Here is a 44,776-nt window from a genome sequence, read left to right on the forward strand (position 1 = left end):
GGGTTGAATTGTTTGAACACCCCAACATTTAGTGTAGAACCAAAAAGGCAGCCAGTTCTTCGGCTGCCTCCACCCTTTATCAAATACGCTGATTTATACCCGGCTGACGTTCCAGGTGCCTTTCGCACGGTATGCCGGAAAGAATTGTTCTTCTTTCGCGGCACCGGATGCTGCGCACAACTCCGCATAGACCGCCTCATTCCACACCTTGCGCCCGACATGGAAATCGAATTCCGTGTTCTTGCCGAATTTCTTTTTAAAGAGCAGCAAACTATCGTCCGGTTCGTTGGTGAAACCGCCGCCCGCATGGATCAGCTCTATGCCATTCTCCTTGCCCCATAAGGCGATCGCATACGTCATCACGTAGACGGGCGATAAATGGTGGTAGCCTTCCAATGTGCCGGACAAATGCGTATGGATCAGATTATTGTAGATGAAATGCATTTCCGCCCCAATGACTTCGCCTTCAAACAGGGCCTCCACCAGTACGACATGTTCGCCAAAATACTGCAAGATGCGGTCGAAATAAGCCTTGTCGAAATAATAGAACATGTCGGCGTGCACACGTTCCATATTGATATGATAAAGTTCGGCAAATTTATCGAGATTCTCCGGATTGACGGTAATGCGGGTCTCGATTCCTAAGCGCAGCGCATGGCGGATGGCCTTGCGCGTCGATTTCGAGAATTCTTCCTGGACCGGATCGTCGAAATCCTTTAAATTGGTACCGACTGTTTTCCGCATAAACTCAACATCGTAGCATTCTTTGAAGTCTTCAGCATTGCCGAGGACCGGATGGAAACGGACGAATTCGCCCACGATGTGGTTAGCATCGCAGTATTGCTGGAACGCGTCTTTGAATGCGCAGACCAATTCGGCTTTATCTCCTTCTGCGCTGCATGTGATCAGCGGGCCGCCATAACCGTAAGGAGTGACGATGTCGTAGTATTTTTTCTCATCCACAAGAATCGGGGTTTGCCGCTTTATAAAAAGGTGCGTGACCGAGCCGAGCGGATGCGAAAACTCATAAGCTTCGCAAACCCCACCCTCGATTTCCTCGTATAATCTTCCATAATCCGGTTCGAAAAAAATATCCATCATCACGCTGTCCCCATTTCTGCTATATACGGTTCATATCGGGCAAGGATCATTTCGCGGTTATCGCTCGATATCACTTGAAGCGTTTTATTGATTTTATTGATAACTCGATCAAGGTCTTCTGTGGTTTGGGCAACGATATTGAAGCGCCCGAACATTTGTGCATACGAGCCGGTCATTTCGATGCCGTCGCCAATGTGCCGCGAAGACACAAAAGAGATGACTTCCGGAAGTTCCAGGATCTCATCAATGCCCCGGATTTCAGCAATCGTCCCTGCACCGAGCAAAATTGACAAGTTGCAGGATGGAAACGGCATGAACCCGCCATCGTATTCCTTCAGGCTGTAGTTATCCGTATCTTTGCCAACTGACAGATCGAGCATCATTTCCAACAAGCTGACACCCGTCTGTTTTTCGATGACCTGATAATGCTGTTCGCCGCTCAGCCGGAAGCCCATCTCATAAATATAGAAATCGCCGTCGTCGTAAAGTGACTGGATAAACACCAATCCGTTATCGATTTTCAGCCCTTCGATCATCTTGCGGATTCGCTGGTCCACTGTTTCAATGTAGCGCTCCATGTGCTTGGATGGAAACAGCGTCGCAATCGGCAGCGGCGGATGTTCCTTTGTCGCTTTATAAACGTAGCGATCGGTTACCGCGGTCAATATGACGTGGCCCTCCTGGACGGTGTAATACATTTCGACGCCATGGGTACTATCGATAAAGCGCTCGACTATGACCTTGCCGCTTTTTGAACGGTGCTCAGCTTTCAAATACGCGTCTTCGAGTTCATGCTGGTCGTAGCATACCGAGATTCCCTGGCTTGCATAGCTGTCAACCGGTTTGACGATGACGGGAAATTCGATGTTTTTCCAAATATTTTCTTCGCTGCTGTATTCTTCAATGACCGGCACGTTGAAGGTGCGGCAGAATTCCTTGAATTTGTCTTTGTTCGATGTAATCGCCAATTGCTCATTAGACGCATAAAACGGCAAATTCAGTTTTTTGCATAATTTTAGGGCGTTCCAAGTATTGATGTCATCAAACGCGGTAAAAACCCCGTCAATTTCTTCATCGTTCGCGATTTTCGCCAGCTTTGCGGTATCCGATGTACTGATGTCATACGCTTTATCCGCAAATTTCTTAGCGGGAGATCCGACATTATTATCCGTTACAATAGCATACATCCCCATTTTCTTAGCGGTTTTCACAACATCGATCATATGAGTAATGCCGCCAAGTATTAGCACTTTTCTCTGTTTAGCCGTTTTCATCCATAACATCTCCCAGCATGTTTTGTAAATGAGCAGCAATCGCTAATCACCCCTGTTGCACCGTGCGTGTGTTTACCGATTTTCAACCATTGTCGGACATAAAGAGCAAATACCTGCTATGAACCAACTAAAAACTGGATGTTCTAGAAACCATTTACCTATTAACTACCAAGTTATCAGTTCATTCACACATTGTCAATGGACTATTCTGAATTTTTAAATACCTGATGAAATTACCTTCTGCGTTAGGTATATCAACTCTTTTTCAAAGAACTTCTTTCAGCTTCCATTCCCATCATGTGTTATTCTTCCTATTTAATAACCCTGATTCATTTAACCTAGTTTTAACCAAGCATTATTATCATTAGTTTAGATTTAAATAAAACACCCCGAATTTCATTTGCAGTTACCTAAAGGAGGAAGCACGAAATGGCGGTTATGCTGACAACATTATTGTCTGATATTTTTTTCTTGCCAGAATGGGGCAAAGCCTATGCAACACAGGACCTTGGGGAGAGCAAAGTGTTCGAATTCGCGACCGGCTATGGACATATCTATTACCAGTTTGTCGTTCGGCCGATTCCGATCGCTTTAGGCGACGTGAATTACTACGACACAATCACCCCTTTTGGCCAAAGCGGCCCGGTGATCATCAGCTGCGCGGCAGGCAGAAGAAAAGAACTGGCAGCGGCATTTGATGCAGAATTCCAAAAATACTGCATCGCCAATAATATTGTTTCGGAATATGTCCGGTTCAATTCCTGCGTGAAGAATGCCGAAGATTTCAAGGAAATCTACAGCATCGACAACCGGGGAATAACGATGTATATCGACTTGAGCGTAGGGGATTATTTTCTGGAAGAATTCAAATCCAGCACCCGCCAACAAGTCCGCCGGGCATTAAAAAACAATGTCGAAATCGAGTATGATTATACGGGTGCAACGATTGATGAGTTCCATCGACTCTATGAAATCATGGCGAAAAGGAATAACATCCCGAATCATTACCGGTTCTCAAAAGAGCTATTGGCGGAATCTTTTTCGTTGCTGGAAGGCAAACAATTTATCATCTACGCGAAATACGAGGGCCAATACATTTCAGCGGCGATGTATTTACACCATGGCGATTTCCTCCATTACCATCTGTCTGCGAATGACCCTGAATTCTTCAACGTCGCCGGCAACAGCCTCGTACTGAACGAAGGCTGCCGATGGGGCGTCGAGAACGGCAAAAAACAATTGCACCTCGGCGGAGCAACAAGCGATGTGCTTTACCGCTTCAAGCGCGGGTTCACGAAAACCGAGCCGCTCGACATCCTGACAGGCAAAAAAGTCCGCAACGAAACAATTTACAACCTTCTGGTGGATTATAATTTAAGCAGAGGAATAATTGAGAATCCGGAACATTTCCCGCTTTATCGTGGATAATTCGGAAACGAAAAAGGCAGAAGCGAAATTATCGCTTCTGCCTTTTGAAATCCACGGATTTATTTATTGGACCTTTGCTTTAGCTGGTTCATGTTTCGCCAGCACCATATCCGCCCCTTCGCGGGACTCGATTTTCAGCAGCTTATATAGTTTTTCAACCGCTTTGTGCAATGCCTCTTCTGAAGCTGCGACCAGGTTGAACCTGCCGAACATCTGCGCATACGAACCGTTCGCCGCAATCACATCTCCTACTTCGTGGTTGAGGCAATAGGAAACGACTTCTTCCATGAGATTGATCTCATCCATCCCGCTGATTTTCGCAATGGTCCCATTGTCGAGGAGAATCGGCAGGTTGCACGAAGGTTTTGGCATATATCCATAGTCGAATGCCCCAAAATCGTATTTCCCGATATCTTCCCCCACTGCGAACTCGAGCATCATTTCCAGCAAATTGATGCCTGTCTGCTTCTCAATGATTTTATAATGCTGTTCACCGCTGAACCGGAAGCCCATCTCGTAAATGTAGAATGAACCGTCTTCGTATAGCGACTGGATGAACACCAAGCCATTTTCAATTCCCATTCCGCTGATCAGGTTTCGGACATTCGGATCCACATTGTCGATATAATGCTGCTGGTGTTTTGAAGGGAATGTCATCGCTATCGGCAACGGCGGATGCTCTTTCGATTGCTTATGGACATAGCGGTCAGTCGTGCCGTTCAATACGATTTCGCCGTTGCGGACGGCGTAGAACATCTGGACACCATAAGCATTATCGATGAACGGCTCCACAATGGCCTTGCCCGATTTTGAAAAGCCGAGCGCCTTCTCAAAACCGTCCTTCACTTCTGTTGAATTGTGGCAAACGGTAATGCCTTTGCTGGCATAGCTGTCCACGGGTTTCACGATGACAGGAAACTTCATGTTCTGGATCACTTCATCATCGAGTGTTTTACCTGCAGTATATTCCGGAATGACCGGAACATCATAGCGCCGGCAGAATTCCTTGAATTTATTTTTATTTGAAGAGACTTCCAATTGTTCCTCGGTAGCGTAAAATGGCAATCCTGTCTCACGCGCCAATTTTTCCGCATTCCACGTATTGATATCCTCAAAAGCCGTAAAAATTCCGTCCACCTTTTCTGCACGCACGATTTCCGCCATCTTTTGAATGTCAGCTGTGCTTTCATCAAAAAACTTAGCCGCATGGTCCTTAGCCGGAGATCCCGCAACATTGTCTGCGACAATCGTATAGAACCCCATCGCTTTAGCCGTTTTAACAACATCAATCATATGGCGCGTTCCACCGAGGATCAGAATCTTCTTTTTGCCATCAACCAAATCGAATCCCACCTTTCCTATAGAGCCATCACCTGACCCCATAAGTCAGACTGATTGCCTAGAACTCAAAATCTCACATTACTTTCCGCACAATAAAACACAGGGTATTTATAACTAAGATAGCAGTCTGATTTAAACAAGTCAAATAATTATCTGAATTTTTAATATTTGTAATAACTTTCTCTCTCTCTCTATTTCTTCAGATCGACAAAAAAGCGCCGACTGATTCGAATAACGAATCGGCCGGCACTTATTTTAAAATTTCAACTCGATTGCCCGTTTGCGTTCAGCCAGCAAAGCTGCCATGATGCCAGCGACTTCCTCGCCGTATTCATCATTTTTCAAGGCGAACTCCATCGTGGTCCGGATAAAACCGACCATCTCACCGACATCATAGCGCTTTCCTTCGAAATTATAGGCAAACACCTTTTGATGCTGGTTCAAAAGCTGAATGGCGTCTGTCAACTGGATTTCTCCGCCAGCCCCAATTTTATGCTGGCCCAAAAACTGAAAGATTTCCGGTGTCAGGACATAGCGCCCTAAAATCGCTAAATCAGAAGGAGCCGTTCCGGGCATCGGTTTTTCCACAAAGTTTTCGACTTTAAAAAGGCGGCCATGCGCTTCACCCGGATCGATAATGCCGTATCGGTGGGTTTCAGACATCCCGACTTGCTGGACGCCGATTATTGAAGATTGATTGGTTTCGTACTGAGCCATTAACTGCTGAAGAGCAGGTGTTTCAGATTGGATGATGTCATCCCCCAGCAAAACGCCGAAAGGCTCATTGCCGATAAACTTGCGCGCACACCAGATTGCATGGCCCAAGCCTTTCGGTTCTTTTTGGCGGATATAATGGATTTCCACTTTTGAAGAATCGCGAACTTGTTCCAATAGCTCGTATTTTTCGCGTTTCAGCAAATTGTCTTCAAGTTCGAAGTTATTGTCGAAATGATCTTCAATCGCTCTTTTCCCTTTGCCGGTAACAATAATGATGTCTTCAATCCCCGATTCGATCGCTTCTTCGACAATATATTGGATGGTCGGCTTATTCAATATCGGCAGCATTTCTTTCGGCATCGCTTTCGTGGCGGGCAAAAATCTTGTACCCAGTCCCGCTGCGGGAATAATCGCTTTCGTCACTTTCTTTTTCACTTCGGAACCTCCTCTAATGGTATGGAATTTGCTATTGGTTTTACTAATAGGGTTGCTGCCTATTCATCAATACGGACGCTTTTTGCCCGTATGGCGCAATAAGCCAGGCAAAGGACGCCTAGCCCATGGGCACACCTTCGCTAGTAAAGGGTATGCACTCGATAAATCTTATTTACTTTAATCCAAGTGAACAGAAACCTTTATGCCTTATACTCCATTCTATCAAATTGCTTAATAAGATGTGTCTTCTGCAGCATCACGTTTGAAACTTATCACGATATTAATGAGGACGAATGCTAGAAAAATGCCCAATGTGTCGATAAAGGCATCGAAAAGCCGTCCGTCCCGCTCAAAATACAATTGCAGGATTTCCGTTAATACCGCGAATCCCACAGCGATAACAACTGCTGGCAGATGCTTTTTCAGCCAGCTGAAAAGCAGCACATACAATAACGCAAAAGACAGGAAATGGCCTGTTTTTTGGATCGTGTAGAAGCTGTCTGAGAAATCTATGTCGTTGATGATCAGGAGATCGGCCAGATTCGGGGACGTGTTAAAACTGAAACCGACAATCCGATCAAATAGAAAAGCGTGTGCGTCATTATTGCAGGTTGCGACAATGATTACCGCAGCCCATACAAATACTAGAAACGGTTTCATTCCCACTGGCCAACTCCCTTCAATTCAACTTCAGATTCTATGCTTTTGGAAATTCTTTTAACGCTTAGTAGATAAGCGGCGTGAAAATAGTATGCTCGTTATTAAACTTATTGTCTATAAAAAATTCTGACAAGTCAAATAACTTATATTCTATACCCTTAATTACCCATCTGTATTATCCTTATAGCAAAGAGAATTCATTATTTTTCAATTAAAACTGGAAAGGGTGGTTACCGATGATCCGAATCCGGCACACGCCAAATTATGCCGGTGTCCATATTTCTGGCGACTATTCCGATTTTGATGAGCTGTATGAGGCAGTGCACCGTATTACACGAAGTCATGAGGAAGACGATGGCTACGGACAGCCGCGCCGCCGGATTCTAGGGCTGTTCAATGAGCTGCGGCAAGCACAGCTCGGCAACCGTTGCTTCGAGGCTGTACCGAACGGCTTTAGCGCGCGGAACGATCTTTGGCTACCGGTGGAACACACAGACAATAACGTGTATTTGAAATTTGAAGCGCTATGGCCAGAGGTTCTTTTCGCATCATTTGCCCTCAACGATTTCATCTTCCATTATATGGACGGTGCAAGAGTCCACAGCTGGGATCCATGGGCAGCGGCTGTCCGCAAATTCCAAAGCGCAGTCGCCAGCTGCTTGGAGGAAACACTGAGCCCTAACCGTTACCGCCAGCTCCGGAAGTACATCGACCCCCATGGATTGTTCGCAAAAACGAAATACCAGAATTATTTAATTCAGTACATTGATCGCTTGAATATCCATTTCCTTCGGCTGCCACCTGAAAGGCGTCCAGAAAACATCAGCATCATGGCAAAACGCATTTGCGAACTCGATTCACTCTATTATGATTTCCGCTCCGATTTCATCGATTTGGCGGAAGGCCTGCAAGTGCACGTTTCCGAACTGCGCTATAAAGAGAATTATCCAGAAACAATTGACTGGTAATCGAATAATGGCAAAGTCTAATCAAAATAAATAACTGTGTATCCCCAACCGTTCTGGCCACTTCGCTTTCCGTGGGCTCAGCTTCAGCCTCCTCGTCACTGGAAAAAGAGTTGCTCCTGTCTCTGCATCGCTACGCTAGCTTCGAGACATTAAAGTGCGTTGCATCGCTGCGCTAGCTTCGTCGCAAACGAGGTTCTTCAAACCTCGTTTCCTGCGGGGTCTTCAGCCTTCGCTGTCCCACAGGAGTCTTCGTGGCCAGACCGGTTGTTAGCATGTAGCTCTCATTAAAGAGAGAAACCAACTCATCCGCTTTTTGTAAGCATTCTCTCAAGGATTCGGAGCGCAAAATCCGATATACCTAAGTAAAAACCGTTGATCCATAGCTGGATCAACGGTTTTTATTTTGCATTCGCTTTATTCAATTGTTGCTTTAAGCCTTCTGTGTCCATAAATTCAATTTCTTCAATTTTCCCTTGTTCAGGAACAATCGCTTTCCCTTCGAATTTAAAGCGGCTTGTTTCGCTGCTTTCATCTTGATGGGCGACTTGGAAACTGAAATTGTATAACGTGGGATCGTTTTCACTGGCATTGATTTTTATATTCGAAACGCTGAGGCGATAAGATCCCTCATAGACGCTATACATAAAAGCCGGGTTTATATTCAGGAAGTTGGCGTAGCCATTTTCAGTAAAATAGGCTGCGTATTTCTTTTCCATATAATCAGCGTATGCTTTATAGGCAGGGGTTTCCTTATAGACTGCGAATTCTTCCTGATTCGCGACGTCCTCAAGATTTTCCATCGCTGCGTACCTCAATTCCCTGTACTCTTCATCAGGGGCATTGAATTCTTTTTCGATGACCGACTGGATTGCTTCTGTATTTTTTTCATCTACCGGTTCCACTTCAGAAACACCCGTGTTTTCTGCGGTTCCTTTTTGCGAACATCCGGCTATCACGACACAAGAAACGAGTAAAAGCGCAATCCAAAAGGCTATTCCCTGTCTTGTGCGCCTGTGAATTTCTGTTGATTTCATCTTCATTCTCCCTTAAATATAATGCTCATGGCCTTAAACCGCAGGGCATTCCACGATTGAAGCTTTTAAGATATTCCTTTTTTTCACTATAAAGCCACTAAGCCATTAAATTAAAACTTCAGCCAAGCAGCTTCTCCATTCTGCACAGTCAGTTGGTGTAGCTTGTGCATGAGTTTGCTCTTTATAAATTAGCGTCCAGCTTCCTGGGTTCTCGACTTTGTGCCAGCCCAGTTTTTCGCTTTTCGCCATTCGGTTAACCCTAAAGCTACACCGATTCCAACAAATGCCCCTGTGCTGTCGATGAGCACGTCACGAAGTTCACCGCTGCGGCCCGGGATGAATAATTGATGGAACTCATCCGACATTGCATACAGGGCGCAGATTGCCAAAGCTGCTAGGCCACCCCGATAGCCTTTAATGCCACTTTTGCGCAGCGCATGGAACACCAATACGCCTAATATCAAATAAACAAAGAAGTGGGCATTCTTCCTGACAAACGTATGCAAAGCATCCGTATCGATCGATGCTTCTGAAGAAAATTGTGAAATCGCTTGTAGAATGGTTTCTGTAATCCCGGAGCTCATGCCGCTTGATACTGTGGCAGGCTGATGGGAGAATCCGAAGATGACGGCCATCCATAAAATAACGGCGGCCCAAGAAAGTGCTTTAGATGTATTCATGATTTTTCCCTTTTCCAATTACTATTTTTTTGTTATTTTTCACCAAATAGTAGTATAACATGCAATAAATATCCCGGATAGAGAAAATATCATAAAAAAACAAGTCTGGCACAATGCGCCGGACTTGTAGCTTGTTAGACTTCCAGTTCGCCTTTGCGAAGCCGGATCTGGTAATAATTTAATTGCTTGAATAACGTGGATGCGGTGCGCTGGTCTGTGTCAAAAGCGATTCCGTATTCAAAGCGGCTGCCTTTCAGCTCTTTGCGGACAATCTTGCCATCCAGCAGAAATTCCTGTTCCAGAATGGCGAAGTTGCAGCATACGGATTCGTCCTTTGAAAGATCCTCATCACTGAGAAAGCGCAGCCCGTTAACGCTGATGTCCTCGATTTCCAGCGGTTCAAACCCACCGCCCCCTACTGAGATGTGCCCATCGACCGTTCCATTAAGAAATAGGCGGAAAAATTCGCGGCGATTTTCGTTCATGTCGTACCCCCTATGGTTTCCCATTACATATACAAATTCAGCAAAAGCCCTTTTACTTCTCCGACAAGGCGAAGTGTATCGATGTTGTCTTCTTCGCTCCGCAGTACCTCATCCTGCACTTCCAGCATTTTTTCATCAATCACTTCGATCAATTGATGTGTTTTCATGCCGCCGGAGGGATGTTCACTGTGCTTGTCAGTCAGCTGCAGGCCGTAGCTCAACGATTCACTGATAAATTGTTTGACCAGCGTTTTGTAATCGAGCAGATTTTCCAGTGTCCGCTGCTTCGCCAACTTCTGGCCTTGCTGGTCAACTCGGTCCATCAGCCCATTCAATGAATCGTTCTGCAGTTTCACACGCGTGCTTTTCATGACGCCGGCAAATGTATCCGTAGATTTAGTTTCCGCGGGGGCTTTTTGGATCCGGTCCCCTTGGATAAGTGTATAACCGTCAATCCGCACATCAAGCACCCCATTTTACTGTTGATAACTTTGCTTTTTTTTAAGCATATTGATGATCAATTCCACTTGGCCAAGTTCGATTTTCAGCACCTTGGCAATCTGTGCTGGTGAAAAACCCTGCTTATAAAGCTTTTCCACTTTCCCATGGCCCGTTTCTTCCGGCATCTTGGCTGGAACCGTTTCCGGCGCTGCTTGCACAATCGCAGGGGCTGCTCTTTTCTCTTCAACCAAGCGGAGCTTTTCATCAAACTCGCTTTCTTTTACTTTAATATAATTAGTCATATTTTGGAAGAGCTCATCGCTCTCTTTTTCCATATTTTCAATAAATTCTTCCATACTTTTGTAAATTTCATCATTATTTTGTACTGGAATAGCCGCTGCCAACTTATACATCTTTATTAAAACAAAAACGGCTCCAACATTCACCACAACCGATAAGATCAGGGCCGCATCCAAATAACCATTCACATGATTCACCCGTTCCTTTTTAATAATGGTCGTGCGGTTCAATAATAGCCGCATTCAAGCGGAGAATCGCTTTTGAATGCAGTTGGGATACGCGCGACACACTGACACTCAGCACTTCTGCTATTTCAGTAAGTTTCAGTTCTTCGAAATAGCAAAGGGAAACAACTAGTTTCTCTTTTTCCGGCAAGCGGTCGATCGCCCGCGCGAGCGACTCTTTCATTGACTGGGCAGCAAGGCTTTTTTCTGGTGATGCACTGATGGCTGGGTCAACAATCGTGTATTTGTCCGAGGTATCGTCGCCATACGCTGTTTCATCAATTGAAACAAGAGCAGAAAGCGCGGCTTCGGAAACGGTTTTGTTGAGTTCGGCTTTTGTGATTCCAAGATAGGCGCTGACATCGGCATCGGTCACCGAAGCGTTGTGCTGCTGTTCCAGCTCAATATAAGCCTTTTCGATTCTTTTCACTTTGTCTCGGACCGAACGCGGCAGCCAGTCGCTTTGCCGCAAACCGTCGATGACTGCTCCTTTAATGCGCCACGTCGCGTAGGTTTCGAATTTCAGGTCTTTGCTGAAATCGAATTTATCAAATGCGTCAAGCAGTCCCTCATAGGCAAGGCTGCGGATATCATCTTGGCTGATTGTTTTCGGAAGGCTGACCATAAAGCGCTGCACGACGAATTCCACCAGCGGCATGTATTTTTCAACAAGGAAATTTCCCGCATCGGAATCACGCTGCTGCTGCCAATTTTCCCAATAATTCACTTCATTACTTGATAATCTCGTTGCCACTATGAGTTTCACCACCGTTACTTCAGAATTTCCGGGTCACTTGAACAATATTTTCAACAAAAAGCCTTTCAGCCCCAGCTTATACGGCACCGGCAGCTTCAGATAGCCGTGAGCCAACTTTTTCATCGCGTGCGCCGCTTGGCTATTTGGATACGCCAGAACGAACGGCACCTGTCTCTTCACAGCCGAGGGCACAATCGCGTCATGCGGAATCGAACCAAGCAGGCCGATTTCTTTGTTCAGGAATTTGGCTGTGACGTGCTTGAAATTTTCCGCTGTCGCTCTTGCTTCGTTATCGCTCGTGCATTGATTGACGACCAGCGCCATATGGACATTCGGGTCTTTTGCCTGCACCATCTTGACCACTGAATAAGCATCCGTAATCGAGGTCGGTTCGGGCGTCGTCACAAGAATGACATCATCAGCCGCCAGAATAAAGCGCATGTTTTCGTACGACAGCCCCGCACCCGTATCAAGAATGATGTAATCAACCGAGCCTTGAAGCTGGCTCATTTCATGGAAGAACTTATTCATCTTTGTTTCGTCGAGGCGGAACATCTCGTCAAAACCGGTTCCCCCAGAGATAAATTGCAGCCCCTTCGGCCCTTCTTCGATGATGTCCCATATCGACAGGTCTTTATCGAGCAATGTTGCAATCGATTCTTCCGGGGAACGGCCGAGCAGCACGTCGATATTGGCAAATCCGAGATCGACATCGAAGATGAGCACTTTCTTCTTTTGTTCGGTCAGGCTTAATGCGAAGTTCAACGCGAAATTGGACTTGCCTACCCCGCCTTTGCCGCTCGTGACGGCTATAACGCGCGTCTGGCGGCTCGGTTTCTTCGACGATTTCTGGAGCATCTTTTCTCTTAGCTGCTTTGCTTGATCAATCATGGCTGTTATCTCCTAACACAAAATCCGCAATCTTTTCAGGGGTAGCTGCAACAAGATCATCCGGAACGTTCTGGCCATTTGCGATATAGCTTATCGGAATCGAGTAACGGCAGATCAAATTCAAGATTGCACCTGCTGAACTCGTTTCGTCTTTCTTCGTCAATACAAGCTGGTCCATTTTGATCGTTTTGAAATTTTCAATGATTTTTTTCATGTCCTCCAGTTTGGAGGTCAAACTGAGCACTAGGTGGATCTGGATTTTCGCTGTCTTTGGCAGCAGGCGCTCAAGGTCTTCTATATATTGTTTCTGCTGGTAATTGCGGCCTGCGGTGTCCATCAGGATAATGTCGCAGTCCTGCAATTCAGCAATTGCCTGCTGCAGCCCGGCTGAAGTCTCTACGACTTTGACCGGGATATTCAATATGCTCCCGTATGTCTTCAATTGCTCGACTGCCGCAATCCGGAACGTATCCGATGTGATGAGCCCGACGTTTTTCTCTTCACGCAACATGTAATCTGCCGCAATTTTGGCGATTGTCGTCGTTTTTCCGACACCGGTCGGACCGATGAAGCAAACCATTTCCGGGTCTTTCACCGCTTTTGCTTTTTGATGGGTTTTGATCATGCGGATGATTTCTGCTCGGGCCGCCTCAAACACCTGCACTTCCGTGAGCGCTGGGTTGCGGTCAAGCGCAACCATCAGCTTGGCCAGAATTTCCGACTGGATTTCCTTTTGGACTTCCTGCTCCGTGAGCCGGTCGCTTAACGGCTGCAATGCATTCGGCAGCCGGTCTTCTTCGATGACCTGCATCATGAATTGCTTGATGCTCTTCAATTCGCTGATCAAATCGTCCGCCTGTTCGGGCGGGGAGGAAAAAACTGCGGGTACACTTGGAGCCAGTGCATCCTCGGATTTGTAAACAACAGGTGCCTTATTTGGGGCTGCCGGTTTTTTTTGAGCCTCAGAAGGCTTCGACTCCACCGCTGCGATGACTTCCAGCTTGTCTGTCTGGAAAAAACCGAGAAAGCCCCCCGTTTTGATTTTTTTCGTATTTAGAATCAGTGCATCTGAACCAAGATCCCGCTTGATCATCGGGATGGCATCCACTACATTTTCAACAATATAAGTTTTCAATCTCATGACATATTAACCGCCCCGCTTGAAATATTAACAATGCCGACGCTTTGGATTTCGATTTCCGGTTCCAATTCGTTATACGACAAAACCGGAAGCTCCGGTGAAAAACGTTCGATAAACTGGCGCATGTACATGCGTGTGCCAGGGGAAGCCAGCAAAATCGGCTGAATGCCGGTCCGCTGCATTTGCGACGCCTGCTCGGAGATGCTTTGGAAAATCAGCTGCGAAGTTTCGGGATCAATTGATAGATACGTCCCTTGTTCGGTGCGATGGACAGATTCCGCGAATTTCTTTTCAAGGCTAGCCCCAGCCGTGATCACCTGCAATGCTTGGTTCGGCTGAGCATATTGCAGCGTGATTTGGCGAGACAAAGCCTGGCGGACGTATTCCGTCAACAAATCCGGATCTTTTGTCTGGGATGAAAAATCAGCCAGCGTTTCCAGGATGGCCAATAGATTGCGGATTGAGACTTTTTCTTTCAATAGTTTCATCAGCACTTTCTGTACATCGCCAATCGCCAGCTGGTTCGGGATCAACTCTTCGACCACCGCAGGAGATGTTTCACGTATGTTTTCTATTAATGCGCGCACTTCTTGTCGGCCGATCAATTCATGCGCATGGCGCTTGATTACTTCCGTCAGGTGGGTGGAAACGACCGATGGCGGGTCGATAATCGCATAGCCTGACATTTCCGCCTCTTCTTTCATGTCTTCATTGACCCATAAGGCAGGCATGCCGAAAGCCGGTTCGATGGTCGGAATGCCTTCGATGCTGTCGTCGTCAATGCCGGGGCTCATCGCCAAATAATGGTTGAGCATGATTTCGCCTGAAGCTACCCGGTTGCCTTTGATCTTGATGACGTATTCGTTGGGCTGCAATTGGATGTTGTCGCGGATGCGGATGACCGGTACGACGATGCCCAGTTCGATCGCGCATTGGCGGCGGATCATGATGACCCGGTCAAGCAAGTCTCCCCCTTGGTTTTTGTCAGCGATCGGGATCAAGCCGTAACCGAATTCAAATTCAATGGCATCGACATGCAAAAGGTCGATGACACTCTCCGGACTTTTGATGCTGTCGAGTTCCGGACTCTTTGCGGACGCTTCCTTCTCGAGCTTTTCTTCTTTATTCAAATTGCGCTGCATCGTAAAGCCGCCATAAGCGACTAGGCCTGCGACCGGCAGCACGAGCATCGGGTTGATCGGTGTGAATACCGCAATCAGCGACAGCGTGCCGGCCACAATATACAGCAGCTTCGGATAAGCGAATAATTGCTTGGTGATGTCCGTTCCGAGGTTGCCTTCAGAAACGGCACGCGTTACGACGATGCCGGCAGCAGTGGAAATCAGCAGGGCTGGAATCTGGCTGACGAGCCCGTCGCCAATGGATAATAAGGTAAAGAGCTGCGCCGCTTCACCGAATGGCATTCCATGGACCAATATACCGATCAGCAATCCGCCGATGATATTGATGATGGTGATGATGATGCCGGCGATGGCGTCGCCTTTGACAAACTTGGATGCTCCGTCCATCGCTCCGTAGAAATCCGCCTCTTGGCTGACTTTCTCACGGCGTTTTTTTGCTTCCATATCGGAAATCATGCCGGCGCCGAGATCGGCATCAATGCTCATCTGTTTGCCGGGCATCGAATCGAGCGTAAAGCGCGCTGCTACTTCGGCCACGCGCTCTGAACCTTTTGTGATGACCAAAAACTGGATGATGACAAGGATCAGGAAAACCAAAATCCCGATAATGGCACTGCCGCCGACGACGAATGAGCCGAAGGTTTCAATGACTTCCCCGCCTGTCTGGTTCGTCAAAATTGAACGGGTCGTTGAAACATTTAAACCGAGGCGGAACAAAGTCGTCAGCAATAACAGCGTCGGGAAGATGGAGAATTCTAAGGCTTCCCGTGTGTTCATCGCGACGAGGATGATCGTCAATGCGATGCTGAGATTGATCATGATCAAAATATCCAATAATAACGGAGGAAGAGGAATGACCATCATGACGATAATCATGATAACGGATATTAAAATGGCATAATCTTTTATTTTCATGTTGTTTCCTCCCCTTCCCAATCAGCTGATTTTTCCTTTTAACCGGTAGATGTATGCTAAAACCTCTGCCACCGCCAGGAACAGATCTTCAGGGACCGAATCCCCTACTTCCACCTGGGCGTATAATGCACGGGCGAGCGGCTTATTTTCCATAATGACAATTTGGTGTTCTTTCGCTTTTTCTTTGATTTTCAACGCCAGGTGGTCTTTGCCCATGGCAATGACTTTCGGCGCTTCCATCGTCTCTGCATCGTATTGGATCGCGATGGCGTAATGTGTCGGATTCGTAATCAGGACATCTGCATTCGGCAGGTCCTGGATCATGCGGTTCATGCTCATCGACCGCTGCCGTTCTTTGATCTTCTGTTTGATCAGCGGGTCGCCTTCGGATTTCTTGTATTCGTCTTTTATGTCTTGTTTCGACATCCGGATGTTTTTCTCGAACTCGTATTTCTGGTACATATAATCGAAGATGGCCAGCACCATCAAGATGGCAGCGGCGATCAGCGCAAGCTTGATCGTCAGCCCGCCGATGAATGCCAGCGAAGCCCCCAAGGTTTTCTGGGACAATAAAAACAACTCGCCCCTTTCAGCCCACAGCACCGAAAATGCCGCAAAACCGATAATGGCAATTTTCATCAATGATTTGGCGAGTTCCACCAAGGCACGGATGGAAAAAATCCGCTTGGCCCCTTGGATGGGATCAAGCCGGTTCAGCTGCATTTTCAACGGCTCAGTGGTGAACATCGAACCCACTTGGACGTAATTACCGAGAATCCCGAACACCACTGCGGCCAGCATGATCGGGGCCATGATTTTCACTGCATTCACGGTCATCTGCTCAAAAAGCGTCCGCACATTGGAAGAAGTCCATTCCCAATTGATGTATTGGGTGAAATTGATGCGGTAAATCGCCAGGATTTGATCCAGCAGCCAGCCACCCAAAAAGCTCAGCAGCATGACGCCGCCGACCATGATCAAAGCGGACGGGATTTCAGCACTTTTCGCCACTTGCCCTTTGCGCTTCGATTCCTGCCGTTTCTGCGGCGTCGCTTTCTCTGTTTTCTCACCTGAAAAGAATTGCAGGTTGAGGGGCATCCTCTTAGCCATCTAACTTCCTCCTAATAACCGGGTCAGATCCCCCATCCCCACCATGATTTCCTCAAACAAAGTCTGCAGGATGTAAAAGAAAATGGGCATGGAAAACATCAACAGCACAAAACCCGTAAAGATCTTCAGTGGAAAACCGACTGCAAATATGTTCAATTGCGGCACCGTCTTCGCCAGGATCCCAAGTGCGATATCCGTCAAAAACAAAGCACCGATAATCGGCAGCGCGATCTGCAGCGCCGACAGGAACATCCCCGTGAACAGATCCACGATAAAGCGCGCCAGTTCAGAAGAGCCGACACTGAACGCCAGGGTGCCGACCGGCAGCACCTCGAGGCTCCGCATGATGCCGTCAAGCATCATGTGATGGCCGTCCACTGCCAGCAAAAACAGCAGCGCCAATATGTATTTGAAATGGCCGATGATCGGCACTTGGCTGCCCGTCTGCGGATCCATGACACTGGCGATTGCAAACCCCATCTGGAAATCGATGAATGCCCCCGCCACCTGCACCGTGTACAAAATCAATGCAGCCGTAAAGCCCAGTGCGATGCCGATCGCCACTTCCCGGATCGCCATGCCGATAAAATAACCATCCAGCGGCAAAGGTTCTCCGAGGCTCGCGCCCGTCCAGGCCATCAGCGCCAAAAACGCGCCGATGCCGATCTTGAAATGATTCGGCACGCCTTTCATGGAAAACAGCGGCGCAATGAGGAAAAAACTCGTGATGCGCACAAACATCAGCAATAAATAAGGAAAAGACGCCAGAAATGGTTCCATGGCCTAACCGATCAGCTGCGGCAGCTGCTGGAACAAATCGCGCGTATAATCCAGCAGCATCGTCAGCATCCAGGGACCGAAAATGACGATCGACAAGAACACCGCAATGATTTTTGGCACAAACGCCAAAGTCTGTTCCTGGATTTGCGTCATCGCCTGGAACACACTGACGATAAGCCCGACGCCAAGCGCGATCAAGAGAATGGGGGCGGAAATGATGATGATCATGTAGATCGATTGTTCGGCCAGTTTTATCACTACATCAGGTGTCATCTTGTTCTTCCTTTCGGTGGATGGGTTGGTTAGCTAAATTAGCTGCGAAGATATATCAAGTATTGAGAATCCGTATTTTCCGAAGCTTTTCGCTCGCTTTCCGTGGGGCGGGAATCGAGCCTCCTCATCCGCTTGCGCGGACTGCGGGGTCTCTCAAACCCGCTAACCCCACAGGAGTCGAGCGAACGCTTCTCCAAATACTTTGCAGATTTTTTAGTTCACCTTATAAAGTAATATTAATTAAAATTAGAAGGATAATTTAGAAGTATGAGTGGAAGGTGGCGACTCCTGCGGGAATAGCGTGAGTCCTGAGACCCCACAGGAAAGGTTTGACCGAACCACATTCGGTTAAACCTTTGCGACGAAGCTAGCGCAGCGATGCAGGAGCACCGGTTTTCGCTAGCGACCGAGGAGGCTCAGGCCACGCCCCGCGGAAAGCGTCCACCTGAAACGAATACTTCTGTATTAATAAATTACTAAAAACTAACCAGCAAGGACTCGATGATGAGGTACCAGCCATCTACTAAGACAAACAGCAGGATCTTGAACGGCAGCGAGATCATGACCGGCGGCAGCATCATCATCCCCATCGCCATCAATGTGCTGGCGACGACCATGTCGATGATCAGGAACGGAATGAAAATGACAAAGCCGATCTGGAAAGCTGTCTTCAGTTCGCTGATGGCAAAAGCCGGGATCAGGGACATGAGCGGGATTTCGTCGATGCTGTCCGGTTTCTCGAGGTCCTGGTATTTGAAGAACAGGGCGAGATCTTTTTCCCGTGTGTGCTCGGCCATAAAGCGTTTGATCGGCAAGATCGCCGTGTCGAGCGCTTCTTCTTGCGTTGATTCGCCTTCAAGGTACGGCTGCAAGGCGGTATCGTTGATTTCTGTGAAGACCGGCGCCATGATGAAGAACGTCAAAAACAAGGCGAGGCCGACGAGCACTTGGTTTGGCGGCATGGACTGCGTCCCGAGCCCCGTACGGACGAACGACAGGACAATGATGATGCGGGTAAAGCTGGTCATGAGGATAAGGATGGCTGGAGCGAGCGACAAGATGGTCATCAGTGCCAGAAGCTGGAGTGTGACCCCGACGTCTTCCGGCGATTCGCTGCCGAAATCGATGCCTGGTATGTTTATGGATAAGAGGATGTCAGCCATCATTTCGGATTACCTTCTTTGCCTTCGGGTTTCTTCGTCAACGCTTCTTTCAGCTGTTGTTGTTTATGTTTCTGCTTTTCGAGGCTTTGGTTGAATAATTCTTCGAACCTGCCAGTTTTGCTGTCTTGGGCGCCGACGAAACTTTTTTTCCATTGCGGCAATTTCAGCAGCGGGTTGGTGAACCCGGCCGGCGCAGTTTCAGCAGGTGCTGCGTCGAGGCCGATTTCTTCAGCATCCGCAAATTCCTTGATGAGCGTCACTTGGTCGCCGACGCCGATCAGCAGAACTTGGTTGCCGACTTTCACGAGCTGCAGCGATTTGTTGTTGCCGAGCGGTGTCCCTCCCATCAGCTTGACTGCCTGGTTGGGCTGGAACTTCTGCTGGCGGATGGCAAGAAATTTGATGAGGCCGTAGATCATCACCAGAATCAGCAGCGTGTAAAACACCAGCTTCAAGATGATGCCGAAGAGGCTCTGCTCTTCCTTGACGACTGCGGCTTCATTCGGCGCAGGCGCTTGTTCCTGATCTCCGCCGTCTTCTTCCAGCCAATCGGCAACATTCGGTTCAGCGGATGCAGATGCCGGAAATACGAAAGCGGTCAGCGCCGCCATCAATAAAATTGTAAGAATAGATGATTTTATGTGTGCCATTCTGGATGAACTCCTTACGATTGCCATTAACGCAGTTTGGATAGGCGGTCAGCTGTGCTGAGGATATCCGTCACCCGGACACCGAAGTTCTCATCGATGACTACGACTTCACCGACTGCAATGACTTTATTGTTGATCAGGATATCAACCGGCTCACCGGCCAGTTTGTCGAGTTCGATGATGGAGCCTGGCGAGACGCCGAGGATTTCTTTGACCATGCGCTTCGTGCGGCCAAGCTCCACTGTCACTTGCAGCGGAATGTCCATCAGCATGTCCAGATTGTTCGGTTCTGTCTGGCTTGTGGCCGTCTCATCGAAATTCGAGAATTGGACCGATTGGATTGTTGGTGCGGTATTTTTCTTCGGCTCTGACGCCGTTTGGTTATTCGATTGGTATTCCATGTCTCTGGTCTCCTCTGCATAATCCTCTTCCGGGGCTCCCGTTAAAACGCCTGCTATCTCTTTGACAAGCTGGACCGGCAGGCATAGGGAAAATTCCGCCGCCGCTCCGGCGCCTAGCCGCACCTTGAAAACAGCTTCTGCAAACCATTGCTCTTTGGTGAATTTAGCGATTGGAAAATCTTCCTGGCTTTGCACGATGTCCATGCCGGACAACGAATAGGCCACTTCTTTTTCCATCAGCATGCCCATCGTTTTCGTAATCGGCGCGAACATCGTTTCCACCAATTTCTGCAGCATCTCAAATTGTTTTTCCATGTCGTCTGGTTCGCTTGTGGCATCCCAGATTTTCACGAGCGCTTCGACATCGGCTTTGCTGACGGCCAGCAATTGGATTCCTTCAACTTCGCCTTTGTATTCGCCAAGGATGACGAAGAATGGCGCAGCGGCGGCAGCCAGTACAGCGTCACGCGGTTTCACTTCCAAGACGGGCGCCGACACAGAAACTTCCCGTTTCAGCATTTCGCCAAGCGAGCCAGCCGCGCTGCTGAGCGATACGGCCAATAATTCACTGAATGCCTCTTTTTCAATTTGCAATAAATGATTCGCGGACATCGGCTTCTCCTCCGTTCCTTTTTGGCCAAGCAGGCCATCCAGTTCTCCCGGGGACAATTTATCAAAGTTCATTGTATTCTTCCCCTTCTTCCTGCACGTCGGTGATTTGGACAGCGACGCGCCCTTTCGAGATGCCCGGCTGTGCCAGGAATTTCTGCTTTTCATCAACAAGAATCATGACCGGGTCTGCATACGATTCGTTCAACCGGATGACATCCCCGATTTTCAAGTCCAGGAAATCGCCGATATCAATCGACGATCTGCCAAGAACCGCCTTGACGTCAAGGCGTGTATTCTGCACCTTTTTCTCAAGCGCGATGGCTTCGTGGCTCTCGATCGCTTTTTTCTGGTTCGCCAGCCAGTGGCGCGCCGACAGTTTCGGCAGCACCTGTTCCAAGACAACATGGGGCAGACAGATATTGATGGCGCCATCGACATCGCCTATTTTCGTCTGCAGCGATACGAGAATGACGGTTTCATTCGGTGCCGACGTTGTTAGGAACTGGGGATTCACTTCAATTTCCTTCAATTCCGGCGACACTTTCACGACCGAGGACCAAGCTTCCTCAAAAGTTCCCAATGCATTGATGAAGACCCGTTCGATGACGCTCATTTCGATTTCCGTCAAATCATTTTGCACCGGAGCCGTCGAGCCCTGCCCGCCAAGCATGCGATCCAGCATGATGTAAGTGACATCCGGCGAGAACTCCATCAGCAAACTTCCCTGGAGAGGAGGTGCTTTGAAAACGCCCAAGATGGATTTTTTCTGCACATTACGGACAAAGTCTTCATATGTGAACTGCTCGACAGACGCCACTGAAATCTGCACATAGGTCCGCAGCAGCGTAGACAAATACGAGGTCAACAAGCGCGCGCAGTTTTCGTGGATCCGTGTCAATGTGCGGATCTGGTCTTGTGAAAACCGCAGCGCTTTTTTAAAGTCATATGTCTGCACGTTGCGCTGGCGCATTTCCGGTTGGCGCGCCGGCTGGTCTGCTGGCAGCTTTGCCAAGATTGCTTCTAAATTCTCATCGGTCAATTGCTTATCCATTTGTGCTCCTCCTCTCACTGTTCTTCTATCGGCCGCTGCAGCGTCGGCAATATATTGATCTGCAAATAATAAGCGGTGATCTTATCGGCGACTTCGTCCACCGTTTCCAGGACGTGCACCTTTTTGCCTGATATTAATGTCACCACGGTATCAGGCGTAGACTCGATCCGTTCGATGTAAATTGCGTTCAAGGAAAACGGTGTACGATTTAATCTTGTCAGTTTAATCATATAAACAGCTGAAAGCGCGCTATGCGCTTTCAGCCTGTCCCTCCCTTATCGTTTCAAGTTGACGACTTCCTGGAGGATTTCGTCGGATGTGGTGATTGTGCGGGAGTTTGCCTGGAATCCGCGCTGCGCAACGATCATCTCAGTGAATTCTTCTGTCAAATCAACGTTCGACATTTCAAGCATGCCTGCGGAGATCATTGATGTCGCGGCTGCTGCTGTGCCGGTGTTCATGTTTCCGGCTGCAGCTGTCATTTCATAAAGCGAACCGCCAAATTTGCGGAGCCCTGCAGGATTTTCCGGATTTGCAACGCCGATTGTCTGCAACGGTGTTTCATTGCCATTCGGTTCTTTGCCAATCACTTGCCCTTCACGGTTAATCGAAAACGAAGCGTATTGATTCGGATTGATTCGGATTGCATTTCCTCCTGTATCTAAAACGCTATAGCCCTGGCTCGTCACCAAATCGCCATCTGCGTCCACGACAAAGTTGCCGGCACGCGTCAAAAAAGTTTGTCCCGGGTTGGCTGGATCATTGACCGTGAAGAAGCCGTCGCCCATAATTGCCAAATCGGTTCCTACACCCGTCGTCATTGCCGAACCCGGCGTATGGATGACATTGATAGCAGAAGTCTGAGAGCCCAAACCGACCTGCATTGGATTGACGCCGCTGCCTGACATGTTCTGGCTCAGCAAATCCTGGAAGTTGATGGTGCTTTTCTTATAGCCGACTGTGTTGACATTGGCAATATTGTTACCGATGACATCCAGTTTTGTCTGGAAGCCTTTCATGCCTGAAACTCCTGAATACATTGAACGCAACATTTCGTTTTTCCCCTTTCAAGTACCGCTGGCGCTATCGGCTCAGACGGTCTCCGTAACCTGTGGTATATATTTTTCTATGCGTTGGATTGTGTTGATGGGAAGCTTCGGCCCGTCTCCTTCAAGTTCGACCGTCAATTCGCCATTCTTCATGGCGATTGCTTTGACGATGCCTTCACCGGATTCTGTCTGGCCGTTCACTTCACGTTCCCAAAAGACTTTATTGCCGATCAAGTTCGCGTGGTCTGTCAGAGATGCCGACCCTTGGCCGCCGACAAACGTATTCATCGTCGTGTTCAAGTTGGTCAATTGCTCCAAAGAGCTGAACTGCGCCATCTGGCCAATAAATTCAGTGTCTTTCAGCGGTTCAAGCGGATTCTGGTTTTTCATCTGCGTCACCAGGATTTTCAAGAACGCGTCTTTGCCAAGTGTGCTTTCCGCTCCGGTCTTTGCCGTCTGTGCAGTTTGCATTGCGGTATTTTGTGCATTGCTGACATTCATCAAACCACCCCTTCGGTGTATGAATAAGTTTAGATTGTGTAATCGACGCCGATTACGGAGAGCTCTGAAGCAGCTCCGCGCACAAAGCCATTAGCTTCCTCGCCGTTTTGCTGGTACCCGTTTTTCGTTGTCGGCTGCTGCCTCTGCTGGCGCGCGAAACGCTGTTCCTGCTGCCCTTGCTGCTGGCTCAGCGACTGGCCAGCCTGCTGCTGCGATGAAATCTCGATGCGGTCGACTTGGATTCCCTGCTGGGTCAGCGAATTTCTCAATTGGTACACCTGCAGTTCCAACGCCTCTTTCGCCATTGGATTGCTCGCAAGTATGTGTGCGGCCACTTTGCCGTCGACTGTGCTCAAACGGATTTCGAGCTGGCCCAGATGTTCCGGAAAAATGCTGACTTTCAACTGAGTGGTTTCACCTGTGCCACTGAGCTTTGCAGAGGAACCAAGAATCGCTCCAAGGTCATCCGCAAGGCTTGCCATGCGGGCCATCGGTGGCGGTGCTGCGGTCAATTCCGCCTTAGCAGATGCCGCTGCAGCTTTCGCTGTTTCCATCGGCACAGCCATTGACAATGCCGGTTCCATGCGTTCCGTTGCTGCTGGCGCTTCCGTGCTTGCAGCCGTTGCAGACGGAGCGTTCGTGCTTTGTGCAAGTGGCGGAAGTTCATATTTCCGTTGCGGCTCCGCCGGCACTTCTAATTTTTCCACAGTTCCTGACAAAAGCTGCAGCAATTCCTGGACCTTGCCAGCCAGTTTGGAAGACGCGGCTGCTTGATCTGGCGCTTGCATCGTTCCCAGGTTTTCCGCAGCAGCTATCAGCAAGTTAATAACTTCGTTTACTTTATTTGGCTTGTTTAAAATATATTCCTTTTCGACCCCCATAAAAATAGGGACATCGGCGAATTCTTTAGCAGTAACAATTCCAAGTTCTTGCGCTTTATGAGCAATCTGATGCAGTAAAAACACCATCTTCTCTTTAATGGCCGGGTCAGCGACTTGCTGGTTTGCCAGCCTGGCCCGCTGCGCCGCTTCAGGTTGTACTTCTTTTACATAACCGGAGGGTTTCTCCTCCACCTTTTCTGCTGTCTGTGCTTGGGTCAGCGACAGCAATTGCGCCAAAGCCGCTAGCAGCTCCTGCTGTTCAGGCTGCAGTTCTTCCGGCGGAAGCTGCTGCAATTCCGCTAGCGCCGCTTCAATGTCTGCGAGCAATGCTGTTGTTTCCTGTTCTTGTCCCGCGCTTTCACCATTGCTTATTGAAATAAGCAACTTCGAGAATGCGCCGGGTTCTATGGCTGCTTCCAGTTTCGTTTTTGATGTGCCTGCAGCAGTTTTCACTGCAATCGGGCCTGACAGTTTCAAGGCTTCGATGGTGCTCACCCTCTTTCTGAGGCTGTCTGGTTGGTCCGGTAGAAACGGGTGCCTGCCAGTTCGTCAAAATAATGTTGTTCGGCTGTTTTATTGTGTTCGACAAATTGCGAATGCTTTTGCTGCTTTAGGCTGTCCCATGTCTTCTCTTCCTGCGCTTTGCGCTGCAGCTGATTTTGGCTTCTCGCTACATTGCTTTGCAGCAATTCGAGCTCGCGGTTTGAAGCAAGCAATTGCTCTTGCAACTGATGGATATAATTGACGAGCATACGCAGTTCGGAAATGTTGATGCCGTCTTCTTGCTTCGCTTTTTTCAAGTGTTCGGCATCGATGATTTTCTTGTAGATCGCTTCGTTGCGTTCATAGCCCGCTTGCTGCAGCTTGATGGCATCCGCCATTTGCAGCTGGGCAAATCCTTTTTCGTTTTCTTTTAAATCGAGTATTTTCTGGAAACGGAAATTGAATTGAGACAAAAGTTACCCTCCCACAAATTGTGCTGTCAAACGCTCGACGCTTTCATCGAGCTTGGCTTTTTCGTAAATGTCCTGCTGCAGGTAATCTTTGATGAGCGGATAAGAGCGGATCGCATCATCTATCTCTTTGTTGGCGCCGCTCTTATAAGCGCCGATGTTGATGAGGTCTTCCGAGGCGTCGTAGGCGGACAGCAGCCGTTTGAATTCGACTGCCGCTTTCTGATGCTGTGGTGTTGTGACATCGTGCATGACACGGCTGACACTGGCCATGATATTGATTGCCGGAAATTGCCCTTTTTGTGCAATTTTACGGTCAAGGACGATATGGCCATCCAGAATTCCGCGCACCGCGTCTGCAATCGGTTCATTCATATCGTCTCCGTCGACGAGCACGGTGTAAAAAGCTGTGATCGAGCCTTTGCTTGATGTGCCCGACCGTTCGAGCAGTTTTGGCAACAATGCGAAAACGCTTGGCGTGTAGCCTTTGGTGGTCGGCGGTTCGCCAACTGCGAGTCCGACTTCACGCTGGGCCATCGCGAAGCGCGTCACCGAATCCATCATGAGCATGACGTTTTTGCCCTGATCGCGGAAGTATTCGGCAATCGCTGTCGCTGTCAATGCCCCTTTGATACGCTGGAGCGGCGTCTGATCTGACGTAGCTGCTATGACGACCGACTTTTTCAAGCCTTCCGGTCCGAGGTCGCGTTCGATAAAGTCACGCACTTCCCTGCCCCGCTCGCCGATCAAAGCGATGACGTTGATGTCGGCTTCTGTATTGCGGGCAATCATGCCGAGCAAGGTGCTTTTTCCGACCCCGCTTCCGGCGAAAACGCCGATGCGCTGGCCTTGTCCCACTGTCAGAAGTCCATCGATGGCACGCACGCCCACTTCAAGCGGCCTTGTGATGCGAGGTCGTTTTAACGGGTTTGGCGGTATGTTATTCGTGGAGTATTTGGTAAGGCCTGAAGGCAAGGCGCTATCGTCCAGCGGCTTTCCTGTGCCATCGAGTATTTTGCCCAGAATCGAAGGGCCGACTTTGATCTGCAGCGGAACACCGGTAGCTACCACCAGGCAGCCCGGACCGACCTGGGATAGATCCTGCAGCGGCATCAGTAAAATCTTGTTTTCCTTGAAGCCGACGACTTCCGCTTCAATCGGGCGTTCGTAATGGTTCGGATACAGCAGGCACAATTCGCCGATTTTGGCGTAGGGGCCTTTCGATTCAATCGTCAGCCCGATCACTTGGATCACTTTGCCATGTTTTTTCACCGGCTCCATCTCTGCAATCAATTCCATGTATTTATCTGTCTGAAGGTTCATGGACTGTCTTCTCCTCACAATAAGCGAGCATTTGCCGTTTGATTTCTTTCAGCTGGCTGTCGACGGTGACGTCGTAGGAGCCGCTGGCCGTATGGATCATGCAGCCGCCTTTCGACAGATTGAGCACCGGCACCAGCTTCAATTCCGAATCCGCGCGGACATAGGTTTTCAGTTCACCAAGAAACGGCAGTAGAATCGGATAATCTTCCAGCGATACTTGCATGACGACATCTTCTGCTTCTTCCACACGTTTCAACGCGCGTTGGACAATTGTCAGCAATTGGCTGTCATGCTGCTTCAATTCATTTTTCAACACTTTTTCTGCGATGCGCACACTCAGCGTCAGCAGAAAAGGTTCGGCGTCCTGTACGATCTTCGCCTTTTCCTGGTACGCAGTCTCGATCAGCTGCTGCATGTCTTCGCGCGCCTGGCGGAATTCGTCCTCCGCCTGTTTGACGCCTGTCGCAAAACCACTTTCGTAGCCGCTTCGGGAAGCTTCTTCCGCCAAGCGCTGCGCTTCGGCTTCCGCTTGTTGGCGAGCGCTTTGCTGCATGTTGCTGATTTCGGCAAGTGCCGCTTCGCGTTCTTCCTGCAATTGGCGCAGGAGTTCGCTGTGCTGGGCTTGCAGCATACCGATTTCTTGCTGGAGTGCGTGCTTTTGCTGGCCTGGGTCGATGTCGCTCCCGAAAATGGCCAGCGGCTTTGTTTCAATTTTTCTGGTGCCGATGATTTTCTTGCCGAGCTCTGATGGCTCCTGGGTCCGAATGAGATTAGACAATCATTTCCTCCCCTTCACCGCGCGCAACTGTAATTTCACCTTTTTCTTCCAGCCCGCGCACAAGCGCCACGATATTGGTCTGTGCCATTTCAACATCTTTCAGTTTGACTGGGCCCATCGATTCGATTTCCTCTTTGATGCTTTCAGCACGGCGTGCAGAAATATTGCGGTAAATGCCTTCTTTCACTTCTTCGTTCGCGACCTTCAATGCGTAAATCAAATCGGAGTCGTTGACTTCGCGGATAATCCGCTGGATTGTGCGTGAATCGAGCAGCACGATGTCCTCGAAGACGAACATGCGCTTCTTGATTTCTTCGACAAGGTCCGGCGATTCCAGTTCAAGTTCAGCAAGAATCGATTTCTCGGTGCCGCGGTCCACTTTGCTCAACACTTTGACGATCGCTTCGACGCCGCCCGTTGCAGTGTAATCCTGCGAACCGGTTGCCGACAATTTGCGTTCCAGAATCTGTTCAACTTGGTGGATGACTTCCGGCGATGTGCTTTCCATCAACGCGATGCGCTTCGCCACTTCCGCCTGTTTGCCCGGAGGCAACTGGGAAATGATCTGTGACGCTTGTTTCGGATCCAAATACGACAGCACTAGAGCGATTGTCTGTGAATGTTCATGCTGCAGAACCGATAAAATCTGATTTGGATCCGCTTTTCTCGCAAAACTGAACGGCTTGATTTCCAGCCTGCTGGTCAAGCGGCCGATTGTCTCCAACGCCCGCTCTTTTCCAAGAGCCTTCTCCAATATGTCTTTCGCATAATCCAGGCCGCCTTCGTTCATGAAATCCTGGCCCAGGATCATGCCGTAAAATTCGTTCATCACTTGTTCAGTTTGGCTATTCTTCAATTGCCGGACATTCGAAATTTCAAGTGTCAGCTGGTCGATTTCTGTTTCGCTCAGCTGTTTGAAAATCTCGACCGATACTTCAGGTCCAAGACCCACCAGCAATACAGCCACTTTTTGCACCCCAGTCAACCCTTTCATGCGTTGTTTAGACATGGGCTACCCTCCTATTCATCAGCCATCCACGTACGCAGCAATTTCGCAAAGTCTTCCGGCCGTTCTTTCGCAAGTTTTTCAATGGTCTTTCTTTTCGGATTCGACTTCGATGTCAGTTCCGCCAAATCGATTTCTTCGATTTCGTTGATGCGTGCGCCGTCTAGCGGCTTCTCGAACATACCGAAGTCAATTTCTTCTTCGTATTCCTCACGCTTTCTTCTGCGCGTCAAAGCGAAGATAATGATTCCGATCACCAATGCAGCGAGACTTCCGCCGATGACCCACATCAACCAAGCTGGTACAATCGTCCACCAGTTCTGGATCGGTTCAGTTTCTTCAATCGGCTGTTTGCCTTTGAATTCTGTCGCAAAAACGGAAATGCGGGTGTCCAAATCTTCCTGCGCGATGTCGTCGCCGTTCATGCTTAGCGTCGTCGCTACTGTATTGCTCAGCAAATTGCGGATATCCGCTACATTTTCCGGCGATAAACTGCCTGGATTATCAGGTACCGGAGGTTCCACGCCAACATTGATCGTAATGTCATCAATGACGTATGGGCTCATTTCAATTTGCTTGTTGATGCGGTTGACTTCGCGGTTGATGCGTTCCTCAGTGCGCTCCGATTCACTCGATCCGCCACCGTCCGCCGCTTCGTAATTCGCGATTTCCGACTCCCCGGTTCCGGAAGCATCTTCCAGCACTGCACCTTCGCTGTTATATGTTTCGACAATGCGTTCAACACTCAAGTCGATGCCTTCACCGGTTTTGGTATTGACCGGTTCAACGAGTTTCTCTTCCCGCTTTTCTTTGGTGAAATCCATGCTTGTCAAGACCGACACCACCACTTTATCGTGGCCCATCGTCATGCCGAGCATTTGCTGAAGCTGGCGCTGGATGTCTTTTTCCACATCTTTCTGGATTTCACGCTGCTGCTGGTACACCGAAAGCGTCGTGTCCATTTGCTCTTCTTTCAGCGCTTCAAACACTTGCCCGTTCTGGTTCATGATGACAATCTGGTCAGCCGGCAGGCTCGGTACACTTTTGCTGATCAAATGGTACAAGCCATTGACTTCTTTTTGGTCAAGCTGGAAAGCCGGATCGCCTTGAATGACAACCGATGCTGTCGCAACTTGTTCTTCATCCGTAATCCAGACATTTTCTTTTGGCAGTGTGATCATGACATTGGCATCTTGGACGCCATCGATGCCTTTGATCAAATTCGCCAATTCGTTCTGCATCGCATCACGTTCGACGACGTCAAAATGGCGATCGGTCATGCCAAGTCCCATGTTCTCACTGAAAATGCTGTAATTGACATTGCCGCTTTGCGGAATGCCATCTGCTGCAAGGCTGACTTTCAAATCCGCGACATTTTCTTTCGGTACGCTGATCGTCTTCGAATCGCCCGACACTTCCACCGGCACACCCTGCTCTTCAATCGCCGCTTTGATTTCCCCCGCTTCAGATGCGGATAAATCGGAATACAGCACCGCATAATCCGTCCGTCCATTCAAAAATACAAAAATCGAAATCATCAGGATCGTCAAAAGTACCGAACCGGCAATCATCAACCTTGTGGATTTTGAAAAGCCGCCCCACGATTCCGTGACTTTTTTTCGGTAAACCGTCAATTTCTCTTTCATTTACGCTTCATCCTTTTCCTCATCTGCCTGAATCATAATTGCATTCGCATGACTTCCTGGTAAGCTTCAACCACTTTGTTGCGGACTTGGACAGTCATTTGCAGCGACAAGCTCGCTTTTTGGGACGCAATCATCACTTCGTGGACGTCTTTCACTTCACCTGTCACCAATTGGCCGGTCAGTTTATCTGAATTATTCTGTGCGGCGTTGACATCTTCCAGCGACTTTTTCAACATATCGCCGAAACCGCCGACTTTGTTTTCTGGCTCAGGCTTTGCAACCGACAGCGGCTGCAGAAAAGGGGCTTGCATCGGGTTTATCGTTACCATAATTACCTCCATAGCAATCAAATCGATTTTTTATTTATTGTTTGAACCTTAAATTTTTGATTAGCTGCTGATTATTTACCGATCTCCAAAGCTTTCATGAACATGCTTTTCGAGGCGTTCAGTGCCGTGACGTTTGCTTCATAAGAACGTGTCGCTGACATCAAATCGACCATTTCTTTCACGGGGTCGACATTCGGTGAGAAGACGTAGCCTTCTTCATTCGCGTCGGGATGGGCAGGGTCATAAGTTTGGATAAATGGCGCTTGGTCTTCTTTGATAGAGGAAACCGATACGCCGGACACCGAGCTTTTGCCCATTGCCGAATGCAATTGCTGCTGGAACGGGCTGACGCCGCTTTGCGTCAGATCAACTGACTTCCGGCGGTACGGCACCCATTCGCCGTCGACGATTTTGGCGCGGTTTGTGTTGGCGTTGGCGATATTTGATGACACCACATCCATCCGCAAGCGGTTCGCCGTCAAACCGGAAGCACTGATATTCAATCCATTGAACAAATTCATCGATTCTTACCTCCCATCAATTACACTGCGCAGCGAATTGAATTTTCCGTTGACCCGTTCGGTCAGGGCGTTGTACCATAATTGGTTTTTCGCTAGTTCTGCCATTTCTGCATCCATATCGACGTTATTGCCGTTTGGCGTAATCTTCGTAGAATTGTTTTCTTTGATTAAATGTGAGGATTCGCCGTTCTCCGTACTGAAGGCAATATGCTGCGGTTCGGTTTTGATGCTTGCCAGAGGCTGGCGATGTATTGCAGTATCAAGCGCTGACTGGAAGCTTACTTGTTTGCTTTTATAATTTGGGGTATCCACGTTTGCAATATTGGCGGTATGGACGCGCTGTTTCAAAGTGGCGGTTGACATGGCTTGCTCCAGCGACTGGAACGATTGGGGGAAAAGATTCACATTCATTGCTCCTTTGCAAAAAATTATGACAATAAAAAAATCCTGCCTAAAAAAGGAGGATTTAGAGTAAATCGACCATTTTTCGGTAACCCGGCTGCCGTATAATCTAATTACGTAGGCCCGTGGCTTTGCGTCCTTTTCTTTCGAATAAGTTTGCCATTATCGGAATGATAATCATATTTATTTGTTAAACTCGGTATTTTGTACCATTTTGAATTATTAGTTCGAAATTATAGTAACATGTTTAGATTTGTTTGTATATTTTTCTTTTATAAATTTTTTATACTATATTTTCCATAAAAATATATTTATATTCACATTTTAATGTTATGATACGCGTAAATAAGCATATTCACTTTCGAGAGGAATGACCTAAATGTTTCGCGGTTTATACACAGCCACTTCAGGGATGATGGCCCATAACAGAAAACAGCAAATTTTGACCAATAATTTAGCCAACGCCAACACGCCCGGTTTCAAAGGAGACCAAACCGTTCTCCGCTCGTTTCCGGACCAATTGATCAAGGCGATGGGAGCTGCAAAAACGCCAGCTGCCGGCCACCAAGTCGGCCACCTTTCAACAGGCGTCTACGCACAGGAAGGCATTCCTTCATTCGCCCAAGGGGCATTGAAATCTACGGGCAATTCCACGGATTTCGCATTGATGGACGACTTATTGCCAGTGAATCCCGTGACCCAAGAACGGGGTTCGCTCGTATTCGCCGCAGCGCTTCCAAACGGTGAAGTGCGCTACACGAAAAATGGCCAGTTCTCGGTCGGCGCAGACGGTTTGCTGAAGACAAGCGAAGGCTATAACGTTCTCGGTGCGGACATGTCACCAATCCAAGCGACCGACAACAATTTTACAGTTGAACAAAATGGTAGAATAACATTTGCAAACGGTAATGAGACTAATGAACTATGGATTGGGCATACAGAAAATCCTCAACAATTGGTGAAAGAAGGACACGGTTTATTCCGTTGGGAAGGCACGGATGCCCAAGCTCCACAACGGGCAGCTGACGTTCCATTTCTAAATAATTCCAGTTCATTCATTCAACAAGGGTTCATCGAATCATCGAATGTCGATCTTACACAGACGATGACCGATATGATGAACACCTACCGAGGCTTCGAAGTGAACCAGAAAGTCATACAGGCGTACGACCGGAGCATGGAAAAAGCGGCCAACGAAATAGGCCGGGTTTAAAGGAGGAGACAATTTCAGATGAACATTCAAATGAATTCAGCGGCAAATTCAATGCGTGAACTTCAAAAGAAAGTCGACGTCATTGCCAATAACATTTCCAACGTCAACACCAACGGCTACAAACGGCAGGAAGCAACTTTCTCCGATGCCCTCGTTCAATCGATCACAAAACAAGCAGGCGCCGAGAACGAAATCGGCCGGCTTACGCCAAATGGCCTACGGATTGGTTCGGGCGTCAAAATCGGCCAAACGGCGTTGCGCAATGAGCAAGGCGCGCTTCAACAAACCGGCCGCCAACTCGATTTCAATATACAAGGCAGCGGATTTTTCCGCGTTTCAAATGGCGATAATGTATTTTACACAAAAGATGGTTCCTTCCAGGCGCAGCCCGTCCTTAATTCGAACCGTGTCAATCTTGTCACTGCGAACGGTGACGCTGTCCTGGACATCAACAACAATCCGATTTCCTTTGACGCCGATTACAGCAGCATCGAAGTAGGGCCAAACGGCGCCATTGAAATTTCCTACAAGACTCCCGGCAAGCAAGCAGATCAAGTACAGCTGAGTGTCGCCGACATTACGCGCCCCAATTTGCTGGAAAAAGCTGGCGGCAACCGTTATCAATTGCCTGATACCGAAGGCGAGCAAATCGCGAACGGCACCTTGCGCATCATCGACCTGTCTGCTCAAAATGGCGGCGTCATCCGTGTCGGCCAAAACGCACTCGAAGGGTCGAATGTCGATCTGACAGAAGAAATGACCGAATTGATCGCCACCCAACGCCTCATCCAATCCCAGGGCAAAGCGATTTCGTTTGCCGACGACATGATGGGGCTCACGAACTCGATTAGAGGATAAAATTTTCATCAAGTTATTAAGGCCATAAGCAAACTCGAATCCATCGAGTTGCTTATGGCCTTTTTTAGTGAATTCCAATAAAATAAATTCCATTTTTGGGGCTTACTTCCCCTGACATTGAAAATACTTTCTATTGGCAGCCGAATACTTTCTTTAGCCCTTCAAATACTTCCCCAGCAGCCCACAATACTTTCCAAACCTGAAAAATGCCCATAAAAAAAGCACCTGCGCATGCAGGTGCTCTACAAATCTTATCGCAGAAAATCCATCAAGCTTTGCTGAATGATTTTTGAACTTGCCGATAGACTCGCTTGGTAGATGCTTTCTTCGCTTTTCAATCGGATGATCGCTTCCGCGTAATCGACATCTTCTATTTTGGAAACCGCTGTTTTTAATTCGAATGTGTGGTCTTTCAAGCGATTTTCGGTCGCTTCGACGCGGTTTGTACGCGCCCCGATATCAGCTTGCGCACCGAGCATGCGCTCCATGCCACCATCGATGGCGTCAAGGTCGATGCCATTTCCGGCTTTTACTGCTGCGGCCAGATTTTCCAAAACCGCCATCGTGTCGCCGAGCACTTCAGCCGCAGACGCGTTCGCTTTAATGGAAAGTCCATCGCTGATAGTGAACTTTTTGTCGGCTCCGAACAACGCTTGGCCGTTGACTTTCGCTTGCGCAAATTGGCTCATCTGCGTGCTCAGCTCTTCCAGCTCGGACGCAATCACATCGCGGTCGGAATCATTGATTGTGCCATTGCTCGCGTGGACGGCCAGTTCGCGCACGCGGTGCATGACGCTCGTCATGCTGCTGATCGTCTGGTCTGTTTCATCGAGCCACAGTTTTGCTTCATCGGTGTTGCGTGCGTATTGTTCGTTCGCGGCAATGGAGCTTTTCATGCTCATCGCTTTGCTGACGCCGTTGGGATTATCAGAAGGTCGCTCGATCATTTTGCCGGTCGACACTTGGCTATTGGTTTTTTCGAAACGGCTCAAGTTCTGGTTCATGTGGCGTACCGAATTTTGGTGCAGCATCTGTTGGGTGACTCTCATCGTGATTTACCTCCACTCGGTTTCATTAGCGCGCCATGCGATTGATCAAGGTATCCAGCAATTCATCGGTGGTCGACACGAAACGCGCCGCCGCACTGTAAGCATGCTGGTATTTGATCAAATTCGCCATTTCTTCATCAATCGAAATGCCCGTCACCGATTGGCGGCGGTTGTCGGTCGCCATCAACGCCGCTTCCGAATTCGCTGCACCGTTGATCGCTGTCTGGCTTTGTGCGCCAATCTGGCTGACCAATGCGCGGAAATCGCTCTGCGCCGCTTTGCTGTCTTCTTCAAGAGTTGCCAGTGCTGTGTAAGCTGCGCCTGTGTTGACGCTCAAGCTCTGGACCGTAAACGGCGTCCCGCTGGCAAATAAACTGCCGGCGCTGTTCAAGCCATTCGCTTCTGCGAATTTCTCAACGACAGCCGCCAAATTGCCTTGGTGCGCTTCAACCGTTTTCAGCGCTTCTTCAATGCCGCCGATTTTGCCGCCGCCAACCGCTTCTCCGACCGCGATTGAACCGGTTTGTTCGATGCCTGTTACGAGCGGTTTGCCGTTTTGTGTGCTGATGTCGTAGACGCCGTTTTTATTGGCTTTGACGTCGATCGGCATCAATGCTGAAAGTTTTTCCACCAGCATGTCCCGTTTGTCGAGCAAGTCATTTGAATTGCTGCCGCTTTTCAGGATGCTGTGGTTCAGTTCGGCGATTTCTTTCAAATAGCCGTTCGCTTCGCCGACTGCTGCAGTTTGCTGCAGCGTCAAGTCCGCTGTGATGTTGCCGAATGACCGGTCCATCGACTGAGCAAGTTCAGTGAACGCTAACGCACGTTCTTTCAAAACGGCTTGCGCAGATGCGCTCGACGGGTCGTTCGCCACATCCTGCCAGGCAGCAGCCAATTGGTCCATGGACACGCGGAGGCCTGTTTCGCTCGGTTCGCCGATGGCCACTTCAATGCGGCCCATCGTTTCCTGGCGCACGGACCATTCCGCGGCAGAAGAAGATTGGTCGCGGTATTGGGCATCGAGAAAACGGTCCCGAACACGGGTGATCGATTCGACAAGCGACCCTTGGCCAAGCTGGCTCGGGTTGACGCTGCCGCTCGCCCAGACGTCAAGCGATGGCGCCGATGCCTGGTTGACTTGCTGGCGTGAATAGCCTGGTGTATTGGCGTTTGCAATATTATGCCCCGTTGTCGAGATGCTTGTCTGCGCCACTGCTAGGCCGCGTTTGCCGAGTTCTAATCCGTGAAATGTTGAAACCATTTTTCTCTGCCTCCTGGAACCTTAAGCTTTTGTATCGAAAAAGCCTTGGCTGCTTGTCTGTGGTTTTTGATTGCCGATTGGCGATTGGTAATTGAAATGCTGTTGCTTCGTTTTTGTCACTTGGTCGATCATGTGCTGCACGAAATGCATCGAATCGAGCAGCAAGCGCTCGTTGATCTGGTTTTTCGCCTGCAATTCTACTAATAATCCCTGAAGCGTTTTGACCTGCGTTTGCAGCTTGCGTTTCATCAGTTCGTCCGGCAAGCCGTCGACCAATCCGCTGAAGCTGTCCGCACCGTATTGCTCCATCAATTGAATCGCCACGCGCTCGCGTTCAGCTTCAATCACGTTCAGCTGCTTCACCAGCTTCGCTTCGTCTTTCACTAATACGTTCAGTTCATCCACGCGCCGTTCAATGAGCACGACGCGCTTTTGTTCCGCATAATCGATGAGCTGTTTCTGTATCTCGATCAGCTCTTCAAGCGCCACGCCCAATCGATTTAGCATGCGACTTCCTCCCTCTTGCAGCCAGCGTTATTTATCAAACCAAAATTGAAACACCTTGTCCGCCACTTTTTGGCTGTTGACCTGGTATTCGCCCGACTGGATCTGGGCTTTCAATGCATCGATTTTTTCCTGTCTGTCTGTACTTGCTTCTGTTTTCTTCTCGAACATTTCTTTGGCCCGGTTGGAAATCTGCACTTGGTCTTCCTGTTGGATCGGCTTCGCCTTGTCCACCGGCGGTACATTCATCTGCTTTTGATACGAATTAATGAAAGTTGAACCGTTCGTTTTATCGATATGCATGCTGCCACCGCCTTCCTGTTATTTCCCTTGCTTCAGCTGCCAGTATTTCGCGGCTCCTGAACCCTGCCTTCTATCAGCTGCGAGCTCTTCCAGCAATTGTTCTTGTTTCAATGTTTTATTGATTTCCATGGAGAATGTGTCGTAGCAGGAAGTACACAAAATCTGCCGCTTAATCGCGATGCCGCAATGGGCGCACGGGTAACCGAGATTCGGGAAGTCTTCACCGTAAATCCGTCCTTCCCGGATGAATGACGAAATCCGCTTCGCCGACACTTCCGTCGCTTCGCTCAAGTCTTCCAGCGTCGTGAACCGATGCTCTTCTCTCCGCAAAAACGCTTCGACAAATTTGAAATCTTCTTCAATTTCTTTATAGCATTCTAGACAATGATCGGTAAATGTCTTCAAATACAATTTCCCACAAATCGAACAATTATCTAACCGGTCTGATTGCACTTGCATCACCTGGTTCTTTCTACTAATTATATCGGCACTTTCCGGAAAAAGTTTAGCTTTTATTGCAATTTAAATTCTGTTACGAGCACACGCTCGACTTTTCCATCTTGCATGATCTCGTTCAATTTCGTATAAAGTTCCTTTTCCAACGATGCAATGCCGTCTTTGCCGGCCAATTGCTCTTTCGTGAAGCCGGCGATTGTCGAGATTGCGGCGGCTTTCGTTTCAGGCGCACGTTTTTCCGCTTCTTCTTTCGCTTTTTCAGTGCTCAGCAAAATATTGAACTGCACAACCCCGTAATTGTCTTCGGAAGCAAGATTCGTCGTAATCACATCCGTGTCGACGCTCCGCGCTGCAATTTCTTCGGCTGACGGCTTTTTATCGGCTTCCGCCTGCGGTTCTTTCAAGTAAAACATGGCGCCTGCCCCCACAATGGCCATTGTTAACAATAAAATCACAATCACTTTCATGTTTTTCATGCTGCACCTCTATCCATTATTTTTCTTCCACGGTGTGCGGGGAAATGAGTACTTCCACGCGGCGGTTTTCAGCCCGCCCTTCCGGCGTCTCATTCGTGGCAACCGGCTGGTACTCGCCGTAGCCCGTCGCACTGAATTTGCGCGGGTCCAGCTCTTTGTTTTCCAATAAAATCTTCATGAAATTGATCGCCCGCTCCGAGCTCAGCTCCCAGTTTGACGGGTAGCGTTCGCCGTCCACCGGCACATTGTCGGTATGCCCTTCAATGTAGATCGTCCGCGGCACGTCCGTCACCAGCAGCTTGGCGATTTCAGCAGCCATCGCGTCCGCTTCCGCTGTGATATCCGCACTGCCGGAAGGATACAGCACCCCTTCCTTGATCGTCAGCAGCAGCCCTTTTGAAGTCAGCATGGTCTGCAGCCTCGGCGACAGCCCTTTTTCCTTGATATATGCTTCGATTTTCTCCTGGATTTCACCTAATTCCTTGAAATCCTTTTCCCGTGCGATTGCTTCCGGACTCTTCGGCGATTCTTCTTCCTCGCCGTCTTCTTCCAGATCCGCCAGTTTCGATGTATCGCCTGGCGTTTCCACCGGCGCCTGCTGCTCGAGAATACCTGTGCCGCCCTGCAATTCCTGGTTGAACGAATCGGAAATCTCCTGGAACTTCTGCGAATTCACTTCGCTTGCTGCAAACAGCACGATGAACAGCGCCAGCAGGAGCGTCAAAATATCGGCATACGGGATAAGCCACGACTCGTCGACGTGCTCTTCGTGCTTGTGTTTACGCTTCAACGCGCCCACCCACCTTTTCCTTTACCTCTTCTTTCAGGATCCGGTCTTTCGCCGGCAGATACGTCAACAATTTCTCTTCGATCGTCCGGACAGGCAAGCCTTCCTGAACCGCAAGCAAGCCTTCCAGCATGATTTGCTTTGTGCGAGCTTCCTGTTCCGATTTGCGTTTCAGCTTATTGGCGAACGGATGCCACAGCACATATCCCGTGAATATCCCGAACAGCGTCGCGATGAACGCCGCTGAAATCGATTTTCCGAGCAATGCCACATCGTCCAAATGCCCAAGTGCGGCAACAAGTCCGATAACCGCGCCCAACACCCCGAGCGTCGGTGCATACGTACCGGCTTGCGAAAAGATTTTCGCCCCCAGTTCATGCCGGTCTTCCATTGCCGCAATTTCTTCTTCCATCAATTCACGGATGTATTCCATGGACTGGCCGTCGACGACCATCTTCAAGCCCCGCTGAAGGAATGGATCTTCCACTTCTTCCGCACGCTCTTCAAGCGCCAATAGCCCTTCCTTGCGCGCAACCATCGCCCATTCCGTAAACATCGGAATCATTTGCTTTAACGGCATCACTTTCACTTCACCAAAAAGCACCTTGAACAAGCTCGGGATCTTCTTCACTTCCTCGCCCGGAAACGCAATCAAGATGGAAGCGGCCGTTCCGCCGAAAATGATGACCAATGCAGCGGGGTTGTACAACGCAATCGGATCGGACCCTTTCAAAATCATTCCGCCCACCAATACGAGCATTCCCATTAATATGCCTATCCACGATGTCTTATCCACACCAAAAACCTCATTTCACTCGTTGTTTTCTGTTATCTGTTCTTCAGCTGGCCCATAGCCTGCTTCCATGTATCGCGCAGTTCCAAGATATAGCCTTCTGCTTCTTCCAGGGCTGCTGTGTCGTTTTTCATATTGGCTTCGATCAATTTGCCGTATGTAAAATCGTATAATTGTGCAAGGCCTTCAGACATAGCAATATCCATATTCAGCGTGTGCCGCAATTCCTGGATAATGGCTTGTGCTTTTATGAGATTCGTATGCTTTTCTTCTATTTTATTTTCAGCCATCGCTTTTTTCGCTAATTTCATGAATTTCAAGCACCCGTTGTAGAGCATCAGCGTCAACTCTTGTGGTGATGCTGTCATTACCGAGTTCTGCTGGTAAGCTTGATATGGGTTGATTGTTGCCATAATTCCCCTCCTACTTTCGTTTGTCGATGAATGAACCGCCGGCGCCCATATTCTGATAGGCGCCGATATACTTCATCGACATTTTCTTAGACTGGCCAATGCGTTTCAACTGATTGCCGAATGCTTCGTGCAAGCCGGTAACCAGCGGCTGCAAATCCAGTTCCAGCACTTTCAGTTCTGCTATTTTTTCGCGGTCTGCCGGCGTCCAGCTAAAACCTTTTGCGTTGATTGCTCCCGCAAGCCGGTCAATTGCCCGTTGGCGATTTTCAAACAACGCCTGCACCGCCTCCAATTGGCCATCATCGTTATTCTCCATTTTGCAGTCAATCAGTTTAGCCCGCATTAACAATTCTCTCGTCTGCCCGAGCAATTCCTTTAAATATTCCTCATGCATCTTACATGCCACCGAACATATTCGATTGCATCCAGACGCTCTGCTGATTCATCGTGTTCATCGCTTTTTCCATTGCTGTGAACTGTCTCCAGTAGCGGTCTTCAACCCGCCCCAGCCGGTCCTGCCAGTTTGAGATATCTTCATCCATTTGCTTGATTCGTTTAGTGATTAAGCTGTTGTCGACTGAACTTCCCGGATTGCCGGCTCGCGTGCTTAAGCTTTTGATCGCTGCGTTCAACTCATTGTAGACCCGGTCCCCGACACCGAGGCCGCCGGTTTTGTTTGTAAACAAAGCCATCACCTCATCGGGTTTGTCTGCCAATGCCTTTTTCAGCTTATCTTCATCGATGTTCAAGCGGGCCCCTTCACTGTAATGCCCTGTTGAAATGCCGATTTGCGAGATGAGCGTAGCGTTGCCTGGTGCAATCCCTTCCACTTCATCCATGAACGCCTTTCGCAATTGAAGGACCGCGTCCCGCAAAATCGGATCATTGCGCATCAAGCCGCTGCGTGACTTTTCTTCCCATAACTCGACTTCGTTTTCTGTCATCGCTTTGCGCTGTTCGTCCGTCAGCGGCTGGAAATCCGGATAGCGTTTTTCCAGCAAAGAGGTTTCGAGTTCGGTAATGGCTTTATTGTATTGCTCCACGAAATTTTTAATCGACTCTAGCGGCTTTGCAGGATCCGAACTAACGGTAATTGTTGAAGGCCCTCCCACTTGCAATAAATTCAAGGTCATGCCGTTCACTGTTGTCTGATTCGTTGTCAATCCGTCGATAAGTATGCCATCCAGTTCCACTGAACCGTTCGTTCCGGCAGACCCATATGCCGCTCCGGTATTCGTCGATACTGTTGTGAGTGCTGCATCCCCTGTGAATTGCTTGGCAAGCGCTGCAGAGTCGAATGTGATGGAAAAGTTCTGCGCTTCACCCATCGTTTTCGAAGACACGAAAAAGCGTGAAGTTGTATCGTCGAAGCTAACGCGCAATGCTGGCGACGATGCCGCTGTAGCATCCTGCAGTTTTAAAGCCACATCTTTATAAGTTTCTTCGCCGGTTAATGTGACAGTAGCACCCCCAACTGTAATGGTGCCACCAGTTCCGATAGCATCCGTGGATTTTGCAGCTCCCGTGCCATCCGTTTTCTGAATTGCTAAAGTCGAATGCAGTTTCGCTGAACTTGCTACGCTTTTCACTTCAGCGCTATAAGAACCTTGCACTGCACTGGAAGTCGTTGTCACCGACAAGCTTGCTGTATTCGAAGAAGTTGCGCTGAACGCATTGAACGACGACGTGAAACGCAGGCTGTTAGCGCTTGTGCGCAAATTAGACAGCGACAAATTGAAATCCCGGTACGAATCTTGCTGCCAGCCAATCCAGGTTTTCTGCTGAGTTATTTTATCAAGCGGCATTTTTTCAGCCGCCATCAAATCTTTCACTAGTTGATCAATATCCATTCCTGTTGCCAATCCGCCAATGCGCAATGTGATCCACTCCGTTTCTAATGATTATCGAGTAATTATATTTTTCGTCCCGTAATGGTGCATAGTCTTGTATATAAGAGTTATCGGCAGAATGTGGGACATTATTAACGCAATTCAGCAAAAAAATAAAACCGGCTCCCAAAGGAACCGGCCATAACTCTTATGCGAGATTGCTGAATTGTTTGCTGACGCCGTTTGTCCAATGGTTGTTCAAGCCCGTCGGATCGTTCGCAGCTCCGACTGGCGCATATTTAGCACCAATTGCCGCAATCGAATCCTTGCCTTGATTCAAGTAATTCTTGCGCAAATTTCGCGCCATATCAAAAATGCTGTCTTCGACCGATGCGTAGCTGCGCAGGCCGTCTTTGCCCATCATGCCCGCGACGTTATTCTTGTCATTGGCTGCACGGGACGAACCATTGCCTGTTTCGTGAATCGCAATCGCCGTTAGCAAGCTCGGATCAATATTGTATTTCTTGCCGGCATTGATGAAATGATTCGCCGCTCCGCTCAATTTGCCCTCCAGCATATTTTCCAGTTTCAGGAATTGGACCGGTTTAAAGCCGAAGTCGCTTGTATCACCTGCAGTTGTTGGCACTTCCGCTGTATCGAACGCTAAACTTGGCTGAGTTTGTCCAGCGGAAACTGGGACAACCGTAGGCTGTGCGCCGGCAGCTTGAGGCAAATAAGGCTGGATGATCACTTGGATCGGTGTGAACGCTCCGGCAAATTGGCTGGCGAACGGGTTTTGGCCAAGCGGCACTTCCGGAGGCACAGTCTGTGCTTGCTGCATGCTCTGCATCGCAGCATTCATGATCATTGTGAAAATCGAATTTTCACTGCCCATGCTGCCGAGCGGCGAATTGCCAGCTTGGCTTGAAGAAGGCATAGCCTGTGAGGTGGCCATATATTGGAGCATATTAGACGAAATCGGGTTAAACATCGGTCGGTTCCCACCTTTTCATAAATCAACGTGATTTCATTATACGAAAAAGCGCCGGAAATAAAATAGGATAAATGTGTCAACAACTTCAATGGTATTGGATTTATTTATAAAGTATGCTAATTTTCATATGCCTTTAGTCACATTCCCGCTAAACAGCTATGCACTTATTTCAATAGCTCCAGAATGGATTGCGGCTGCTTATTGGCTTGTGCCATCATCGCCTGCGATGCCTGGTTCAGAATGTTCGCCTTTGTCAGGTTCATAATTTCTTTTGCCATGTCAGTATCGCGGATACGGGATTCAGCGGCAGTCAAATTCTCCGCACTCACTGCTGCACTGTTTTGCAGATGCCCCAAGGAATTTTCGTAAGCTCCATATTTTGCACGTTCACTAGAAACTTGTTGCATGGCGCCATCAAGTTTCGAAATCGCTTTTTGCGCTTCCGACCAAGGATCCACTTTTAGCTGATTGATCCCGAGCGATTCTGTGCGTGCATCTGAGAGATTGATGCCGTAAACTTCGCCTGCATTAGCTCCGATTTGAATTTGGAGGTCGGCATTCTCCGAAGAAGAATCATTGACAATCTCATTCGCCAATACTTTCAATTGAGAAGAAAAGTCACCCCTTATATTCAAGTAGGCGCCTCCTGTAGGTTCTGAAAGACGCTGCAACTGAACATCCACATTCCCATCGGCTGGACCGACAACTGTCAATTTAATGTCTTGATTTTTCACTCGAGCAGCCATATCTTCGATATCAAATAGGGATTGGCCGTCTCCGCCGTCCAAATCCGTATTATCATCATGGACTTTTGCATCAGTGATGAGAACAAATTGTTTTGAGGCATCGCTTCTGAAAGCATATTCCATAGCTTCATTTATTCCTTCAAGCCCCGACTCTGCGCCCATGTATCCGCCACCGCCGCCTCCGACTTGAATGGCTTTGATGCTTTGCTCGAACTTGTCAATATCAGTGGTCAAAGGCAGTAATCGGATAGGGTCTCCGCCTTCTGATGGAACAACATCGCCATATGTAACCAGCCCCAGTTGAATATTAATGCCTTTCGAATTTAAGGCTGTTGCGAAATCTTGTATGTTTGCAGCAACCATCGCTATATCGTCGCCCATACTTCCTGTTTTATCAATGATAAACACAATGTCTGATTTGTTTGAAGGCTGATTGGCCTGTGGTTCCTGAAATGCAGCTGGCACATTCAATAAGCTAATGCCGTTGTATTTTGTATCATCTGCTATATCATCAATATTGCCCAAAATCTGATTGACTTCGTTCTGGATTGCTTGGCGATCACCTGATGAGAGCGTATCATTTCCTGCTTGCACAGCTAATTGCCGCAAACGGTGCAAATTCGGGTCTGCGATTTTAGCCAAGCCGCTTTCCGCTGTTTGAATAAAAGATATACCGTCTTGGATATTCTTTTGTGCTTGTTCAAGCCCTCTTATCTGGGATCTCATCTTTTCGGAAATCGCTGTTCCTGCCGCATCATCAGCTGCCCGGTTGATGCGCATTCCAGAAGAAATCCTTTCCATGCTTTTCGCTGATGAATTAGCATTTGAATTTATCTTACTCAGTATATTGATGGCGGCCATATTGCGGTTAATAATCATCTTTAATCCCCCAGAAAATTTTCGATGCCCCAATTATATCATTTGATATGCCAATTAGTTACATTTTTAAGTTATTCTTCAATTTGAAAAACTGTATCCCATAAAGGATACAGTTTTCAAACATTTTTATTTTTTTGAAGCTTTCGTTTCGACTGTCGCTTGGCCAATCACCAAGTAATCGCCGACCATGCCACGGAATTCCAGCACTTGCATGCCATCCACCCATTTGAACTCTTCGCGGTTAAAGCGGAAATGCCCTTGCTTCGCTTGCTGCTCAAAGCCGTTTTTTCCTGAGATGGCGGAAACACCGTTAATTGTTACTGTTTCAAGATTGAAATCTTTCGTGTTAAAGCCTTTTGGCAAGCCGACTTGTACAGAGAACACGCCGCTATTGCCTTTGATGACGCCCGGCATCACTTTGAAATCGTTCAATGGAATGAAAACAGTGACTGTTTCTTCCAATGTGCTTGTCCAGCCCGCTGCGTCTATAACTGTAACTTGGATTGTGTATACGCCCGGCTGATCAAATAAAACAGAGTCGCCGTTTGCTACTTCTTCGCCATTTACAGTCAGTTTTTCAGAAGCGATTCCAGATAGAGCATCGCTTGCTTCGTAGCTGATCGCCAGCTCAGAACCAAGTGCCACTTCATCTTCAAGGTTCCACGAAAGGACTGGAGCCGTTTTGTCGAGCTTCACTTGCGCTGTTTTCACTTCTTCTGTATTGCCAGCAGCATCTGTGCTGTAGAATTTAACGTCATGAACCCCTTCTTCACTTACAGAGAAGCTCGTGCCTTCTGTATACTCGGAACCGTCCACTGAGTAGAAAGTCTTCGCAACGCCGCTATGCTCGTC

General features: G+C 48.5%; 51 protein-coding genes and 1 riboswitch. Of the genes, 4 read left to right on the forward strand and 47 right to left on the reverse strand.

Annotated features, from left to right (window positions below; translation table 11 throughout):
* Nucleotides 1-93: 93 nt before the first annotated feature.
* Both EGV91_RS13800 and EGV91_RS13805 read right to left on the reverse strand, forming a co-directional pair.
* The gene (locus tag EGV91_RS13800; RefSeq protein WP_135504649.1) at nucleotides 94-1,101 is read right to left on the reverse strand and encodes a GNAT family N-acetyltransferase; all 1,008 of its coding nucleotides are present in this window, start codon (nucleotides 1,099-1,101) and stop codon (nucleotides 94-96) included.
* The gene (locus tag EGV91_RS13805; RefSeq protein ID WP_158290620.1) at nucleotides 1,101-2,375 is read right to left on the reverse strand and encodes an ATP-binding protein; all 1,275 of its coding nucleotides are present in this window, start codon (nucleotides 2,373-2,375) and stop codon (nucleotides 1,101-1,103) included. Before EGV91_RS13805 ends, EGV91_RS13800 begins: the two co-directional genes overlap by 1 nt.
* Before the next feature lie 429 nt (nucleotides 2,376-2,804).
* On the opposite strand from EGV91_RS13805, the gene EGV91_RS13810 reads away from it, so the two are divergent.
* Nucleotides 2,805-3,803, forward strand: a complete 999-nt coding sequence (locus EGV91_RS13810; protein WP_135504652.1) for a GNAT family N-acetyltransferase — start codon at nucleotides 2,805-2,807, stop codon at nucleotides 3,801-3,803.
* A 63-nt stretch (nucleotides 3,804-3,866) separates the two neighbouring features.
* Here EGV91_RS13810 and EGV91_RS13815 read toward each other — a convergent pair whose 3' ends face one another.
* The 3 genes from EGV91_RS13815 to EGV91_RS13825 all read right to left on the reverse strand — a co-directional run bounded on the left by EGV91_RS13815 (nucleotide 3,867) and on the right by EGV91_RS13825 (nucleotide 6,956).
* Nucleotides 3,867-5,144, reverse strand: coding sequence for an ATP-binding protein (locus tag EGV91_RS13815; protein WP_158290621.1), 1,278 nt, complete (start codon nucleotides 5,142-5,144; stop codon nucleotides 3,867-3,869).
* Nucleotides 5,145-5,399: 255 nt separating this feature from the next.
* Nucleotides 5,400-6,296: a UTP--glucose-1-phosphate uridylyltransferase GalU gene (gene galU, locus EGV91_RS13820; protein WP_135504655.1), complete on the reverse strand. Its 897-nt coding sequence runs from the start codon at nucleotides 6,294-6,296 to the stop codon at nucleotides 5,400-5,402.
* Between the two features lie 231 nt (nucleotides 6,297-6,527).
* Nucleotides 6,528-6,956 (reverse strand): VanZ family protein, encoded by a 429-nt coding sequence (locus EGV91_RS13825; protein WP_241666193.1) that lies wholly within the window; start codon nucleotides 6,954-6,956, stop codon nucleotides 6,528-6,530.
* A 236-nt stretch (nucleotides 6,957-7,192) separates the two neighbouring features.
* Here EGV91_RS13825 and EGV91_RS13830 point away from each other — a divergent pair, with 236 nt between their 5' ends.
* A complete protein-coding gene (locus EGV91_RS13830; protein ID WP_135504659.1) occupies nucleotides 7,193-7,924 on the forward strand; it encodes a DUF6904 family protein in 732 nt (243 codons plus the stop codon).
* Nucleotides 7,925-8,322: 398 nt separating this feature from the next.
* Here EGV91_RS13830 and EGV91_RS13835 read toward each other — a convergent pair whose 3' ends face one another.
* The 28 genes from EGV91_RS13835 to flgB all read right to left on the reverse strand — a co-directional run bounded on the left by EGV91_RS13835 (nucleotide 8,323) and on the right by flgB (nucleotide 31,366).
* Nucleotides 8,323-8,958, reverse strand: coding sequence for a hypothetical protein (locus tag EGV91_RS13835; RefSeq protein WP_135504660.1), 636 nt, complete (start codon nucleotides 8,956-8,958; stop codon nucleotides 8,323-8,325).
* Between the two features lie 188 nt (nucleotides 8,959-9,146).
* Nucleotides 9,147-9,638 carry a VanZ family protein gene (locus EGV91_RS13840; RefSeq protein WP_135504662.1) on the reverse strand — a complete coding sequence of 164 codons (492 nt, stop codon included), beginning with the start codon at nucleotides 9,636-9,638 and terminating at the stop codon, nucleotides 9,147-9,149.
* 134 nt (nucleotides 9,639-9,772) lie between these two features.
* Nucleotides 9,773-10,123 carry a PilZ domain-containing protein gene (locus EGV91_RS13845; protein ID WP_135504663.1) on the reverse strand — a complete coding sequence of 117 codons (351 nt, stop codon included), beginning with the start codon at nucleotides 10,121-10,123 and terminating at the stop codon, nucleotides 9,773-9,775.
* 23 nt (nucleotides 10,124-10,146) lie between these two features.
* Complete coding sequence (locus EGV91_RS13850) at nucleotides 10,147-10,584, reverse strand: YaaR family protein (RefSeq protein WP_135504664.1); 438 nt, start codon at nucleotides 10,582-10,584, stop codon at nucleotides 10,147-10,149.
* Nucleotides 10,585-10,599: 15 nt separating this feature from the next.
* Nucleotides 10,600-11,094 carry a DUF6115 domain-containing protein gene (locus tag EGV91_RS13855; RefSeq protein ID WP_135504666.1) on the reverse strand — a complete coding sequence of 165 codons (495 nt, stop codon included), beginning with the start codon at nucleotides 11,092-11,094 and terminating at the stop codon, nucleotides 10,600-10,602.
* Entirely contained in the window at nucleotides 11,072-11,842 is a 771-nt protein-coding gene (locus EGV91_RS13860) for a FliA/WhiG family RNA polymerase sigma factor (protein ID WP_338325059.1), read from the reverse strand. The genes EGV91_RS13855 and EGV91_RS13860 overlap by 23 nt, the downstream gene beginning before the upstream one ends.
* 36 nt (nucleotides 11,843-11,878) lie before the next feature.
* The gene (locus EGV91_RS13865; protein WP_135504667.1) at nucleotides 11,879-12,736 is read right to left on the reverse strand and encodes a MinD/ParA family protein; all 858 of its coding nucleotides are present in this window, start codon (nucleotides 12,734-12,736) and stop codon (nucleotides 11,879-11,881) included.
* Nucleotides 12,729-13,877 (reverse strand): flagellar biosynthesis GTPase FlhF, encoded by a 1,149-nt coding sequence (gene flhF / locus EGV91_RS13870; RefSeq protein ID WP_135504668.1) that lies wholly within the window; start codon nucleotides 13,875-13,877, stop codon nucleotides 12,729-12,731. The genes EGV91_RS13865 and flhF overlap by 8 nt, the downstream gene beginning before the upstream one ends.
* Nucleotides 13,874-15,934: a flagellar biosynthesis protein FlhA gene (gene flhA, locus EGV91_RS13875; RefSeq protein WP_135504670.1), complete on the reverse strand. Its 2,061-nt coding sequence runs from the start codon at nucleotides 15,932-15,934 to the stop codon at nucleotides 13,874-13,876. The genes flhF and flhA overlap by 4 nt, the downstream gene beginning before the upstream one ends.
* Nucleotides 15,935-15,955: 21 nt before the next feature.
* Nucleotides 15,956-17,044: a flagellar biosynthesis protein FlhB gene (gene flhB, locus EGV91_RS13880; protein ID WP_135504671.1), complete on the reverse strand. Its 1,089-nt coding sequence runs from the start codon at nucleotides 17,042-17,044 to the stop codon at nucleotides 15,956-15,958.
* Nucleotides 17,045-17,824, reverse strand: a complete 780-nt coding sequence (fliR, locus tag EGV91_RS13885; RefSeq protein WP_135504672.1) for a flagellar biosynthetic protein FliR — start codon at nucleotides 17,822-17,824, stop codon at nucleotides 17,045-17,047.
* A 3-nt stretch (nucleotides 17,825-17,827) separates the two neighbouring features.
* The gene (gene fliQ / locus EGV91_RS13890; RefSeq protein WP_135504674.1) at nucleotides 17,828-18,097 is read right to left on the reverse strand and encodes a flagellar biosynthesis protein FliQ; all 270 of its coding nucleotides are present in this window, start codon (nucleotides 18,095-18,097) and stop codon (nucleotides 17,828-17,830) included.
* Between the two features lie 476 nt (nucleotides 18,098-18,573).
* Nucleotides 18,574-19,263, reverse strand: a complete 690-nt coding sequence (gene fliP / locus EGV91_RS13895) for a flagellar type III secretion system pore protein FliP (protein WP_135504675.1) — start codon at nucleotides 19,261-19,263, stop codon at nucleotides 18,574-18,576.
* Nucleotides 19,260-19,910, reverse strand: a complete 651-nt coding sequence (locus EGV91_RS13900; protein WP_135504677.1) for a flagellar biosynthetic protein FliO — start codon at nucleotides 19,908-19,910, stop codon at nucleotides 19,260-19,262. Before EGV91_RS13900 ends, fliP begins: the two co-directional genes overlap by 4 nt.
* A gap of 26 nt (nucleotides 19,911-19,936) precedes the next feature.
* Nucleotides 19,937-20,995, reverse strand: a complete 1,059-nt coding sequence (gene fliN / locus EGV91_RS13905) for a flagellar motor switch protein FliN (protein WP_135504678.1) — start codon at nucleotides 20,993-20,995, stop codon at nucleotides 19,937-19,939.
* On the reverse strand, nucleotides 20,985-21,974 hold the full coding sequence (gene fliM, locus EGV91_RS13910; protein WP_135504679.1) for a flagellar motor switch protein FliM: 990 nt from the start codon (nucleotides 21,972-21,974) through the stop codon (nucleotides 20,985-20,987). The genes fliN and fliM overlap by 11 nt, the downstream gene beginning before the upstream one ends.
* 14 nt (nucleotides 21,975-21,988) lie before the next feature.
* The gene (locus tag EGV91_RS13915) at nucleotides 21,989-22,204 is read right to left on the reverse strand and encodes a flagellar FlbD family protein (protein WP_135504681.1); all 216 of its coding nucleotides are present in this window, start codon (nucleotides 22,202-22,204) and stop codon (nucleotides 21,989-21,991) included.
* 45 nt (nucleotides 22,205-22,249) lie between these two features.
* Entirely contained in the window at nucleotides 22,250-23,026 is a 777-nt protein-coding gene (flgF, locus tag EGV91_RS13920; RefSeq protein ID WP_135504683.1) for a flagellar basal-body rod protein FlgF, read from the reverse strand.
* A gap of 39 nt (nucleotides 23,027-23,065) precedes the next feature.
* Nucleotides 23,066-23,524, reverse strand: a complete 459-nt coding sequence (gene flgD, locus EGV91_RS13925; protein ID WP_135504685.1) for a flagellar hook assembly protein FlgD — start codon at nucleotides 23,522-23,524, stop codon at nucleotides 23,066-23,068.
* A gap of 29 nt (nucleotides 23,525-23,553) precedes the next feature.
* Nucleotides 23,554-24,900: a flagellar hook-length control protein FliK gene (locus tag EGV91_RS13930; protein ID WP_135504687.1), complete on the reverse strand. Its 1,347-nt coding sequence runs from the start codon at nucleotides 24,898-24,900 to the stop codon at nucleotides 23,554-23,556.
* Nucleotides 24,897-25,361 carry a flagellar export protein FliJ gene (gene fliJ, locus EGV91_RS13935; RefSeq protein ID WP_135504688.1) on the reverse strand — a complete coding sequence of 155 codons (465 nt, stop codon included), beginning with the start codon at nucleotides 25,359-25,361 and terminating at the stop codon, nucleotides 24,897-24,899. The genes EGV91_RS13930 and fliJ overlap by 4 nt, the downstream gene beginning before the upstream one ends.
* Before the next feature lie 3 nt (nucleotides 25,362-25,364).
* Nucleotides 25,365-26,681: a flagellar protein export ATPase FliI gene (gene fliI, locus EGV91_RS13940; protein ID WP_135504690.1), complete on the reverse strand. Its 1,317-nt coding sequence runs from the start codon at nucleotides 26,679-26,681 to the stop codon at nucleotides 25,365-25,367.
* Entirely contained in the window at nucleotides 26,662-27,459 is a 798-nt protein-coding gene (locus tag EGV91_RS13945) for a FliH/SctL family protein (RefSeq protein WP_135504692.1), read from the reverse strand. Before EGV91_RS13945 ends, fliI begins: the two co-directional genes overlap by 20 nt.
* Nucleotides 27,452-28,468 (reverse strand): flagellar motor switch protein FliG, encoded by a 1,017-nt coding sequence (gene fliG / locus EGV91_RS13950; protein WP_135504694.1) that lies wholly within the window; start codon nucleotides 28,466-28,468, stop codon nucleotides 27,452-27,454. Before fliG ends, EGV91_RS13945 begins: the two co-directional genes overlap by 8 nt.
* Nucleotides 28,469-28,479: 11 nt before the next feature.
* Complete coding sequence (fliF, locus tag EGV91_RS13955) at nucleotides 28,480-30,111, reverse strand: flagellar basal-body MS-ring/collar protein FliF (RefSeq protein WP_135504696.1); 1,632 nt, start codon at nucleotides 30,109-30,111, stop codon at nucleotides 28,480-28,482.
* A 32-nt stretch (nucleotides 30,112-30,143) separates the two neighbouring features.
* Nucleotides 30,144-30,440, reverse strand: coding sequence for a flagellar hook-basal body complex protein FliE (fliE, locus tag EGV91_RS13960; RefSeq protein ID WP_135504698.1), 297 nt, complete (start codon nucleotides 30,438-30,440; stop codon nucleotides 30,144-30,146).
* A gap of 71 nt (nucleotides 30,441-30,511) precedes the next feature.
* Complete coding sequence (gene flgC / locus EGV91_RS13965; RefSeq protein ID WP_135504700.1) at nucleotides 30,512-30,961, reverse strand: flagellar basal body rod protein FlgC; 450 nt, start codon at nucleotides 30,959-30,961, stop codon at nucleotides 30,512-30,514.
* Nucleotides 30,962-30,967: 6 nt separating this feature from the next.
* The gene (flgB, locus tag EGV91_RS13970; protein ID WP_135504702.1) at nucleotides 30,968-31,366 is read right to left on the reverse strand and encodes a flagellar basal body rod protein FlgB; all 399 of its coding nucleotides are present in this window, start codon (nucleotides 31,364-31,366) and stop codon (nucleotides 30,968-30,970) included.
* A gap of 81 nt (nucleotides 31,367-31,447) precedes the next feature.
* Nucleotides 31,448-31,534, reverse strand: a riboswitch (cyclic di-GMP riboswitch).
* Between the two features lie 208 nt (nucleotides 31,535-31,742).
* Here flgB and EGV91_RS13975 point away from each other — a divergent pair.
* Both EGV91_RS13975 and EGV91_RS13980 read left to right on the forward strand, forming a co-directional pair.
* A complete protein-coding gene (locus EGV91_RS13975) occupies nucleotides 31,743-32,576 on the forward strand; it encodes a flagellar hook-basal body protein (protein WP_135504704.1) in 834 nt (277 codons plus the stop codon).
* 18 nt (nucleotides 32,577-32,594) lie between these two features.
* Nucleotides 32,595-33,434: a flagellar hook-basal body protein gene (locus EGV91_RS13980; RefSeq protein WP_135504706.1), complete on the forward strand. Its 840-nt coding sequence runs from the start codon at nucleotides 32,595-32,597 to the stop codon at nucleotides 33,432-33,434.
* 251 nt (nucleotides 33,435-33,685) lie between these two features.
* Here the strand turns inward: EGV91_RS13980 and flgL are convergent, their stop codons facing one another.
* The 14 genes from flgL to EGV91_RS17150 form a co-directional block, all read right to left on the reverse strand.
* A complete protein-coding gene (flgL, locus tag EGV91_RS13985; protein WP_135504707.1) occupies nucleotides 33,686-34,483 on the reverse strand; it encodes a flagellar hook-associated protein FlgL in 798 nt (265 codons plus the stop codon).
* A 25-nt stretch (nucleotides 34,484-34,508) separates the two neighbouring features.
* Nucleotides 34,509-35,744, reverse strand: coding sequence for a flagellar hook-associated protein FlgK (gene flgK, locus EGV91_RS13990; protein WP_135504709.1), 1,236 nt, complete (start codon nucleotides 35,742-35,744; stop codon nucleotides 34,509-34,511).
* 21 nt (nucleotides 35,745-35,765) lie between these two features.
* Complete coding sequence (locus tag EGV91_RS13995; protein ID WP_135504711.1) at nucleotides 35,766-36,251, reverse strand: flagellar protein FlgN; 486 nt, start codon at nucleotides 36,249-36,251, stop codon at nucleotides 35,766-35,768.
* Between the two features lie 27 nt (nucleotides 36,252-36,278).
* Complete coding sequence (flgM, locus tag EGV91_RS14000; protein ID WP_135504713.1) at nucleotides 36,279-36,551, reverse strand: flagellar biosynthesis anti-sigma factor FlgM; 273 nt, start codon at nucleotides 36,549-36,551, stop codon at nucleotides 36,279-36,281.
* 18 nt (nucleotides 36,552-36,569) lie between these two features.
* The gene (locus EGV91_RS14005) at nucleotides 36,570-37,010 is read right to left on the reverse strand and encodes a flagellar protein (protein ID WP_135504715.1); all 441 of its coding nucleotides are present in this window, start codon (nucleotides 37,008-37,010) and stop codon (nucleotides 36,570-36,572) included.
* 53 nt (nucleotides 37,011-37,063) lie between these two features.
* A complete protein-coding gene (locus EGV91_RS14010; protein ID WP_135504717.1) occupies nucleotides 37,064-37,483 on the reverse strand; it encodes a flagellar basal body-associated FliL family protein in 420 nt (139 codons plus the stop codon).
* A 16-nt stretch (nucleotides 37,484-37,499) separates the two neighbouring features.
* On the reverse strand, nucleotides 37,500-38,273 hold the full coding sequence (motB, locus tag EGV91_RS14015) for a flagellar motor protein MotB (protein ID WP_135504719.1): 774 nt from the start codon (nucleotides 38,271-38,273) through the stop codon (nucleotides 37,500-37,502).
* A complete protein-coding gene (gene motA / locus EGV91_RS14020; protein WP_135504721.1) occupies nucleotides 38,263-39,066 on the reverse strand; it encodes a flagellar motor stator protein MotA in 804 nt (267 codons plus the stop codon). The genes motB and motA overlap by 11 nt, the downstream gene beginning before the upstream one ends.
* A 32-nt stretch (nucleotides 39,067-39,098) precedes the next feature.
* Nucleotides 39,099-39,476 (reverse strand): flagellar export chaperone FliS, encoded by a 378-nt coding sequence (fliS, locus tag EGV91_RS14025; protein ID WP_135504723.1) that lies wholly within the window; start codon nucleotides 39,474-39,476, stop codon nucleotides 39,099-39,101.
* Between the two features lie 10 nt (nucleotides 39,477-39,486).
* Entirely contained in the window at nucleotides 39,487-39,870 is a 384-nt protein-coding gene (locus EGV91_RS14030) for a flagellar protein FliT (protein WP_135504725.1), read from the reverse strand.
* Nucleotide 39,871: 1 nt separating this feature from the next.
* Nucleotides 39,872-41,353 carry a flagellar filament capping protein FliD gene (gene fliD, locus EGV91_RS14035; protein WP_135504727.1) on the reverse strand — a complete coding sequence of 494 codons (1,482 nt, stop codon included), beginning with the start codon at nucleotides 41,351-41,353 and terminating at the stop codon, nucleotides 39,872-39,874.
* A gap of 160 nt (nucleotides 41,354-41,513) precedes the next feature.
* Nucleotides 41,514-42,296, reverse strand: coding sequence for a glucosaminidase domain-containing protein (locus tag EGV91_RS14040; RefSeq protein ID WP_135504729.1), 783 nt, complete (start codon nucleotides 42,294-42,296; stop codon nucleotides 41,514-41,516).
* A 167-nt stretch (nucleotides 42,297-42,463) separates the two neighbouring features.
* Entirely contained in the window at nucleotides 42,464-43,924 is a 1,461-nt protein-coding gene (locus EGV91_RS14045) for a flagellin N-terminal helical domain-containing protein (RefSeq protein ID WP_135504731.1), read from the reverse strand.
* Between the two features lie 126 nt (nucleotides 43,925-44,050).
* A partial coding sequence (locus EGV91_RS17150; protein WP_421958252.1) for an OmpL47-type beta-barrel domain-containing protein occupies nucleotides 44,051-44,776 on the reverse strand: 726 nt, incomplete at its 5' end.

The organism is Planococcus koreensis (genome assembly GCF_004761975.1).
In the GTDB taxonomy this organism is placed as follows: Bacteria; Bacillota; Bacilli; order Bacillales_A; family Planococcaceae; genus Planococcus; species Planococcus koreensis.

Bases quoted from the DNA above. Each gene is read 5' to 3' on its own strand.
- EGV91_RS13800 (WP_135504649.1), bottom strand. From the start codon at position 1,101: ATGATGGATATTTTTTTCGAACCGGATTATGGAAGATTATACGAGGAA.
- EGV91_RS13805 (WP_158290620.1), bottom strand. From the start codon at position 2,375: ATGAAAACGGCTAAACAGAGAAAAGTGCTAATACTTGGCGGCATTACT.
- EGV91_RS13810 (WP_135504652.1), top strand. From the start codon at position 2,805: ATGGCGGTTATGCTGACAACATTATTGTCTGATATTTTTTTCTTGCCA.
- EGV91_RS13825 (WP_241666193.1), bottom strand. From the start codon at position 6,956: ATGAAACCGTTTCTAGTATTTGTATGGGCTGCGGTAATCATTGTCGCA.
- EGV91_RS13830 (WP_135504659.1), top strand. From the start codon at position 7,193: ATGATCCGAATCCGGCACACGCCAAATTATGCCGGTGTCCATATTTCT.
- EGV91_RS13835 (WP_135504660.1), bottom strand. From the start codon at position 8,958: ATGAAATCAACAGAAATTCACAGGCGCACAAGACAGGGAATAGCCTTT.
- EGV91_RS13840 (WP_135504662.1), bottom strand. From the start codon at position 9,638: ATGAATACATCTAAAGCACTTTCTTGGGCCGCCGTTATTTTATGGATG.
- EGV91_RS13845 (WP_135504663.1), bottom strand. From the start codon at position 10,123: ATGAACGAAAATCGCCGCGAATTTTTCCGCCTATTTCTTAATGGAACG.
- EGV91_RS13865 (WP_135504667.1), bottom strand. From the start codon at position 12,736: ATGATTGATCAAGCAAAGCAGCTAAGAGAAAAGATGCTCCAGAAATCG.
- flhF (WP_135504668.1), bottom strand. From the start codon at position 13,877: ATGAGATTGAAAACTTATATTGTTGAAAATGTAGTGGATGCCATCCCG.
- flhA (WP_135504670.1), bottom strand. From the start codon at position 15,934: ATGAAAATAAAAGATTATGCCATTTTAATATCCGTTATCATGATTATC.
- flhB (WP_135504671.1), bottom strand. From the start codon at position 17,044: ATGGCTAAGAGGATGCCCCTCAACCTGCAATTCTTTTCAGGTGAGAAA.
- fliR (WP_135504672.1), bottom strand. From the start codon at position 17,824: ATGGAACCATTTCTGGCGTCTTTTCCTTATTTATTGCTGATGTTTGTG.
- fliQ (WP_135504674.1), bottom strand. From the start codon at position 18,097: ATGACACCTGATGTAGTGATAAAACTGGCCGAACAATCGATCTACATG.
- fliP (WP_135504675.1), bottom strand. From the start codon at position 19,263: ATGATGGCTGACATCCTCTTATCCATAAACATACCAGGCATCGATTTC.
- EGV91_RS13900 (WP_135504677.1), bottom strand. From the start codon at position 19,910: ATGGCACACATAAAATCATCTATTCTTACAATTTTATTGATGGCGGCG.
- fliN (WP_135504678.1), bottom strand. From the start codon at position 20,995: ATGAACTTTGATAAATTGTCCCCGGGAGAACTGGATGGCCTGCTTGGC.
- fliM (WP_135504679.1), bottom strand. From the start codon at position 21,974: ATGGATAAGCAATTGACCGATGAGAATTTAGAAGCAATCTTGGCAAAG.
- EGV91_RS13915 (WP_135504681.1), bottom strand. From the start codon at position 22,204: ATGATTAAACTGACAAGATTAAATCGTACACCGTTTTCCTTGAACGCA.
- flgF (WP_135504683.1), bottom strand. From the start codon at position 23,026: ATGTTGCGTTCAATGTATTCAGGAGTTTCAGGCATGAAAGGCTTCCAG.
- flgD (WP_135504685.1), bottom strand. From the start codon at position 23,524: ATGAATGTCAGCAATGCACAAAATACCGCAATGCAAACTGCACAGACG.
- fliI (WP_135504690.1), bottom strand. From the start codon at position 26,681: ATGAACCTTCAGACAGATAAATACATGGAATTGATTGCAGAGATGGAG.
- fliG (WP_135504694.1), bottom strand. From the start codon at position 28,468: ATGTCTAAACAACGCATGAAAGGGTTGACTGGGGTGCAAAAAGTGGCT.
- fliF (WP_135504696.1), bottom strand. From the start codon at position 30,111: ATGAAAGAGAAATTGACGGTTTACCGAAAAAAAGTCACGGAATCGTGG.
- fliE (WP_135504698.1), bottom strand. From the start codon at position 30,440: ATGGTAACGATAAACCCGATGCAAGCCCCTTTTCTGCAGCCGCTGTCG.
- flgC (WP_135504700.1), bottom strand. From the start codon at position 30,961: ATGAATTTGTTCAATGGATTGAATATCAGTGCTTCCGGTTTGACGGCG.
- EGV91_RS13975 (WP_135504704.1), top strand. From the start codon at position 31,743: ATGTTTCGCGGTTTATACACAGCCACTTCAGGGATGATGGCCCATAAC.
- EGV91_RS13980 (WP_135504706.1), top strand. From the start codon at position 32,595: ATGAACATTCAAATGAATTCAGCGGCAAATTCAATGCGTGAACTTCAA.
- flgL (WP_135504707.1), bottom strand. From the start codon at position 34,483: ATGAGAGTCACCCAACAGATGCTGCACCAAAATTCGGTACGCCACATG.
- flgK (WP_135504709.1), bottom strand. From the start codon at position 35,744: ATGGTTTCAACATTTCACGGATTAGAACTCGGCAAACGCGGCCTAGCA.
- EGV91_RS13995 (WP_135504711.1), bottom strand. From the start codon at position 36,251: ATGCTAAATCGATTGGGCGTGGCGCTTGAAGAGCTGATCGAGATACAG.
- flgM (WP_135504713.1), bottom strand. From the start codon at position 36,551: ATGCATATCGATAAAACGAACGGTTCAACTTTCATTAATTCGTATCAA.
- EGV91_RS14005 (WP_135504715.1), bottom strand. From the start codon at position 37,010: ATGCAAGTGCAATCAGACCGGTTAGATAATTGTTCGATTTGTGGGAAA.
- EGV91_RS14010 (WP_135504717.1), bottom strand. From the start codon at position 37,483: ATGAAAAACATGAAAGTGATTGTGATTTTATTGTTAACAATGGCCATT.
- fliS (WP_135504723.1), bottom strand. From the start codon at position 39,476: ATGGCAACAATCAACCCATATCAAGCTTACCAGCAGAACTCGGTAATG.
- EGV91_RS14030 (WP_135504725.1), bottom strand. From the start codon at position 39,870: ATGCATGAGGAATATTTAAAGGAATTGCTCGGGCAGACGAGAGAATTG.
- EGV91_RS14040 (WP_135504729.1), bottom strand. From the start codon at position 42,296: ATGTTTAACCCGATTTCGTCTAATATGCTCCAATATATGGCCACCTCA.
- EGV91_RS14045 (WP_135504731.1), bottom strand. From the start codon at position 43,924: ATGATTATTAACCGCAATATGGCCGCCATCAATATACTGAGTAAGATA.